Source organism: Pseudomonas sp. NBRC 111140 (assembly GCF_001320885.1).
GTDB classification, from domain to species: Bacteria; Pseudomonadota; Gammaproteobacteria; order Pseudomonadales; family Pseudomonadaceae; genus Aquipseudomonas; species Aquipseudomonas putida_P.
The window spans coordinates 1-57017 of the sequence record NZ_BCBQ01000030.1; the positions used below are offsets into that span (position 1 = coordinate 1).

The following is a 57017-nucleotide window of genomic DNA, read 5'->3' on the forward strand; positions in this document are numbered from 1 at the left end:
CGTCACGAATGTACGCGCCCTCGCCGGCGACGATGTTCAACGCACCTTGCGCGCGGTGCTCATCGAACACATGGTAGCCGTGCATGTAGTGGGCCTTGTCGGCTTCGACCAGCGGGTCGTGGGCAATGACGAATGCTTTGCTTGGGGTGGCCATGGGCAGCTCCTTGGCGGGAATCGTTGGGCAGTGTTCAGAAACCGGTCTTGACCGTGCTCCAGACCCGGGTGATGGCACGCATGTCCTTCGGGCTCTGGGTTTTCTGCGCGAACAGGCGTTCACGGGTTGACGCGTCCGGGTAGATGGCCGGGTCCTGGCGGATGTCATCACGCACCAGCGCGGTCGCGGCGGCGTTGCTGTTGGCGTAGTGGATGTAGTCGGTGACCTTGGCCATGGTCTGCGGCTGCAGCAAGAACTCGATGAAGCGGTGGGCGTTGGCCGCGTGCGGTGCATCCTTGGGGATGTACAGGTTGTCGAACCAGATCAGCGAACCTTCCTGGGGGATGAAGAACGACAGTTTGATGTCCTTCTTCGCTTCCACCGCGCGAGCCTGGGCGGTGGCGTAGTCACCGGACCAGGTCAGCGCCAGGCAGACATCGCCATTGGGCAGGCTGGTGAGATAATTCACCGAGTCGAACTTGCGAATGTACGGGCGGATGCCCAGCAGCAGCTGTTCGGCCGCCTTGAGGTCAGCCGGCGACGCGCTGCGCGGGTCCTTGCCCAGGTACTGCAGGGCCAGCGGGATCACTTCGGTGGGTGCGTCCATCAGGGTGACGCCGCAGTCGGCAAAGCGCGAGACGATCTTGGGGTCGAACAGCATGGCCAGCGAGCCGATCGGTGCGTCGGGCATGCGCGCCTTGATCTTGTCGACGTTGTAGGTGACCCCCGAGCTGCCCCAGGTGTAGGGCGCCGAGTACTTAAGGCCCGGGTCGTAGCCCTGCAGGTTGTCGACCACCTGTTGGTCGAGGTTGTGCCAGCTGGGCAGTTGCTGCTTGTCCAGCGCCTGGAATACCCCGGCACTGATCAGCGGGGGAACGAGGGAGGCGTTGAGCATGACCAGGTCATAACCGGAGCGGCCGGTGAGCAGTTTGGTCTGTACCGTTTCGTAGCCGTCGAAGGTGTCGTAGATGACCTTGATGCCGGTGGCCTTCTCGAAGTCGGCCAGGGTGGTTTCGCCGATGTAGTCGGTCCAGTTGTACAACCGTAACGTATTGGCGCTGTCCACCTCTGCCGCCTGGGCCAGGCTGGCGCCAGACGCCAGCAGCAGACCACCAATCACCTTCAGTACCTTGCGCATGGCAACTCCATCGTGTGAATGCTCCGGAATCGAGCCGATGGGTTCACTATCGTGGGATTTGCCGAGGGGGGACATACCCCGAATGTGTGGGTGGTCGCTTTTAGTGCCTAGCTGCGTGCGCGCTTTTTTGTAGGAGCGGCATCGTGCCGCTCATACGAGAAACCGCGCACGGCTCAAGGGAGTGGGTATAACGCCTCATCGAACTGTGCCAGGCGCGGGAACACCAATGGCTGGTCGTCCGACAGTTGCTCCAGGCGCTGCCGGTACTGCTGTAGAAAATCCTGCCGCGCCTCATCGCTGATATACGGCACATGCCAGGCCACGAACGGCGGCAGCACCTCGAACCCGACATAGGCCAGCGTGCCCCGCAGAATCGGCCGCAGCATGTCCTCCAGCGGGCCATGAATCGCCCCCTCGCCAAACATGTGCTCGCGCCCACCCAGGGTCACGGTCACCAGCGCCTTCTTGCCGGCCAACCCACCTTGGTCGTAGAAGCGCTTGCCGCCATAGCACACCCCCGACACCAGCACCCGGTCGATCCAGCCCTTGAGCATGGCCGGTGCCGAGAACCAGAAAATCGGGAAGTTCAGCACCAGCAAGTCGGCCCACAACAGCTTGTCCAGTTCCTGCTGGATATCTGCGGCAATGCCGCCGCGCTTCACGCCCTGGCGCTGCTCCAGCGCATACACCAGGTATTCAGGGTTCTCACGCTGGGTAAAGTCATCGGCACTGGCCACCGGGTTCCAGCCCATGGCGTACAGGTCGCTGACCTGCACCTGGTGGCCCTGGGCGCGAAAGGTTTCCACGGCCTGGTCACGCAGGGCTGCGGTGAACGATTGCGGCTCGGGGTGAGCATGGACGATCAGTACATTCACAAACACTCTCCTCATACAAAACTGGTTGTCTTGCCGCAGGGGCTCAGCACTGCACCGCTTTGACCTCGACGAACTCCGCCAGGCCCTCCTCGCCCCACTCGCGGCCGTTGCCCGACTGCTTGTAGCCACCGAACGGTGCCTGGTAGTTGAACCCGCCTCCGTTGATGAAGCACTGCCCGGCACGTATCTGCCGCGCCAGGGCAAGGCCCCGCTCGCGGTTGCCGGCCCACACCGCGCTGGACAGGCCGAACGACGAATCATTTGCCAGCGCAAGCGCCTGGGCCTCGTTGGCATAAGGGATCAGGCACAGTACCGGGCCAAAGATTTCTTCCTGGGTAATGCGCATGCGGTTGTCGACGTCGGCGAACAACGTCGGCGCCACGTAGAACCCGCGCTCGAAGCCGCCGTAATCACCGCCGCACACCAAGCGCGCGCCCTCCTCCTGGCCTGCGCGAATGTAGTCGAGCACGGTACGCCGCTGGCCTGCCGAACACATCGGCCCGAGGAAGCTGGCCGGGTCACGCGGGTCGCCCATGACCAGTGCACGGGTTTCGGCCTCGGCAATGTCCAGTGCCTCGGCATAGCGGCTGGCCGGCAACAGCATGCGGGTCAGCGCCGTGCAGGTCTGCCCCGAGTTGATCATCACGTCCTGCACGCCATGGCGCACCGCAGCATGCAAGTCGGCGTCGGCGGTGATCAGCAGCGGCGACTTGCCGCCCAGCTCCAGGCACACACGCTTCACCGTCGGCGCGGCCGCTTGCGCCACCCGCACCCCGGCGCCGGTGGAGCCGGTGAACGACACCATGTCCACCTGTGGGTGTCGGGCCAGCGCCTCGCCGACCTTGGCCCCGGGGCCACTGACCAGGTTGAACACCCCGGCCGGCAAGCCGATGGCATCGACCATTTCAGCCAGCAAAAACGCGTGCAACGGCGTTTCCTGGCTAGGTTTGACCACCACTGTGCAACCTGCAGCCAAGGCTGGCGCCAGCTTGCCGATCATCTGGTGCAGCGGGTAGTTCCAAGGGTTGATGAATGCGCATACGCCAACGGCTTCGCGGTACACCAGCGAGTTGCCGACTTCACGCACTTCATCCATCAGCCCGGCCAGCTCGGCGTACTGCGCCAGCCCGGCAATCGGGCCTTCGACCTGCACCGCCTGGCACCACTGCACCGGCATGCCCAGCTCATCGGTGATGACCGCTGCCATTTCCGCCGCATGGTTTTTCAACTGCGTGGTCAATGCCCGGATATACCCTGCGCGCACATTGGACGGCGTGCGCGACCAGCTATCGAAGGCCCGTCGCGCCGCCATCACCGCCCGCTCGACATCGGCCTCGTCGCCCAGCGGTACACGGCCGATGGCCTGCTCACTGGCCGGGTCGATCACCTCGGCCACGCCCTGCCCGCTCGGCACCTGCCAGGCGCCGTCGATATAAAGCCGCGCATACTCACGCATCGGCCTGCTCCTGCATCAGTTCGCCAGCACAGCGGGCAATGCGCTGGCAGGCGTCGGCCAACGCCTCGCTGCCGAGCACCAGGCCCAGGCGAATGTGCCCGGCGGCGCTGGGGCCAAAGGCCTCACCCGCCAGCACCGACACGCCCTGGCTGTCCAGCAGGCGGTCGGCGAAGGCCTGGGCGCTGAGGCCGGTATCGCGGATATCGACCATCACGAACATGCCGCCGTCGGGCTTGAGCGCCTTGATACCAGGGCGGCCTGCCAACTGCTCGCACACCAGGTCGCGGCGCTGGCGGTAGGCCTCACGCATGGCATCCAGCTCGGGCAGTTGCTGTTCCAGCGCCACCACGGCGGCATCCTGGATAAAGTCCGGCGAGCCGTACAGCATGCACAGGGCGAGGTTTTCCAGGTGCGTGGCCAGCTCGGCCGAACCGACTACCCAGCCCATGCGCCAGCCGGTCATGGCATGCGACTTCGACAGGCTGTTCAGGGTCGCGGTGCGCTCGGCCATGCCCGGCAGGCTGGCGGGGCTGACATGCTCGCCTTCATACAGCAGCTCGCTGTACACCTCGTCAGAAATCAGCCAAAGGTCATGGGCGATGCACAGCTCGGCCAATGCCTCCCAGGTGGCACGCGGCAAGCTCGCCCCCGACGGGTTGTGCGGGCTGTTCAGGGCCAGCGCGCGGGTGCGCGGGGTAATACGCTCGGCAACGTCACGCGGGCACACGCGAAAGCCGTTCTCCGGCTTGACCGGCACCGGCACCACCTTGGCACCACAAGCCCCGAACACCGCCTCGTAGGTGACATACATCGGTTCGGCGACGATCACCTCGTCGCCTGCTTCGAGCACGCATTGGGCCACGCAGTACAGCGCGCACTGGGCCCCCGCCAGCACCGTCACCTGATCGGCGCTTACCGCCTGGCCGCTGCGTTGCCGGTGGCGGTTGGCGATGGCCTGGCGCAGGGCCAGCTTGCCGCGCACATCGGCGTAATGGGTGTGGCCGGCCCGCAGGCTGTCGATGGCCGCCTCGACGATCGGCGCGGGGGTGTCGAAGTCTGGGTCACCCACCGATAGCAGCAGGATATCCTTGCCCTCGGCCTGCAGCGCCAGGGCGCGGTAGTGGATGTCCCAGGCCGCGGCCCCGTCGCCGGCGATGCGTTGAGTGAGCTTGGCGTAGCGCATGGCAATCTCCCTTCAATAGCGGTTTCAGTCGACGAGAATCTTCGGGTTGGAACTGCCCCACACGGTGTACAGATCGGCCAGCAGCGCGCCGTTGATTTCTTCCATCTCGGCCTGGGTGATTTCGCCCCCGGCCTGTTTGCCGAACAGCACCACTTCGTTGCCACCCTTCACGTCGGGGAAGTCGGTGACATCCACCATCAGCGTGTTCATCGACACCTTGCCCACCACCGGCACACGGTGGCCGTTGATCAGCACATGGCCCTTGTTGGTGAACACCCGGCGGTAGCCATCGGAGTACCCGACCGTGATGTTGGCCAGGCGCGAGTCACGGGTCAGGGTAAACGTGCGGTCATAGCCGACGGTGTTGCCGGCCGGGTAGCTGTGCACCGCCGCCACGTGCGACTTGAACTGCATGGCGCGTTTGTACTCGGTACGCTCCGGCACGGTATCGCCGAACAGCGCGCCACCGGTGCGCACCATGTCCAGGCGCGCCTCCGGCACTTCCAGGGTGGCGAACGAGTTGGCCGCATGCAGGGTGAGCTTGCTGCGGTCGAGCTTGGCGTGCTTGATCAGCCAATCGGTCTGCTCATTGAATGCCGCCAGGCCCTTGCGCACATCGTCCTTGTCTTCGACGGCGAAGTGGGTCATCAACGCAACCAGCTCGAGGTGTTTCTGGTCGGTGATCTGCAGCGCTTCGCCACGGCCGGACCAGCTGCCCATTTCCACCCCATTGCGGCTCATACCGCTGGAGTTGAGTGCCATATGGATACGCAAGGTCTTGCCATGGCGCGCGGCGATGGCGTCAACCTGGCGGGCGAACTCGGCGCTACCGACCAGTTCTTCCATGTCGTACTGCAAGGCATCTTCCAGCTCGCTGAGGCTGGCCAGGCGCACCCGCACCAGTTGCCCGGTGAAACCACTGGCGCGGACCACGCGGGCTTCCTCGTTGCTGGCTACCGCCACGCAGGGCACGCCCTGGGCGATGATCGACGGCATCACCAGGCCGATGCCGTGGCCATAGGCATCAGCCTTGAGCACGGCGCACAGTTTGGACTTGCCGGCCAGCTCGGCCTGCAAGGTGCGGATGTTGTGTTGCAGGGCGCTGGCGCTGACTTCGACCCAGGCGTTGCTGTTCTGCACGGTCAGGGCGTTGGTGCCGTTGTCCATCGACAACGGCGGTGCGGCATACAGGGGGGCCTGGCCAGTGATCAGCAGGGCCAGGGATGCGGCCAGAAGGGTGCGGCGAAATGGCATGGTGTTCACTCTGGTTCTTGTCGTTGTGCGCGCCTTAGCAGACGCAGGTGTGTTTGAGTTCGATGAAGGTCACGCCTGGGGTGGCGAAGCCACTGGCCAGGTCGGCCTGCAGCGCGTCCAGGTCGCGTGGCTGGTGCACTGTGCAACCGAAGGCGCGGGCCAGGCCGATGAAGTCCGGGTTGCGTGGCAGCACGCCGACCGGCTCGATATCCAGGCCGAGCATATCGTCGCGGATCTGGCCAAGGGCGTCATTGTTCCACAGCAACACCACCAACGGCCGCTGCAGTTCTTCGACCGCCGTGGCCAGCTCCTGGGCGGTGTAGAGGAAGCCGCCGTCGCCCACCAGCACCAGGCCGGGGCGGTGGTCGGTGGCGAACATGCCGCCGATGCCGGCTGGCAGGCCATAGCCGAGGGTGCCGTAGCCGGTGGGGTGCAGCCAGCTGCGTGGCGCCCGGCTGGCGAAGGCGTAATTGCCGGTGTAGGCCAGCTGGGTCATGTCACTGCTGATGAAGGCATTGTCGGGTAGTACGGCGGCAATGCGGTCCAGAATGGCCTGGTGGGTCGCCTGCAACGGTGCATGCCCATTGCGGATGGCCTGGCGCAGGTTGGCTACCGCCTCGCTGGCCTGGGCAGGGTCGCGCTGGAGTGCTGGCAGGTGCTCCAGCAAGCCGGCCAGGGTTTGCCGGGCGTCTCCCAGCAGGGCAATGGCACAGGGATAGAAATCGTTGAACTTGCGCGGGTCGATGTCCACCCGCAGCAATTCGCCCGTGATCGGCAAGCGTTCGCGCCAGAAGTCGGTGTCGGCCATCTCGGTGCCTACCGCCAGCACCACATCGGCCTGGCTGATCAACTGCCAGCCAGGTTCCACGCACAGGCTGGCCCCCGCATTCAGGGGAGCCTGCGGTGGCAGCAGGCCCTTGCCGGCCACGCTGGTGAACACCGGTGCCGCCAGCCGGGCGCTCAACTGCGCCAACTGCTCGGCCGCGTGCAACGCACCGCCACCGGCGATGATCATGGGCCGCTTGGCCGTGGCCAGTTTCAGGGCAGCCTGGTCGAGGGTTTCGCGGCACGGCTGGCCACGCGCAGGGCGGCGCACCACCTCATCGCTCCAGTCACGGCTGACGCGCGCCGCCAGCACGTCCAGCGGCACCGAGATATGCACCGGGCGTGGCCGTTCGCTGTCGAACACAGCCCAGGCGCGGGCGATCAATTCGGGCAGGTCGTCGCCGCGCAAGGCCACAGCCGAAAACGCGGTGATCGGCGCAGTCATGGCACGCTGGTCCTGGGTTTCATGCAGGCAACCCCAGCCCTTGCCCAGGCTGGCGGTGTGGTTGACGCTCGAAATCACCAGCATTGGCACCGAGTCGGCATAGGCTTGACCGATGGCGGTGGCGGCGTTGGTCACACCCGGGCCGGTGATGACGAAGCACACCCCCGGCTTGCCGCTCACCCGCGCATAGCCGTCAGCCATGAAACCGGCGCCCTGCTCGTGACGGGTCAGCACGTGGCGGATGCCACTGCCCGGCAAGCCTCGGTACAGCTCCAGGGTGTGCACCCCAGGGATGCCGAACACGGTCTGTACGCCGTAGTTGGCCAGCAGGCGCACCAGTGCCTGGCCGGCGGTCAGGGTCAGCTCATTCATGTCGTTCTCCTTGGGCCTGGCCGAGGCGGATCAGCGCATCGACCGCGGTGGTGCCGTGGGCACCGACCATCAATGGGTTCACATCCAGCTCAAGCAGTTGCCCGGCGTTCTCACAGGCGTAGTCAGCCACTGCACGAATGGCCGCGACCAAGGCGTCGAGATCGGCGGCCGGGCGGCCACGGAAGCCTTGCAGCAGGGTGGCACTGCGCAGGTTCAGCAGTGCGGTGCGGATGGCGCTGTCGGTGGTAGGCAGCAACAGGCTGGCACTGTCCTTGAGCAGTTCGACCAGCACGCCGCCGGCGCCGATTACCAGGGCAAGGGCAAAGTCGGGTTCACGCTTGATGCCGACAATCAACTCGGCCAAGGGCGCCTCGGCCATGGGTTCGAGCAACACCTGATCAAACGCGACCTGCGGGGCGTAGGCAGCGATGCGCTGGCGCATCTGCACCAGTGCGGCGTCCAGGGCAGCGGCATCGCGCAGGTTCAGCGCCACCGCACCGGCCTCGGTCTTGTGCGGTAGCTGTGCGCTGACCGCCTTGAGTACCAGCGGGTACCCCACGCCGGCAGCGTCTGCCACGGCACGCTCGGGTGTACTCAGCACACCCGCTGGCACGGGCAAACCGAAGGCGCGCAGGGCTTGCTTGGATTGCCATTCGTCCAGCAGCCGGCTTTCGCCCGCAAGGGCCTGCGGGCACAACGGCATGCGTGCGGCCTCGCCCTGCTCCAGCAAACGCTGGCGGTTGCGTTGGTAGGCGACGATGCGGCCCCAGGCCGCCAGGCCATCTTCCACGCCCTGCAGGGCCGCAATGCCCCGTGCATGCAGGCGCTCGCGCGCGCTGGCAGGCAAAAGTTCGGGGAATGCCGAGGTGACGAAACCGATTTTGCCGTGGCGTTCGAGGGCATCGCTGTACAGCCCCAGCAGCAGGTCGCACTCCTTGCGTTCACCGGTGAACGCCGCCGGGTAGTCCAGCACCAGCATGGCCGCACCCGCTGCGCCGCTCAGGGTGCTGTCGAGCATGCGTTGCAAGGCCGCTTCATCGCCCCAGATGGCAGTGGTGAAATCCAATGGGTTGACCAGGTTGGCATATGCCGGTAGCACCTCGGCCAGCGCCGTCACCTGCCCTTGTTCAAGTTTCGGCAGGTGCAGTTGGTTGCGTTCGGCATAGTCGGCGATCAGGCCAGCATCGCCACCTGAACAGGCCAGCGCGATGAGTTCGCCGTCTGCGGGCAAGCGCCCGCAAGCGGCTGCCTTGAGCGTTTCGACAAAGCTCACCGGGCCGCTGACGCGGATTACACCCAAGCGTTGGAACAGGCTGTCGTACAGGGCGTCGGAGCCGGACAACGAGCTGGTGTGGCTCAGCGCCAGTTCAGCGCCGATCTGCGACACGCCTGTCTTCAGGGCAATGATCGGTATGCCCTGCTGCAACGCCTTGTAGGCGGCGCGGGCAAAACCCGGCACGTTCTTCAAGCCTTCCAGGTGCAGCCCGATGGCCGTTACCCGTGGGTCATCGAGCAGCACGTCCATCAGCTCGGCCACGCCCAGTTGTGCCTGGTTGCCGACCGAGGCCATGTAGGCTACCGGCAGTGAGCGGTCGCTCATGGACAGGTTGTAGGCAAAGTTGCCACTTTGCGTGAGGATCGCCACGCCTTTCTCCACCTGCTGGCCGCCATGCGCGACCGGCCACAGGGCGGCGCCATGCAGGTAGTCGAGCAGGCCGTAGCAGTTGGGGCCGAGCAAGGCCATGTTGCCGGCGGCGTCGAGCAGGCGCTGCTGCAGCTGGCGCCCCTCCTCGCCGCTTTCGGCAAAGCCCGAGGCATAGCAGATGGCGCCACCGGCGCCGCGTGCGGCCAGCTCGGCAACGCACTGCAAGGTCAGTTCGCGGTTGGTGGCGATGAACACAGCGTCCGGGGCATAAGGCAAGTCGGCCACCCGTGCCACGCAGGGGATGCCTTCGAGGCTTTCATGCTGTGGGTTGACCAGAAACAGCTCGCCGCCAAAGCCACCTTCGGCGCAGCGCTTGAGCGCCCGAGCCATGCTGCGCCCGCCGACGAAGGCCAGGTGCCGGGGCGCCAACAGGCGCTTGAGGTTGTCACGAATCGATTGCGACATGGGGTTCTCCAGGCGCTCAGCGCAGCAGCGGGCGCAGCAGTTCGCGGGCGATGATGTGCCGCTGGATTTCCGAGGTGCCCTCCCAGATGCGTTCGATACGCGCATTGCGCCAGATGCGCTCGACCGGCCCTTCGTCCATAAGGCCCATACCGCCAAATATCTGCACGGCTTCGTCGGCCACCTTGCCCAGCACTTCGCTGGCAAACAGCTTGGCCATGCCGGCCTCGCCGTCGGTCATGCTGCCCTGGTCCATCTTCCAGGCAGTGTGCAGGGTGAGCATCTCGGCGGCGCGAATCTGCGTGGCCATGTCGGCCAACTTGAACGACACACCCTGGTAGCTGCCAATGGCCTGGCCGAATTGCTTACGGTCGGCGGCCCATTGCAGCGACAGGTCGAGTGCGCGCTGGGCCTGGCCCACGCAGTTGGCGGCGACCATCACCCGGCCTGCGGTAAGCCAGGCGTTGGCCACTTCCCAGCCCTTGCCAACCTCGCCCAGTACCTTGCTGGCCGGCACCCGGCAGTCGTCGAAGAACAGTTCGTAGGTGTGGTAGCCACGGTTGCTGACGCATTTGGGGCCACGGCGGATGGTCATGCCCGGCGTACCACGGTCCACCAGCAACGCCGTGACCGCATTGCGCTTGCGCCCGTTGTGCTCGTAGGTGTCGGTGACCGCGAAGACAATGGCGAAATCGGCGTGGCCGGCGTGGCTGATGAAGTGCTTGCTGCCGTTGATGACAAAGTCATCGCCCTGGCGCACGGCGCGGGTCTTGATGGCATTGGCATCGGAGCCGGCGCCCGGTTCGGTGAGGGCGAAACAGTCTGTTTTCTCGCCCTGCACGCAGGGCAGCAGGTAGTCGTTGATCTGCTCATCCTTGCAGGCCATGAGAATTTTCGACGGCCGTGCGACAAATACATGCAGGGCCCAGGACACCTTGGACAGCTCACGCTCGATCAACGCCTGAGACAAGTAGTCCAGGCCGCCGCCACCGACTTCCTCGGGCATGTTGAAGGCATAGAACCCAGCGGCGATGGCCTTGCCGCGGATCTGTGCGGCCAGCTCGGGTGACACGGCATCGGCGCGGTCCACCGCTTCCTCATGGGGCAGCAGCTCTTTGGCGACAAAGCTGCGTACCGCTTCCACCAACATTTCTTGTTCTTGGGTCAGTTGGAAATTCATCTGCAAAGGTCCTGGTCAGGGTCGGTATCGGGTTACTGGCCGATGAAACGGGGGGCGCGGCGTTCAACCGAGGCTTGCAGCGCCTCGACGCCATCCTGGCTGCGGCCGCACAACAGGCCGGCGTGGCGCTCGGCTTCCAGCTGCTCGGCCAGGGTGCGCCGGGCGCCGTCACGCATCAGTTGCTTGGTCTGCGCAAAGGCGAAGGTCGGGCCGCAGGCCAGGCGCCCGGCCAACTCGGCGGCCACGGCGGGCAGTTGCTCGTCGGCACAGACTTCACTGACCAGCCCAGCCGCCAGGGCGCGCTCGGCGCCCCACAGTTCATCGAGGAACAACAAACGCTTGGCCTGCTCGCTGCCGATCAGCCGTGGCAGGTGCCAGCTGGCGCCGGCATCGGGGCTGTAGCCCATGCTGGTGTAGCCGGCCTTGAAACGCGCCGAGGCGGCGGCGATGCGCAGGTCGCAGCACAGGCTGAGGTCCATGCCACCGCCCACGGCGGTGCCGTTGATGGCGGCGATGGTGGGTTTGGCGAGGCTGTGCAGGCGCAACATCAGAGCATGGGCGGTTTCGGTCCAGCCGTAGCTTTCCAGGGTGCCTGCGGCTTCGGCGGCAGCCCATTCGGCCAGATCGGCGCCGGCGCAGAAACTGCGCCCGCTGCCGGTGAGTACCACCACGCGTACCGCCGGGTCGCCGTTATGGCTGTCGAGCAAGGCATGCAGTTGCTTGAGGGTTGGGATATCCAGCGCGTTGCGCTGCTCGGGGCGGTTGAGGGTGATCCAGGCAACGCCGGCTTCGACGTTGCTCAACAGTGACGACGACGGGGTGGTCATGGGGGCCTCGGTGTTGTTGTGATGGTTTGGGGAGGACTTGATGAGGGAGATACTAAACGAGTGTTCAGCAAGACGGCAATTGCCCGAAACTTGGCCTGCAATAGTCCGCTACAACAATATAAGTCATTGTTTTAAATGGATTTATTTGATTTTATGAGGGCAAATCTCGTGGCGATTGTTACAACTTTGTACAACCGCGAGATTGCCGGGGGCGCTCTGCGCCCCTTTCGCGACACAAGGCCGCTCCTACAGGTTTTTCACAGATTTCAGGTCTGCGCAGTACTTATAGGAGCGGCCTTGTGTCGCGAAAGGGCCGCAAAGCGGCCCCGACGATCGTGAATCAAACCCCAGGCGCACTCGGCGCAAAGGCGCCCTGGCGGCGACGATTGACGAAGTAGTACGCCGCGTAGCACAGGGCAATGAAGCCAAAGCCCCAGTAAAGCGACGGCCGCTGGGTTTCATCCAATGCCAGGAACACGAACAGCGAGCTGCACAGGGTGATGCACAGCAGCGGCACCAACGGATACAGCGGCGCCCTGTACTTCAGGTCCTGCAACTGCCCACCGTCACGCAGGTAGGCTTTGCGGAAGCGATACTGCGCCAGGGCGATGACGATCCAGGTCACGGTACCGGACATGCCGCTCACCGCCATCAGCACCATGAACAGCGTGTCGGCGGCAATGAAGCTGGTCATCAGCGAGATCAGCGCAAAGCACAGGGTGATGCTCAGCGCCCGCAGCGGCACGCCGCGCTTGCTCAGTGGCGACAGGCTTTTCGGCGCCATGCCGCTCTTGGACATCGCCCAAAGAATGCGCGTAGAGGCATACAGCCCGGAGTTGCCCACCGAAAGAATGGCGGTGAGGATGACGAAGTTCATCACGTCGGCAGCAAACGGGATGCCGACCATGTCGAACACCTGCACGAACGGGCTTTCCATCAGGCCAGCCTGCTCGTACGGCACGATGGCCGACAGCACCGCAATCGCCAGCACGTAGAAGATCAGCACGCGGAACACCACGTTGCGCACCGCCCGCGGGATGCTCTTTTCCGGGTGCTCGGTCTCGCCGGCCGCCACGCCCATGATTTCACAGCCCTGGAAGGCATAGACCACCGTCATCATCACCGCGAACACCGCCGACAGGCCGTGGGGGAACAGCGACTCGCCCACCAGGTTGTCCAGCATCGGCGCCGGCGCCCCGCTGGTCAACGGGATGGCACCGAAGATCACCAGCAGGCCGATGATGATAAAGCCAAGGATGGTCGCCACTTTGATGCCCGAGAACCAGTACTCGGCTTCACCAAACGCGCGAGTGGCCAGGGCATTGAGGCCGAACAGCACCACCACGAACAGTGCCGACCAGTACCAGATCGGCACGTCCGGGAACCAGCGGGTCATCAGCATGCCGGCGGCGGTGAACTCCAGGCCCACCGTAGTGGCCCAACTCATCCAGTACACCCAGCCGATCATGAAGCCGGTGGCCGGGCCGATGAACTTGGTGGCATGGGCCTGGAACGAGCCGGACACCGGCATCTGCACCGACAGTTCGCCCAGGCAGACCATCACCAGGTACATCAGCAAACCCGCGACCAGGTAGGCCAGGATCGCACCCACCGGCCCGCCCTGGTTGATGGTCACGCCCGAGCCCATGAACAGGCCGGTGCCAATCACTCCGCCAAGCGACAGCATGAAGATGTGCCGGCTTTTCAGGGCCCGGGTGAGCTGGATTTTTTCAACGGTATCAGTCATGGCGCACCTCGCCATTGCGGCAGGCACGTGGGGCGTTGCGAAGGAGGGGCTGAGCGCTACGGCATGTCATTATTCTTGTCTCCAATAAGCCTCATGGACCGCGTGCAACACGGTTGCCATGGATTATTGGAAACGGATGTAAGGTGCCGTTGTACGAACGGATCGAAGATGTAAAAAGTCGTAAGTTTTTTGTACGTCAGCTCTGGATCAGCTGTTCCAGCGTGGCGCGGGCCTGACTTAGCTGGGTGGCCAGCGGCCCGTCGAGGGTTTGCATCGCCTCGATGTCCTGCTGCCGGGCCGCCTCTTCCAGGCGATGCAACAGCGCTGCCAGCCCGGCGAACCCCAAGGAATCGCAGCTACCGGCCAGGCGATGGGCCAGGTGCAGCACTTCGGTGAAGTCCTGGGCCGGCAGCGCCTCGGCCAGCGCCGTGGCATGCTGCTCCAGTGATTGGCGCAGCACCTTCAACAGGCCTTGCAGCTTCTGTTTGCCCAGCAGCGAGCGGTGGGTGTCCAGCAGTGACCAGTCCATGTCTGCGTCAGCGCTGGTCACTTCGCCGCAGGCTACTTCGGCCAGCGCCTCGCGCAGGTTGTCCAGCCGCAAGGGCTTGGCCAGTACCCCTTGCATGCCAGCATCCAGGTAGCCCGATACCTGCCCCGGCTGCACGCCAGCCGTCAGTGCCAGGATCCGACTGTGGCGGTTCGGACCAGGCGAGGCACGCAGCTGTCGGCACAACTCCACCCCGCTCATGCCCGGCAAGTGCACGTCAAGCAAGACCAGATCGAAGCGCCGCTGCGCACACGCCTGCAGGGCTTGCCCGGCGTCTTCGGCAAAGCTCACCCGGTGGCCATCGCGCAGCAGCAGGCCACCCGCCACCTCGCGGTTCAGCGCAACGTCCTCGACCACCAGGATATCCAGGCTTAGCAAGGACAAAGGGGCAGGTGAGCCCGCAGGCACGGGCTGCCCGCGTGCCATGTCAAGCTCGAACCAGAAGCAACTGCCCTGCCCTTGCACACTGTCCAGGCCGATGCTGCCGCCCAGTTTTTCCACCAGGTGCTTGCAGATCGCCAGGCCCAGGCCAGTGCCGCCATAGCGACGCGCCACTGTTTCGCTGGCCTGGACGAAGCGGTCGAAGATCTTCGCCTGTACGGCGGGCTCGATGCCGATGCCATTGTCACTGACCGACAACCGCAGGCGCTGCGAGCGTTCGTTGCTGGCCAGCACCTGCACCGTAAGCTGTACCTGGCCGTGCTCGGTGAACTTGATGGCATTGGCCAGCAGGTTGCTCAGCACCTGGCGCAGGTATTGCTCGGCGCCGTGCTGGTGCGCGGCCAACTGCTCATCGACATGCAGTTGCAGGGTGTCGGCGTTTTCCATGGCCATGGGTTCGAGCAACGCCAGCACTTCCTGGCACAACTGGCGCAAGGAAAAACCTACCAGCTCGGCGCGGCTTTCGCCTTCTTCGAGCCGGGCGAAATACAGCACCTCGTTGAGAATCGCCAGCAGGCCCTCGCCGGCTTTGTACAAGGCCTCGACACGCTGGCGGTCGGCCGCCTCCAGGCGCCCGCCGCGCAGCAGTTCGGCCATGCCCAGAATGCCGTTGAGCGGCGTGCGCAGTTCATGGCTCATGGTCGCCAGGAAGCGTGACTTGGCCAGGTTGGCAGCCTCGGCCTCGTCCTTGGCGCGGGCCAGGCTGGCCGTACGCCGCTCGACCATGGCCTGCAATTCGTCGCGCTTGCCCTGCAGCTCCAGGCGGTCGCGCTCACGGCGCTCGATATCGCTGAGGATGGCGCGGCGCATATCGTCCAGGGCATTGGCCACCGTGTCGATCTCATCGGGGCGCGCTGAACGTCGGCGCCCCAGGCGCAACGGCTCCTGCCACTGGCCGGCGCCAATACGACGGGCAAATTCGGCCATCACTTGCAGGTGGCGGGTGACCAGGCGGTAGAACAGCCCCGACAGTGCCACTGCCAGGCCGCACAGAAACACGCCCATCCACAGCAGGCTGGCAAGGCCTGTGGCGTACAACCGGCGGTGCACCGCGCCCAGGTCGATGCTGACTTCCAGCTCGCCCAGGTGCCTGGGCGGCCCCGAGGGTGGCTGATAATCAAGGGGGAAGCGCTCGATGCGCAGCGGCCCTGTGGCTTCGGCCTCACCGCGCAACAACTGGAAATCATCACTGACCAGGCGCACCCGCGCCACATCGGAAAAGTCCACCAGGCCGCGCAGTTGCACATCCAGCTGCGCCTCGTCCAGGTCCCACAGGCTACGCTCCAGGCTGGCCAGGTAGCCGGCGCGGATCAACGCCATGCGTGCGTCTATGTCACGCATTTCGCGGCGGTACTCGAAATACAGCTGCACGCCACTGGCCAGCACGGTGAAGCACAGGCTGAACAGCAGGATGAACAGCAGCAGGCGACGCAGCAGGCCGTCGGTGCGCAGGCGTATCATCGGGCATCCGCCGGCAGCTTGATCATGTCGCGGTAGGTGACTTCGCTTTGCTCCAGCCAGCGCTCGATCTCGCCAGCCCGGTTCATGCGCTGCAGCTGCTCGTCGATTTCATCCATGTGCTGGCTCAGGGGGGATTGCCGCGACACGGCTACACGCAGATAGTCCACACTCAGTGCAGTGGGCAGCACGCGGATGTCCTGCGCGCCGGGCAAGTGTTCGATGAACAATTGGCCAGTACGCCGCTCCTGGATCACGTAGTCGATGCGGCCGCGGATCAGCTTGCCAAAGTTCTGCTGGCTGGACGACACCCGCTCGATGTTCTGGTGGCGGGCGACGAAGCGGTCGAACTCAGCGCCGTAGCTTTCACCGTATAACAGGCCTCCACGGTAGCCGGCCAGGTCCTCCAGTTGCTGGAACTGCACCGGCCGCTTGCGGTTGTAGAACACGGCCACTTCCTCGCGTAACACCGGCACCGTGGAAAAACGCATGCGCTGGTCGCGCTGGTCGCTGTTGTAGGCCAGCACCACGTCCACCCGCCCGGCGGCGGCGTCCAGCAGGCAGCGCTTCCAGTTGCCCAGTACCACGGTTTGCACCGGGTAGCCCAGGCGTGCGAACAGCTCACGCACCACGGTTGGGGCTAGCCCACGCACTTGGTGGCCATCGCTCCAGGAAATGGGTGGGTACACCGGGTAGTCGCAATACCGCACCGGCTCGCTGGCATTGGCCTGCGCAACACACAGCGCAAGTGCCGACAGCCAGGCGCAGTGGCTCATGCCGCCACACTGGCGGTGAACAGGTAGCCGGTGCCGTGGATGGTGATGATCAGCTGTGGCTCGGCCGGATCGTCATGCAGCTTGCGGCGCAGGCGCCCGACCAGCACATCGATGGAGCGGTCGTTGGGCACCCACTCGCGGTTGCGAATCTGGTCCATCAGCTGGTCGCGGCTAAGGGTGTGGCCGCTGTTGCGCAGAAACACGCTAAGCAGTTGAAACTCGCCGTGGGTCAGCAGGGTTTGCCCGCCACGGGCGTCGATCAGGCGACGGCGATCGATGTCCAGCGCCCAGTCGGCGAACTGCTTCAGCGATTGCGCGCAGGCCGGGGCCGGGTGTACCTCGCGGGCATGGCGCACGCGGCGGATCAGGTTTTTGGCACGGGACACCAGCTCGCGGGGGTTGAGCGGTTTGATGACATAATCGTCGGCGCCGCATTCCAGGCCGACGATGCGGTCGATGTCGTCATTGCGCCCGGTGATGAGGATGATGCCGACCTCCGAGCGCACCCGTAGCTCGCGGGTCAGGGTGAGGCCGTCCTTGCCAGGCAGGCGGATGTCCAGCAGCACCAGGTCGACATCCTGGCTGCCGAGCAGGGCTTCGGCCTTTTCCGCCGTGTCGGCGCAGTGCACGTCGTAGCCTTCCTGGGACAGATAGGCCTGCAGCAAGTCACGAATAAGCGGATCGTCATCGACGATCAATACCCGAGGCGTCATTGCGTGTCGTCTCTTTTTATTGGTGTTGTTCTACACACTCGCGACAGCAGCGTACTCGTTACTGAACGGGCGATCAACAGCCCTCGGGCAGGCTGAAGCGCCGCCGACCACCGGCCTGCAAGCCATCGACCCAGGCCTCGCAGATGACCACGCCCTGCTCGGGGGTGAAGGTGCCGGGGTTGAGCCCCGACTCCAGCCACAGGCCATCGAGCAAGGCGCTCAGGCTGATGGCCGCCAGGTCGGCATCGAAACCCTGCCAGCCCTCTTCCTCGGCCAGTTTGGCCAGCAGCCGGCTGAGCTCGTTGCGGTACTCGCCGTAAGAGTGGTCGTGTACCTGGTTGATGGCGTCGGCGGTCTTCACCGCGCCCCAGAAAGCCAGCCAGGCATCGAGCAATTGCGGGTCGAGCAGCTCGGCGCAGAACGAGGCGCGGAAGAACGCCGACAGCCGCTCGCGGGCATTGGGCGCAGCCTGGGCCATGGCCTCGCGCAGCAGGCCCATCACCCGGCCGGTAACGGCCATGTAGGCCTCGGCCACCAGTTCGTCCTTGCCGGCGTAATGATGGCTGATCAACCCCACCGAAACCCCGGCTTCAGCCGAGATCTTGCGGATCGACGCCCCCTGAAAGCCATGGCGCTTGAGGCACACCAAGGTCGCCTCGACCAGGTTGGCTTTGCGCAGTTCCGGCAGCATGCGGTGGTAGCGGGCTTCCTGAGTCATCGGTGGGTCTCGGGTTAGGGGCTGGACTGAACGACTGTACAACAAGCCGGACAGCGTGATAAACCCTTGCACCTGCCCACAACAATAAAACCGGCTGCCATGAACGACCTGATCACACGCGACCTGGACCAAGGGCTGCTGACCCTGGCCTTCAACCGCCCCGACAAGCTCAATGCCCTGAACACCGCCATGTACCAACAGCTGGGCGACCTGCTGCTGGCGGCGGGTGAAAACCCTGATGTCGACGCCATCATCATCACCGGTGGGCCGCACTGCTTCAGCGCTGGCAACGACCTGCGCGACTTCCTCGACAACCCGCCCAGCGACCTGGACAGCCCGGTGTTCCGCCTGATGCGGGTAATCATGGGGCTGGACAAGCCGCTGATCGCAGCGGTCAGTGGCGCGGCGATCGGCATCGGGGCCACCCTGTTGCTGCATTGCGACCAGGTGCTGGTCAGCCGCTCGACCAAACTGCGCATGCCCTTCGCGCCATTGGGTGTGTGCCCGGAGTTCGGCTCCAGCCTGTTGCTGCCGCGTTTGCTTGGCCAGGCCCGTGCGGCGCGCTTGCTGCTGGCCAACGCGTTGCTCGATGGCGAACAGATGGTGGCCTGGGGGCTGGCCAATGAACTGCATGAAGACGGCGCGCAGTGCCTGGCGGCTGCCCGCACCCTGGCGCGGCAGCTGCAAGGCTATCCGCAGGCGGCATTGCGCATCAGCAAGCGGTTGCTCAAGGACAGCCAGCGAGCGGAGCTTGAAGACACAGTGGCGCGGGAAAGCCGGTTGTTCATCGAGTGCTTGCGCAGCGAAGATGCACGAGCTGTGCTGCGCGCACTCATCAAGGATTGAACAGGCTGGCGTGGCCCCTTGTAGGAGCGGCCTTGTGTCGCGATCGGGGTGCGAAGCACCCCCAGGATCTTCGAATCGCCCCAACATTGTTGGGGCCGCTTTGCGGCCCTATCGCGACACAAGGCCGCTCCTACAAGGGACCGCGTCATGACCAGACTGACTAATATCCAGTCATCTCCAGATACCCGCGCCCACCCGCGCTCCCGCTCAACCGCACCGGCCCTTCCCAGTAAGGGAATCGCGTCTGCATCCACGCCTGCGGCTCCACGGCATCAACCTGCACATCCACTCCATGCCCAGGCACCTGCACCCGCCACCGTGTCGGCACCTTTTTGCCGTTTTTCTGCGCAGACCAGGCTTGCGCCTGCAGCTGAATCTGCGCTGCGTCCAGCGCCACCACCTCACCCTGCGGCCCAACCCAGGTCCCAGCGCGGTACGCGTCCCCCCGCGCCTCGCGTACCTGAAACAGCATAAGCTTGGCACCACTGTCCAGGTGCAGCGAAAACCAGTCCCAGCCCGTTTGCCCTGACGCCAGCGGTTGGCTGCTCCATTCCCGGTCCAGCCAGGCCTGCCCAGTGACCGCGATGCACTGGCTGCCACGCTGAATGTGCCCCTGCACTTGGTAGAAAGGCTGGCTGTAATAGTACGAAGCCTGCCCCTTGCCAGATTTCTCGCTGTAACCTTGCTCCCCGTGCAGCACCAGAGGGTGATCGCTGTGCAACTGCAAGTCATAGCGAAAACCATCGCCACCGGCGACCATCCGCAGGTTTTCGATACTGCCCCTGCCCTGCAACGACCAGTCATCGATCCACGCCCGGAACGGCTGGGCCTGCACTCCGGCCTGGCCGATACCGCCGCGCGCCAGGGTTTCGCCAGACTGGTGGCCGCCCGGACCGGTCAAGGCCGCGTGCCCCATCCACAGGTTCGGGCTGTTCCAGTCGGTGGTCTCCGGGCCTGGGCGCAGGGCCGAGCGGAACAGCGTCCACTGGGCGCCCCAGTCACGGCCTTGAGCGTCCTTCAGGTTGGCGGTGACATACCACCACTCGATACGAAAACCATCGTGTGGACCGTGGTCCTGTGGAAATGCCAGCCGATGGTCGCGGGTCACCTGGCTGAATTCGCCGGCCTGCTGCCCAAGCCCGGCATAGCTCTGTGGTGCTGGTTGATCACAGCCGCACAACAACACGCTGAGCAACAGCCACGCATTACGCTTCATCGGCAAAGGGCCTCAACAGTTCGCGCGGCTGGCGACGCGCCAGCTGCCACAGCGGCCAGGCGCTGGCCAGCAGACTGGTGAACAACCCCAACATGGCCAGTTGCAGCAACTGCACGGGAAAGACATAGAGCGGCAGGCGCCAGCCAAACGCCTGAACATTGACCACCGCGACCAGGCACCAGGCCAGCAGCAACCCCAGCGGGATCGCCATCAACACGGTGAGGCTGCTCAGCATGAGTGTCTGGCCAAGGCTCAGCCAGACCAGTTGCATACGCCGCACACCCAGCGCCCATAGCGGTGCCAGCTGGCCCAGCCGGGACTGGCCCAGGGTCAACAGGTTGATGAACAACGCCACGCCAGCCACGCCAAGGGTGAGGCTGTTGAGGGCAGCGGTGGCGGCAAAGGTGCGGTTGAACACGTCGGTCGACCAGCGCTTCAGGCGCGCCTGCTCGACCACGCGGCTGTCGTCGAGGGCAAAATGCCGTTGCAGAGCGACCTTGAGCGCCGGCACCCGTTCAGCGGCCAAGTCGACGCTCAAGCCGGTCAGGGTTGCCTGTGGCCAGTTTTCACGCAACCAGCCGGCATTGGCCAGGACATGCCCCTTGGGGTTGCCGTAATCGGCATAGATCCCCACAACAGGCAAGGCCGGCGACGTGTTCGCAGGCAGCTTGAGGTTATCGCCCAGTTGCAGTTTCAACCGCCTGGCCAACTGTTCGCTGAGCATTACAGCCTGCCCGCGGGCCAGTCGCTGCCAGGCATGTGGCTGTTGTTCCAATAGCGGCCAGCGCGTTCGATAAACGGAGTGATCGACAATGCCCTGCACTTGTACCGGCCAACCTTGTAGTTGAATGTCCACGCGCCAGCCGGGCAGCACCACACTGGCCGCAGGCTGCTGCTCAAGCCACTCGACTATCTGCAGGCCTTGGGCTGTATCGCGTGGGGTGACATACAGGTCGGCGGACAGGCGCTGGCCAAGCCAACCGACAAACGTCTTGCGAAAACCCTCGGTCATGCTGCCCACGCCAACACTGGCAGCCAGCGCCAGCAAAAGGGCCATCAACGCCAGGCTCAGGGCCGGCAGTTGCTGGCGGCTGTCGGCAACGAACCATTGCGCCAATGGCCGCTGGCAGCGGCGCGCCAGCCAGGCCAGCACCCGGTCGAGCATGCCCGGTAACAGCAGCGCTGCCGCCAGCAGCAACCCCGCCAGCATGGCGAACGCGCTGGGCAGGCTGGCTCCGAACACGCCACAGCCCAAGGCCAGCAACAGCAGCAAGCCCGCGATCAATGCCTGACGCCTCAGCCATGGCCCCTGCGCCAGCCGCCAGGCTTGAGGTTGCGCCAGCGCCAGCAACGGCAATCGGGCCGCACGCATGACGCTGCCCAGCCCTGCCAGCAATGCCCCGAATACACTCACCAGCACGCCCAGCAGCCACCACCACGCGGGCAGGCTCAGCGTACCCGCCACCTGTGCGCCATACAGGCCGCGCAAACTGGCGGCCACATCGGGCAGCAGCCACGCGGCCAAGGCATAACCACTGGCCATCCCGGCAAGCCCGCCCAGCACCGCGAACAGGCCCAACTCCAGCAACAGTGCATACAGCAGGGTCTTCAGGCTGATGCCGCTGGCGCGCAAGTTGCGGATCAGCCCACGCCGCTGTTCCAGCGCCAGGCCGATGGCGGCGTGGGCGATGAACAAGCCGACGATGAACGCCAGCAGGCCGAGCGCAGTCAGGTTGAGGTGGAAACTGTCGGTCAGGCGCTGCAAACCGCCATCGTCCTGCTGTGTTTGAAGTTCGAGGAAGGGGGCGATATCTGCCGGCAATGGCCCAGGTGCCCCGGCCAGCAGCAGGCGTGACAACTGCCCAGATGCACGCAGCAACGCCTGCGCGTGGCCGATGTCCACCACCATCACCCCAGGCGCCAACGCGGGCTGCAAAACCAAAGGCGGCAGCAACTGCCCTTCGCTGTCGCGGGCCCGCTGCGCGGGGTTTGCGCTCAACTGACGCAAGGTGTCTGGCCCAACCCAGGCTTGCCCGGGCGTGCCGATAAAAGCCTGCAGGTCGAATGCCTGCAGTTGTACACCGGCAATGCTGCTGGCCGGCGACAGGCTCAATGGCTCGATGCCAATCAGCCGCACGCTGTGCGCCGGCTCGCCCGGCAGGCGCAAGCGCCCTTCCAGCACCGGTGATACCGCCCAGCCCAGCCTGCGCAGTTGCACGTACAACCCCTGGTCGAAGCGCTCGCCAGTGCGCGGCAGCAATTGCGCCTGCAACGGCCCGGCCAAAACCGCGCTGGCCCGGGCATAGTCACTGCGTGCCTGGCTGTTCAGCGCCTGCACCCCGGTCCACAACGCCGTGGCCAGCCACAGGCCAGTGAAGATACTCAAGCACTGCACGCGGTGGCGCCGCCAATGGCTGAGCAACGCCATCAATACCAGCGACAACAGCCTCATCAGCCCTGCTCGTGCCGCACGCAGCCGGCCTGCAGGTAGCAGCGCTGCTGCAAACGCGCCGCCAACCGTGGGCTGTGAGTCACCATCAACACACCGCTGCCGGCTTCGGCAACCAACTGCAGCAACAGGTTCAGCACCTCGTCGCTGCTGGCCTCATCCAGGCTGCCGGTGGGTTCGTCGGCTAGCAGCCATGCCGGTCGCCCGGCCAGCGCGCGGCCGATGGCGACCCGCTGCTGCTGGCCGCCCGACAAGTGTTCCGGGTAACGCGCAAGCAGGCCCGCCAGGCCCAGACGTTGCGCCAGGTAAGCCGCCCAATGCGGGTCATACCGCCCGGCCAGGCGAGCCTGGAAGGTCAGGTTCAGGCCGACGTCCAGGCTGCTGATCAGGTTGTATTGCTGGAACACCAGGCCAATCCCCTCACGCCGCCACTGTGCCAGAGACGCTTCCGAACGGCCGTCGAGCGCAACGTCGTCGATCAGGATGCGGCCGCTGTCGGCCCGGTCCAGGCCAGCCACCAGGTGCAGCAAGGTGCTCTTGCCGCTGCCCGACTCGCCCATCAGTGCCAGGCTGCTGCCGCGTGCCAGGCGCAGATCGACGCCCTGCAGAACCGGGAGCGGGCCTTGGGGAGTGGGGAATGATTTGTGAAGGTTTTCGATGGCGAGCATCGAGGGGCCTTGGTGTGTGATGTGTCTGCTAAGTAATAGCAGGTACGTGGTCGCAGAGGCGTATTGCGATTCTCATCGCTAGCCGACAATGGATCCACAGAGATCCGATAATCGCACAAAACCCACCATAAACACACAATATAGATTGACCGTGATTTTCTTTAACGGCTCAATGGATCCATTAAATAAAAACAAAACCCCGGAGAGCCTCCCATGTACCCCAAAAACACCTGGTACGTTGCCTGCACCCCCGACGAGATCGCCACCAAGCCCTTGGGCCGGCGGATCTGCGGGGAAAAAATCGTGTTCTACCGTGGCCACGAGAACCGTGTAGCCGCCGTCGAGGATTTCTGCCCGCACCGTGGTGCGCCGTTGTCGCTTGGCTATGTCGAGGACGGCAACCTGGTATGCGGCTACCACGGCCTGGTCATGGGCTGCGATGGCAAGACCGTGTCGATGCCCGGCCAGCGGGTACGGGGCTTTCCCTGCAACAAGACTTTCGCTGCAGTCGAGCGCTATGGCTTTGTCTGGGTATGGCCAGGCGACCAGGCGCAGGCCGACCCGGCGCTGATTCCGCACCTTGAATGGGCGGTGAATGATGAATGGGCCTACGGTGGCGGGCTGTTCCACATCGGTTGCGACTACCGCCTGATGATCGACAACCTGATGGACCTCACCCACGAAACCTACGTGCATGCCTCCAGCATCGGCCAGAAGGAAATCGACGAGGCCCCGCCAGTCACCACCGTCACCGGCGACGAAGTGGTCACCGCCCGGCACATGGAAAACATCATGGCTCCGCCCTTCTGGCGCATGGCCCTGCGTGGCAACGGTCTGGCCGATGATGTACCGGTGGACCGTTGGCAGATCTGCCGCTTCACCCCGCCCAGCCATGTGCTGATCGAAGTGGGTGTGGCGCATGCCGGCAAGGGTGGCTACCACGCCGAGGCGCAGCACAAGGCGTCGAGCATCGTGGTGGATTTCATCACGCCAGAGACCGACACATCGATTTGGTACTTCTGGGGCATGGCACGCAACTTCGCCGCGCATGACCAAACCCTGACCGACAACATCCGCGAAGGCCAAGGCAAGATTTTCAGCGAAGACCTGGAGATGCTCGAACGCCAGCAGCAGAACCTGCTGGCCCACCCCGAGCGCAACCTGCTGAAGCTGAACATCGATGCTGGCGGCGTGCAGTCGCGCAAGGTGCTGGAGCGCATCATCGCCAAAGAGCGTGCGCCACAACCGCAACTGATCGCTACCAGCGCCACCCCTGCCTGAGGAACAGCCGACATGATCGATGCCGTAGTGGTGTCCCGTAACGACGAAGCGCAAGGTATTTGCAGCTTCGAGCTGGCGGCAGCGGATGGCAGCTTGCTGCCGGCGTTCAGCGCTGGCGCGCATATCGACGTGCATTTGCCCGATGGGTTGGTGCGCCAGTATTCGCTGTGCAACCACCCCGAGGAGCGCCACCGTTACCTGATTGGCGTGCTCAACGACCCGGCTTCGCGGGGAGGCTCACGCAGCCTGCACGAGCAGGTGCAGGCCGGCGCACGGCTGCGCATCAGCGCGCCGCGCAACCTGTTCCCGCTGGCCGAGGGGGCGCAGCGCAGCCTGCTGTTTGCCGGTGGCATCGGCATTACCCCGATTCTGTGCATGGCCGAGCAGCTGTCCCACAGCGGCCATGACTTCGAGCTGCACTACTGCGCCCGCTCCAGCGAGCGTGCGGCCTTTGTCGAACGCATTCGCAACGCGCCGTTCGCCGACCGCCTGTTCGTACACTTTGACGAGCAACCGGAAACCGCACTGGATATCGCCCGGGTGCTGGGCAACCCGCAAGAGGATGCGCACCTGTATGTCTGCGGGCCCGGCGGGTTCATGCAGCATGTGCTGGACAGCGCCAAGGGACTGGGCTGGCAGGAGGCCAACCTGCACCGCGAGTATTTTGCCGCAGCGCCGGTGGATGCCAGCAACGACGGTAGCTTCTCGGTGCAGGTGGGCAGCACGGGGCAGGTGTTCGAGGTGCCGGCCGACCAGACCGTGGTGCAGGTGCTGGAACAGCAAGGTATCGAGATTGCCATGTCGTGCGAACAGGGTATCTGCGGCACCTGCCTGACGCGCGTGCTGCAGGGTACGCCGGACCACCGCGACATGTTCCTTACCGAAGAGGAGCAGGCGCTGAACGATCAGTTCACGCCCTGCTGCTCGCGCTCGAAAACGCCGCTGCTGGTGCTGGATATCTGAACCGGTTTACGCCGAGGGCAGGATAACCTTCATGCCTGCGTCTGCCGTCGCCCCGCCAAAGGTCTCGGCGTAGCGCAAGGTGGCATTGGCGTGCTCGCGCATGATCGCTTCGGCGCGGGCACCCTGGCGGTTGGTCAGGGCATCGAACACCGCGTGATGCTGCATGTGAGCAAAATTGAAGCGCCGGTATTCGCGGACCAGGTCATGGCGGTCCACCGCCAGCGCGGTGACCGAGGCGAACGGCAGGTGGTCGTTGCGCGCCAGGGCATCGGCAATGGCCGGGTTGTGGCTGGCTTCGATGATCACCTGGTGAAAGCGCATGTTCAGGTCGTGGTAAGCCTGCAGGTCTTCTTCGGTCACGAAGCCCTTGTCGAACAGCTGGTCGCCATCGACCAGGCACTGCTGCAGCGCCGCGCGTGCTTGCACCGACAAACCACGCTCTGCAGCCTGGCGCGCGGCCAGCCCCTCCAGTACGCCGCGCACCTCGACCGCACCGGCGATGTCATCGGCACTGACTGAGCGCACCTGAAAGCCCCGGCCGCCAAAACGCACCAGCAAGCCTTCCTGCTCAAGGGTACGAAACGCCATGCGCACCGGCATGCGAGAAACGCCGAACAGCTCGGCGGTGGGGACTTCCATCAAGCGCTCGCCGGCCGCCAGCTCGCCCGAGGCGATCATCTTGCGCAACGCGACCAGCACCATTTGACCGGGCTTGCTCATCCAGGCTACTTCCAGGGACATGAGCGGGCATCTTAGCGCAAGGTGAGGGGTTGTTGGTGGCCTGTTAGCCCACATCGCCGGCAGGCCAGCCAACGATTAAGTCGCGGCGTTTACAACGTCAGCGGATAGCTGACAATCAGCCGCGTCTGGTCGAAATCACTGTTGAAGCTGCGCCGGTTGGTCGCATTGTTCAGGCGGATGTTGAGGTTCTTCAACGCCCCGCTCTGGAAGGTGTAGTTCACTTCGGTATCGCGCTCCCACTCCTTGCCATTGCTGCCGGCCGCCGTGGTGGCATTTTCACCATGCCCGTAGCGCACCATGGCCAGCAACCCTGGCACACCCATAGCGGCAAAATTGTAGTCGTAGCGCACTTGCCACGAGCGCTCGTCGGCGTTGCTGAAGTTGCCGTTGAACATGTCGTTGCCCAAGGTCCGCCCGCTACTGCCATACACCGACATCCACGGGCTGTCGCCACTGACCTTCTGCAACCCCAGGTACAGGGTATGGCCACTGTGCGAGGCCGACAGCAAAGCGTAGCCAGTGCGGCTCTGGATATCACCAATGCGCGCCTGTCCATCATCCCGGTCGATGAAGTAGCCAAGGTTGGCCGCCAGTGTCCACTCCCCCAGCCGCTGGCTGTGCAGCAGGTTGAAGTAGCTTTGCTGGTAAATGTCCTCCAGTTGCGAATGCCAGGCGCCGATCTGCGTGCGCTGCTGGTTGAAGCGGTACTCGGCGCCGACATAGTTGAAACCATCCGAAGTCACCCCAGGCGCGGCCCAGGCGGAAAGGTCCTGCATGTCGGAAGAATTGCGCAGGCTCACCTCGCGATACTGGCCGGCCTGCAGGCTCAGGCCTTCGATCTCCCGCGAATCGAGCATTGCCCCGCGGAACGTCTGTGGCAGCAGGCGGCCATCGTCGTAGCGCAGCAGCGGAATATCCGGCAACAGCTCACCGACCTTCAGTTCGGTCGCGCAAATACGCAGCTTGGCCGCCAGACCGGCGCGACCATAGTCGTCGGCCGCACGCCGGTCATCGTGCACCGGCAGCAGTTCGGAGCCGCTGGTACCACGGCCGCTGTCCAGCTTCACGCCGAACATGGCGATGCCGTCCAGGCCAACACCGATCAGCCCCGGTGTGTAGCCAGAGCTGAACTTGAAAATGAAACCCTGGGCCCATTCTTCGACCTTGCTCTTGGCCGCCCCTGCGTCGCGGAAGTCGCGGTTGAAGTAGTAGTTGCGCAGTGTCAGCCCGGCCTTGGCATCTTCAAGGAAGCCGCCCTCCTCGGCCCAGGCCGGCAAACCCAGGCCAAGCGCCAGCGACACCGCCAGGGCCGAACGGGCCAGCGTGCAAGTTGTGTGCATCATTATTATTGTTCTCCGCTTTTCATAGGCGCAGCCAACCGCCCCAGGCCGGTATGGGCTTGGGGCGACGTGCTGCATTCAGGTACCCGGCCAGGCCGGGTTGCACTCAGTGGCTCAGTGCATCGGTAGAGAGGGCGGCCGCTGGCTTGGCCATTGGCCGCAGTAGCAACAGGCAACCTGCGGCCAGCACGAACACGCTGGCGAACACCCCGTACAGGTGCAGCGGTTGCCAGCCGCCATCGAGCAATACGCCAGCCACGGTCGGCGACAGGATCGCGCCCATGCGGCCAATACCGATGCCCCAGCCCACGCCGGTGGCGCGTACCGAGGCGTCATAGACCACTGGCGACAAGGCATACAGGCCGGCCACGCAGCCGTTGGAAAACAGCCCGATCAGCAACCCCAGCGCCAGCGCAGCAGTGACCGAGGCCCCATTGACCACGAACAACACCAGCAGTGCGGCGGTGATGAGCATGAACAACGCCAGTACCCGCGTCAGTGGCCAACGCGATGCCAGCCCGCCGATCAGCGCCGCACCGAGGATGCCGCCGACACTCAACAGCACACCGCCGGTGATGCCCTGCTGGGCCGACAGGCCAGCGGCCACCAGCAGTTTCGGCGTCCAACTCATGACGAAGTAGAAGCCGAACATGACCAGGAAGAACAGCAACCAGATCACCAACGTGGTGCGGCGCATATCCGGCGCCAGCAGTTGCCTGAAACCACGGGTGGTACCCTGCGCCCTCGCCGCCAGTGCCGGCAGTTGCGCCAGTGCCGGCTGACCGAGGCGCACTGCCAGGCGGTTGACCCGGGCCAGGGCATTGGCTGGCCGGCGAGCCAGCAGGAAGTCCAACGACTCCGGCAGCCACAGCAATACCAGCGGGATCACCAGCACGGTGACGATGCCGCCGAACAGGAACACCGAGCGCCAGCCCCAATGCCCCAACAGCCACACCGCGAGCAACCCGCCCAGGGTCGCGCCCAGGGCATAGCCGGTGGACTGCAGGCTCACCGCAAGGCCACGCCAGCGCTTGCTGGCGTACTCGCTGGCGATCACGTTGCTACTGGCCAGGATGCCGCCAATGCCCAGCCCGGTCAGGCCTCGCAACAGCGCCAATTGCAGCGGGGTTTGGCTCAGTGCCGAGAGCAGCATGCCAATGCCCGAAAGCGCCAGGCACAACAGGATCAGTGGGCGTCGACCAAACCGGTCGGCCCACGGTGCGATGACCAACGACCCGGCTGCCATGCCGAACAGGCCGGCGCTGAGCAGCAGCCCTACCTGTGCGCCGTTCAGGCCCCACTCGGCGGACACCGAGGCGGCGGTGAAGGCCATGACCAGCACGTCGAAGCCATCGATCATGTTGAGGATGATGCAAATACCAATGGCCAGGCACTGGAAGCGGCCCATTGGGTCGTTGTCCAGGCGTTGCTTGAGGTCGGTATTCATGGGGCCACCTGCCGGTTCACAGGTGGGAGAACTGATGCGCACACGCCGGCAAAGCGCATGGAACCCTGACGGTTCCGTACCCTTGGAAAGCCATTCATGACTGGACCCTTTTTGTAATTGTTGTCGCATACGGCAGGAGGGCTCCGGCCGTTGTCAGGCGCTAATCAACCAGATAATGGATCCACAAACAACAAACCAAAGCCAAGCGCTTTGAGAAAACCACTAAAATTCTATGTGACCGATCTACCAGTTTTATTTTTTATCTATTCATTTCAATAAGTTATCCGCTAAATCCTCATATGATTTTTCGTTCGTTAATCGAACACGATTCATTTATGGATCCATGATGACGCAAAAAACCAGCATCGAATCCTCCATGCGGCTCAGCCATGAACAAATCTTCATGTTTGCCGCCAGCGCCCTGATCATGGGACACACAGGCGTTATCAGCCTGCGGCCAGCCGCGCCTCGCCTTGAGAGGGCGGGATGTGTTGCGTAGCATCCCCGGCCCGATCGCGCGCCCGCACGGCCAGCGCGATGCCTGTAGGAAAGAGCCCCTGATGCCGCAACCCATCCCTCTCAAGGACCACGAAAAGGAAAAACACCTGGTGAACCGCCGGCTTCTGGCCTGCGCCGCCCTGGTGTTCAGCCTGTGTGCCGTATTGGTGGGCCGGCTCTATGTGCTGCAGGTACTGCAGCACGACCAGCAGACCGCGGTGTCGGAAAACAACCGCGTGCACGTGCTACCCATCGCCCCCGAACGCGGGCTGATCTACGACCGCAATGGCGTGGTGCTGGCCGACAACAAGCCCAGTTTCGACCTGACCATGACCCGTGAGCGGGCCGGCGGCGATTCGGCCAAAGTGCTCGACACCTTGACCCAGGTACTAGGCCTGACCGAAGACGACCGCAAGCAGTTCGACAAAGACCTGCGCCGTGGCCGCAAGCCGTTCGAGCCGGTGACCCTGATGGTGGGCCTGAGCGAAGAGCAGATCGCCCTGGTCGCGGTAAACCAGTTCCGCCTGCCGGGCCTGGAGGTCGAACCGCAGTTCATCCGCGAGTACCCGCTGGCCGAGCATTTCGCCCATTCGGTCGGCTATGTGGGGCGCATCAACGAGAAAGAAGCCAAGGTCCTCGACAGCACCGAGTACCGCGGCACCCAGTCAATCGGCAAGACCGGCATCGAGCACTTCTACGAGAGCCAGCTGCATGGCCACGTGGGCTATGAAGAGGTCGAGACCAACGCCCAGGGCCGGGTGATGCGCGTGCTCAACCACAAGGACCCAACCCCTGGTCAGGACATTGTCCTGACCCTGGACGCGCACTTGCAGGTGGCCGCGGAAAAGGCCCTGGGCGAGCGCCGTGGCTCGGTGGTGGTGCTGGACCCGGCCAATGGCGACGTACTGGCGATGGTCAGCAACCCCAGCTTCGACCCCAACCTGTTCGTCAAGGGCATTAGTTTCAAGCAGTACGCTGCCCTGCGCGATTCGATCGACCGCCCGTTGTTCAACCGCGTGCTGCGTGGCCTGTATGCGCCCGGCTCGACGGTTAAACCTGAAGTGGCCATCGCCGGCCTCGACAGCGGCGTGATCACCCCTGGCAGCCGGGTGTTCGACCCTGGCTACTATGAGTTGCCCAACTACGACCACAAGTACCGCAACTGGAACCGCAGCGGCGACGGCTGGGTAGACATGTACACCGCCATCATGCGCTCCAACGACACCTACTTCTACGACCTGGCTCATAAACTGGGCATCGACCGCCTGCACGATTACATGGCCGAGTTCGGACTGGGCCAGAAAGTGTCGCTGGACATGTTCGAGGAGGCCTCGGGGCTGATGCCTTCGGCCGAGTGGAAGCGCGCCACGCGGCGCCAGGCCTGGTTCCCGGGTGAGACACTGATCCTCGGCATTGGCCAAGGCTACATGCAGGTCACCCCGCTACAGCTGGCCCAAGCCACCAGCCTGCTGGCAAGCAAAGGCGTGTGGCATCGCCCGCACCTGGCCATGACCGTGGGCGGCGATGTGCCGGTGGACCCCAACCCGATGCCCAATATCGTGCTGCATGACAAGCACGCCTGGGACCAGGTCAGCCAAGGCATGCAGATGGTCATGCACGACCCGCGCGGCATCGCCCGCGCCGCAGCCGCCGGTGCGCAGTACCGGATTGCAGGCAAGAGCGGTACCGCGCAGGTGGTGGCAATCAAACAGGGTGAGCGCTACAACCGCGACAAGACGCTGGAAAGGCACCGTGACAACGCCCTGTTCGTTGGCTTTGCCCCAGCTGACCACCCGAGCGTGGTGGTGGCCGTGATGATCGAGAACGGCGAGGCTGGGGGCCGAGTGGCCGGGCCGGTGGTGCGGGAGGTGATGGATGCTTACCTGCTGGATGAACAGGGGCATTTGAAACCGGAATTTGCGGGTGGGGTATCCCCTCGCAACGCCCCCCACATCTAGGGTGCTTGGGGCTGCTGGGCAGCACCACGCAGCACCTTGAAGATAAAAATAGAATAAGAATATGATTTCTTATTCTTTTTTACCTATTCATTAATCCTCTATAACTCTCCCAACTGTACAGCCGCCAACACCCGGCCAACTGTTTGCAGCGCAACACCTGATCAACACAAAACGCCCGCACGGCAACAGCAGCGCAGCCACTAATACTCGCTAACTCGTTGATCTATAACAACATTAGAACCAGGCACGACGATTGCTCAAGCAAAGTCCCGCTCAACCAGAACCGGAGACTAGCCCATGAGCACCCCACTGAACGTCGTAGCCCTGTCCGGCGGCACTTCCCGCCCTTCGCGCACCCTGGCCCTGACCGAAGCGATCCTCGCCGAACTGGCCGAACACCTGCACATCAAGCCGCACCTGATCGAACTGGGCGAGATCGCCCGGCCACTGGGCAGCGCCCTGTGGCGCAGCGAACTGCCCGACACTGTCGAGCAGCAACTGCGCCTGGTGGAACGGGCCGACCTGCTGGTGGTGACCACGCCCGTGTACCGCGGCAGCTTCACCGGCCACTTCAAGCACCTGTTCGACCTGATCGGCCAGGACGCCTTGGTCGACACCCCGGTGTTGCTCGCCGCCACCGGTGGCAGCGAACGCCACGCGCTGGTGCTCGACCACCAGCTGCGCCCGCTGTTCAGCTTCCTGCAGGCCCTGACCCTGCCCATCGGCGTATTCGCCAGCCAGGCGGAAATGGCCGACTACCGTGTCTCCAGCGACGCCCTTGCCGCCCGTATCCGCCTGGCCGCCGAGCGTGCCGTGCCACTGTTCGGCGCCCACCACGCCCTGCGTAAAAGCGCCTGAGGAGCGGCCATGAATGCACCTGTGACTACACCACTGCGCCCGGCCTTGGCGATTGCCCGCGAACTGGCCGGGCAGTTTGCCCAGACCGCTGTGGAACGCGACGAACGCGGTGGCACACCCAAAGCCGAGCGCGACGCTTTGCGTGACAGCGGCTTGCTGTCACTGGCGATCCCACAGGCGTTCGGCGGCCAGGGTGCCAGCTGGCACGACACCTTCGCGGTGGTGCGCGAGTTCGCGCGGGTCGACAGCTCCATCGCCCATGTTTTCGGTTTTCACCACCTGATGCTGGCCACCGTGCGCCTGTTCTCGCGCCCGGACCAATGGCAACCGTGGTTCGAACAGACTGCTCGCAAACAGTGGTTCTGGGGCAATGCCCTGAACCCGCTGGACACCCGCACCGTGGTCAAGCACTTCGACGGCTGGTGCGAGTTTTCGGGCAAGAAGAGTTTCTGCTCCGGCGCCAGCGACTCGGAAATGCTGATTGCCTCGGCAGTGGACGAACGTGCCGGCGGCAAGTTGCTGATTGCCGCCATCCCCAGTGGCCGCACCGGCATCAGTCTGCACAGCGACTGGAACAACATCGGCCAGCGCCAGACCGACAGTGGCAGCGCCACCTTCGAGCGGGTACGGGTCGAGCACAACGAATTGCTGCTCGATCCAGGCCCCTTGAGCACTCCGTTCGCCGCCTTGCGTCCACTGATCGCCCAGCTGCATTTCGCCAACCTGTTCCTCGGCATTGCCGAAGGCGCCTTCGACGAAGCCCGTCAGTACACCCTCAAGGAAAGCCGCCCGTGGTTCCGCTCCAGCGCCGCCAGCAGCGCCGAAGACCCTTACGTACTGCGCCATTACGGCGAGTTCTGGGTTGGCCTGGAAAGCGTGCGCCTGCTGATCGAGCGGGCCGCGCGCCAGCTGGACGCCGCCTGGGCCAAGGAACATGCACTCACCGCTGATGAGCGCGGCGACCTGGCCCTGGCCATCGGCACTGCCAAGGTCGCCGCCAGCCGCCACGGCCTGGACATCTGCAACCGCCTGTTCGAGGTTACCGGTGCCCGCGCCACGCATGCCTCGCTGCGCTTCGACCGGCACTGGCGCAACCTGCGCACGCAAACCCTGCACGACCCGGTGGACTATCGCATCCACGAACTTGGCGAGTGGGCCCTCAACGACAAACGCCCTGCCCCATCCTTCTACTCCTGAGGACTGCCCATGCAACTGCTGACCCTCCCCCCGTCACCGACACTGGCTACCTCGATCCGGGCGACCGCACAGGTCTTTGAAGACCCAAGGTCGCAGGCGCTGCTCGCCCACCTGCAACAGGTCGCCCCCAGCGAGGCCAGCGTCCTGATCATCGGCGAAACCGGCACGGGCAAGGAGCTGGTCGCACGCCACATCCACAACCTCAGCGGTCGGCGCAACGGCCCGTTCGTTGCGGTCAACTGCGGCGCATTTTCCGAGTCGCTGGTGGAAGCCGAACTGTTCGGCCATGAAAAGGGCGCCTTCACCGGCGCCCTCGCGGCCAAGGCCGGCTGGTTCGAAGAGGCCAACGGCGGCACCTTGTTCCTCGACGAAATTGGCGACTTGCCGCTGCCGATCCAGGTCAAGCTGCTGCGTGTACTGCAAGAACGCGAAGTGGTGCGGCTGGGCTCGCGCAAGAGCATCCCGATCAACGTGCGGGTCCTGGCGGCGACCAACGTACAGCTGGAAAAGGCCATCAACGCCGGACATTTCCGTGAAGACCTGTACTACCGGCTGAACGTGGTGACGTTGCAGTTGCACCCGTTGCGCGACCGTCCGGGCGACATCCTGCCACTGGCCCGGCATTTCATCCGCAGTTACAGCGACCGGTTGGGCTACGGGCCGGTGGAACTGAGCCCCAAGGCCCAGGCCAAGCTGGTCGAGTACAGTTGGCCGGGCAACATCCGTGAGCTGGAAAACGTGATTCACCACAGCTTGTTGACCTGTGGCGATGGCACGGTGCAAGCGCAGGACCTGCGTTTGTCCAACTTGCGTATCGAACGGCAAGAGGAGGAGCCGGCAGGCAATGGCGTGGATGACTTGCTACAGCGCGCGTTCAGCCGGCTGTACGAGGAGCAGTCGGGTGATCTTTACGAGAAGGTGGAAAATGCCCTGCTGCGCTCGGCGTACCGGTTCTGCCATTACAACCAGGTGCATACCGCGCAGTTGCTGGGGTTGTCGCGCAACATCACGCGCACCCGGCTGATTGCGATTGGTGAGCTTGTAGTGAACAAGCGGCGGGGACAGGAGCAACAGGTGCTGGACAACCGGGTGGTGCGGTTGTCGATTTGAACCTTGAGCCGCTTCCACAGAGGCCTCACTGAGATCGAGCCCTGCGCTGTACCTGCCCCTCTCGTCATTCCAGCCAGGAAAGGGAACTACCCGCACTCACCTGCTCTCTTAAACACTGAGTGGTTTATTTCCCTGTGCTTCACGCTACTGGAGAACACGACATGCGCCACCTATTCCTCGCCCCTGCGCTGCTGCTCCTGCTGCCTGCCGGTGCTGCCCTGGCCCGCGTCGATGCGGGCGACGTCGCCACCTCGGCCGGTGTTTCCGCCTCGCTGTATTCGACCTTCAAGGATGACAAACGGATCATCCCGGCCCGTGACGAGCTTTCTGCGTTCGTCGCCAGCGGCGGTGCCATCCGCGGCGCCTATGTGGAGTCGGCTTTGGAACAGGCCCGCAAGGACCACCCAGGGCTGCAAGCCAATGATGAAGAGTTGGCCAGGGCAATCCTGTCTCAGGATGACCCTGTGGCTGACCATTGAGTGAACCTGTACCGGTCTGTGCTCGGCATTGTACGCGAACAGGCCGGTGCGGGGTTACAATTCAACCCCAGCCATCCATGCGCATGGTCGCCCTGACCAAGCGCTGCTCTTCCTGCTCTATCTCTCGCAAACTGTCACGTATCCCGTTGATGTGCTCGCGTGCGGCCCGCTGAGCCTGCTCGGGCAGTTGCTCCATCACTGCGTGATACAACCGCGCATGCTGGCGATCGATCTGGCGTTTCTGCGCAGGCCGGCAGTACAGGTTGTTGACCGAAGCGAACACAGTACTCAGGGTCAGGTCACTGAGCGATTGCAGGGTATGCACCAGCACCGGGTTATGCGACGCCTCGCTGATCGCCCGGTGAAAGGCATGGTCACGGTGGGCATGCTCGCGAGCATCGAGCGCCTGCGCGGTTTCATGGGCAGCCAGCATTTCTTCGTAGCGCCGACGGATCAGCAAACGGTCGACCTCGGTGGCGCGCAAAGCCGCCAGCCGCGCCGACTCCGCCTCCAGCAACGCCCGCACCTCCAGCAAGTCGAACAACGTGCGCGGTTGCGAGCTGAACAGGTGCATCAACGGCGTGCTCCCCACCTGCCCCGTCAGGTCGGCGACGAACGAGCCACGCCCTTGCTCGGTGTCGATGATGCCGCGCCCACGCAGGATGCGCAGGCCCTCCCGCAGAGCCGAGCGCGAACAGCCTAGTTTTTCCACCAGCCGCCGCTCGGACGGCAGCGCCTGGCCCACCTTCAGTACGCCCTCGACGATCAGCCGTTCGACCCGTTCGGCGACCTGATCGGCGACCTTGGCCTTGCCTTCAGTACCCATCTCAACGCCCCTACTGGTAGGACCAGTTGCATCACTGGCTTCAATCTAGCCGGACAAAGCCGGCAATAGCCACAGCCTGGCAGAAAAACTGGTAGGACCAGTATCTGCCGCACTCGACCACAGCCGCCGGCACGCGCACGCTGGCAGGGTGATCGCTTTGCCAACAACAACAAAAACCGTTGCCGAGTGAGCCGATGAATATCCTGTACGACGAGCGCGTCGATGGCGCGTTGCCCAACGTGAACCAGGCTGACCTGTTGCAGGCGCTGCGCGATGCCCTGCCAGACCTCGAAATCCTGCACCGCGAAGAAGACCTCAAACCCTACGAATGCGACGGCCTGTCGGCCTACCGCACCGTGCCACTGCTGGTGGTGCTGCCCGAGCGCCTGGAGCAGGTGCAAACACTGCTGAAACTGTGCCACCAACGTGGCGTACCGGTGGTCGCCCGAGGCGCCGGTACCGGCCTGTCGGGCGGTGCCCTGCCGCTGGCGAAGGGCATCCTGCTGGTGATGGCGCGCTTCAATCGTATCCTTGAGGTGAACCCGCAGGGTCGCTACGCCCGTGTGCAGCCGGGCGTGCGCAACCTGGCCATCTCCCAGGCCGCCGCACCTCATGGTATGTACTACGCACCAGACCCCTCCTCGCAAATAGCCTGCTCCATCGGTGGCAACGTCGCCGAAAATGCCGGTGGCGTGCACTGCCTCAAGTACGGCCTGACCGTGCACAACCTGCTCAAGGTGGAAATCCTCACGATCGAGGGCGAGCACCTGACCCTCGGCAGCGATGCCCTGGACAGCCCAGGTTTCGACCTGCTGGCGCTGTTCACCGGCTCCGAAGGCATGCTGGGTATCGTCACCGAAGTTACCGTCAAGCTGCTACCCAAGCCCCAGGTGGCGCGAGTGCTACTGGCCAGTTTCGACAGCGTCGAGGACGCCGGCCGGGCAGTCGCCGACATCATCGCGGCCGGCATCATCCCCGGCGGCCTGGAGATGATGGACAACCTGGCGATCCGCGCCGCCGAGGACTTCATCCACGCTGGCTACCCGGTGGACGCGGCGGCGATCCTGCTGTGCGAGCTGGATGGCGTGGAGGCCGACGTACACGACGACTGCGCGCGGGTCGCCGACGTACTGACGCATGCCGGGGCCCGCGAGGTGCGCCTGGCCTGCGACGAAGCCGAGCGCGTGCGCTTCTGGGCCGGGCGCAAGAACGCCTTTCCAGCGGTAGGGCGCATCTCCCCGGACTACTACTGCATGGACGGCACCATCCCGCGCCGCGAACTGCCCCGGGTGCTCAAGGGTATCAGTGACCTGTCCGCTGAATACGGCCTGCGCGTGGCCAATGTGTTCCATGCCGGCGACGGCAACATGCATCCGCTGATCCTGTTCGATGCCAACCGCCCCGGCGAGCTGGAGCGTGCCGAAGCCATCGGCGGCAAGATCCTCGAACTGTGCGTGGCAGTGGGCGGCAGCATCACCGGTGAACATGGCGTGGGCCGCGAGAAGATCAACCAGATGTGCGCGCAGTTCAACAGCGACGAAATCACCCTGTTCCACGCGGTGAAGGCCGCCTTCGACCCGCAGGGCCTGCTCAACCCCGGCAAGAACATTCCCACCTTGCACCGCTGCGCCGAATTCGGCGCCATGCATGTGCACCATGGGCAGCTGCCCTTCCCCGAACTGGAGCGTTTCTGATGAGCATGGACCGCGACATGAGCCAGGCACTGCTGGAACAGGTAAACCAGGCGCTGAACCAACGCACGCCACTGCGTATCCAGGGCAGCAACAGCAAGGCGATGCTCGGCAACCCAGTGGCCGGTGAAGTGCTCGATACCCGCAGCCACCGCGGCATCGTCAGCTACGATCCGACCGAACTGGTGCTCACCGCCCGCGCCGGCACGCCGCTGCGCGAAATCGAGGCGGCCCTGCACGAAGCCGGCCAGATGCTGCCCTGCGAACCACCGCACCTGGGCCCGGAAGCCACGCTGGGAGGGATGGTCGCGGCCGGGTTGTCTGGCCCACGGCGGCCGTGGGCCGGGTCGGTGCGTGACTATGTGCTTGGCACCCGCGTGATCACCGGCCACGGCAAGCTGTTGCGCTTTGGCGGCGAGGTGATGAAGAACGTGGCCGGTTACGATGTATCACGCCTGATGGCGGGCAGCTTCGGCTGCCTGGGGCTGCTGACCGAAGTGTCGCTGAAAGTGCTGCCACGCCCACGTCAATGCCTTGGCCTGCGCCTGCCGATGAGCCGCCATGAAGCCCTGGCGGAGCTGGCCGAATGGGGGCAGCAACCGCTACCGATCAGCGCCGCCTGCCATGACGGCGAAGCACTGTACCTGCGCCTGGAAGGCGGCGAAGGCTCGGTGCAGTCGGCGTACCGGCGGCTGGGTGGCAAAACACTCCACAACCGGTTCTGGAGCGACCTGCGCGAACAACGGCTGCCATTTTTTACCGGCGCCGCTCCGCTGTGGCGCCTGTCCGTACCCAACGCCTGCGGCGAGCTGGACCTGCCCGGCCAACAGCTGATCGACTGGGGGGGCGCCCAGCGCTGGCTCACAACCGACGCACCGGCACAGACCATTCGCGACCAGGTCGCCAAGGTGGGCGGCCACGCCACCTGCTATGCCCCCGGTGCAGCCAGCAGCCCGCCGCTGTCCGCCGCCCTGATGCGCTACCACCGCGCCCTCAAGCAGCAGCTCGACCCCCAGGGGGTGTTCAACCCCGGTCGCCTGTACCCGGACCTGTGAGGCCAGACCATGCAAACCAACCTCAGCGAAACAGCCCGCCGCCTGGCCCGCGCCGAAGAAGCCGAAAGCATCCTGCGCGCCTGCGTGCACTGCGGCTTCTGCACCGCCACCTGCCCCACTTACCAGTTGCTAGGCGATGAACTGGACGGCCCGCGCGGGCGTATCTACCTGATCAAGCAGGTGCTCGAAGGCAAGCCGGTCACCGCCAGCACCCAGTTGCACCTGGACCGCTGCCTGACCTGCCGCAACTGCGAAACCACCTGCCCATCCGGGGTGAAGTACCACGACCTGCTGGACATTGGCCGGGCGGTGGTCGAGCAGCAGGTGCCGCGCCCGCTCGGCCAGCGCCTGCTGCGCCAGGGCCTGCGTGCGGTAGTGCCGCGCCCGGCATTGTTCAAAGCCCTGACCCGCAGCGGCAAGGCGCTGCGCCCGCTGCTGCCGGCCACGCTCAAACGCAAGCTGCCGGCCCGCATCACGCCACCCGGCGACCGCCCCGCGCCACGCCATGCACGCCGGGTGCTGATGCTGGAAGGTTGCGTGCAACCAACCCTGTCACCCAATACCAACGCCGCGGCTGCGCGGCTGCTCGACCGCCTGGGCATCAGCGTGCAACCGATCCAGCAGGCCGGTTGCTGTGGCGCGGTGGACTATCACCTGAATGCTCAGGAGCAGGGCCTGCAGCGGGCACGGCGCAATATCGACGCCTGGTGGCCCGCCATCGAAGCAGGTGCCGAGGCGATCGTACAAACTGCCAGTGGCTGCGGCGCATTTGTCCGCGACTACGGCCACCTGCTGGAAAAAGACCCTCACTACGCTGCCAAGGCCGCGCGGGTCAGCGCACTGTCCCGCGACCTGGTAGAAGTTTTGCGCGATGAACCCGTCGAGCAACTGAGCCTTTGCGCCGAACAGCGTCTGGCCTTCCACTGCCCATGTACACTGCAGCACGCCCTGAAACTGGGCGGTGCGGTAGAAGCATTGCTGACGCGGCTGGGCTTTACCCTGACCTCGGTGCCCGACGGCCACCTGTGCTGCGGCTCGGCGGGCACTTATTCGCTGACCCAGCCTGAATTGTCGCTGCAACTGCGCGACAATCGCCTGAATGCGCTGGAAAGCGGCAAACCGCAAGTCATCGCCACTGCCAACATCGGCTGCCAGGCCCACCTCGACGGGGCTGGGCGCACGCCTGTGCGGCACTGGATCGAAATCGTCGAAGCAGCCTTGAACCCGGAGACCCCCCATGCATAGCAAGTTCGTGATCGGCCAGGGCGAAATTGCCCGCGTACTGAGCGCCGCGCGCCAGGAAGCCCAGGCGCAGCAATGGAACGTGACCATCGCCGTGGTCGACGACGGCGGCCATCCGCTGGCCCTGGAGCGCCTGGACGGCTGCGCGCCCGCCAGTGCTTACATCGCAATGGAAAAGGCGCGCACTGCCGCATTGGGGCGCAAGGAGACGCGGGATTATGAAGAGATGGTCAATAGCGGCCGTACTGCTTTCGTGACCGCGCCGCTGCTGACCAGCCTGGAAGGCGGCGTGCCGCTGCGGGTGGAAGGCCAGGTGGTAGGCGCGATTGGCGTGTCCGGGGTCAAGTCCGAGCAGGATGCCCAGGTGGCCAAGGCTGGGGCCGCCGCGCTCTGAGTCCCGTGCCAACCTCTTCTGGGGCCTTACAGCCTGTTGCTATGCGGCTGGAGCGGGCATGCCCGCGAAGAAGCCAACACAGGTGTTACTGCGGCTCAACCACCACCGCCTCGCCAATCGCATAAAAATGCCCACCCGCGACGTAGTGCAGGCTGCGCCACTGCGGGTCGGCACTTTCATAGGCCCAGTGCCCATCCCGGAACACCCGGTCATCCGCCCAGACGGCCACCACTTCGCCTATGAACAAGTCATAGGTGTTCTGGTTATGTGGTTCGTCGATCACTCGGCACATCAACCACGCCGAGCAGCCTTGCACCAATGGCGCCGCATGCCCTTCGACTCTCGCCAGCTGCACACCGATGCTGGCCAGTTTGTCGGGCTGGTCGAACAGGCTGCGGGTCCCCACCTGGTGGGTCAGTTGCGCCTGCGCAGCGGTCGGCACCTGGATCACGAACCAGCCACTGCCCTCCACCAACTGCCGGGTGCGGGCGATCTTGTCGAGCACCACGGTTACCTTGGGCGGGTCGAAGTCCAGGGCACAAGCCCAGGCAGCTGCCATGACGTTGTCTACCCCCTCGTGGCTGGCCGACACCAGCACTGTCGGGCCGTGGTTCAACAGGCGATAGGCCTTTTTCAGGTCGACGGGCTGGAAATGGCTGTTCATGGCAATCCTCGGCAAGGCGGGTATCAGACGCCGAATTGTGCCGCAGACACCTGCCTCCCGCCAGTCAGCGGTGGCCTTCTAGCATCCTCAGAAATTTCCCACAAAGTTATAGGACGCGTCTTACTTGCTGCCACTGCGCGCAGAAAACAAGATCGGCACTGGACAACGCAAGGTCGCGTTCCAGAGGAGGCTCCGTATGCACCTGTACGCCCGCTCCATTGCCGCACTGCGCAGCAGCCTGCGTGAAATGCTGGCCCACGACATCAGCAACCCCGATGAAGACCCTCACCTGTCGGGGGTGATGTTCTTCTGCGCCACCGACGAACACTCCCGGCAACTGGTCGAACGTATCGAGTTGCTGGCCAGCGAAGTGTTCTTCGACCCGAACGGGCGAGCCATCACAGAGCATCTGAAAGCTGCCGCGGTGGATGGCGTGCGTATCAAGCGCAGCCGCAAGGCACCGGCGGACGAGACAGTCATACGCATTGCACTGGCGGACAAAGGCTTTATCACCGTAAGCACCGCTCGGCTCTGAGTATCGGCATGCAGCCGTGCCTGAAGATATTGCGCACACCCCTGATCCGCTATCCTGAGCACTCCCCTGCCCTGGACCGCCCCATGGAACTGCACATTCGTCTGGAGGGCCGCAAAGGCCTGGCCGATCAGCTTTACCAGCAATTGCGCGACGGTATCGACAGCGGCCACTTGGCCGCCGGCACCCAACTGCCACCTACCCGCCTGCTGGCAGAACAACTGGGCGTCTCGCGCAAGACCGTGGCCGAAGCCTATTCACGGCTAACCTACGACAACCTGCTCAGCGGCGTGGTCGGCCGTGGCACCTTCGTCACCCCGCGCCATCCGCTGCGCAATAACGAAGCAGACACCATCCCCCTGGCCGGCGCCGCCTCCCTCGAGCGCTGGCAGCAACGCGCCACCGTGCTCGGCCAACGCCAGCTGCACGCACCCTCGCGCTATGACTTCGTCGGCGGTGCTTCGAGCAAGGCGCAGTTCCCGTTTGACCAGTGGCGCAGTTGCCTGAACTACGCGCTACGCCGTAGCCAGCGCCACCCCGAGCGACAATTTCCGGCCCAGGGCCTGCCGGAGCTGCGCGAAGCCATTGCCCACCACATCGCCTACGCGCGCGGTGTGCACTGCAGCGCAGCCGACCTGCTGGTGTGCAACGGCGCCCAGCAGGCACTGGACCTGATCGCCCGGGTGCTGGTCGAGCCAGGCTGCCAGGTGGCGATGGAAGACCCCGGATACCCGCCGGCCCGGCAACTGTTTCTGGCCCTGGGTGCACGGCTGCAGTCGGTTCCGGTGGATGGAGAAGGCCTGTGCGTGGAGCAGATCGCCGACGGCACCCGGCTGATCTACGTGACGCCCTCGCACCAGTTCCCACTCGGCATGCCGATGAGCGAGCCACGCCGGCACGCCCTGCTGGCACGGGCTGCCGAGCTGGGCGCACTGATCATCGAAGACGATTACGACTGCGAATTCCGTTACCACGGGCCGGCCTCGGATGCACTCAAGCGCCTCGACCGCCATGGCCTGGTGGCTTATGTGGGGACTTTTTCCAAGACCTTGCTGCCCGAGCTGAGGCTGGGCTATGCCGTGTTGCCAAGCGCCGTGTTGCAGGCAGCTTGCGTGGCCAAGCACCTCAGCGATTGGCACAGCCCGACCTTGCTGCAGTGGGCGCTGGCGCGCTTTCTGGGCGAAGGCCACCTGAACAAGCACATCCGCCGCTGCCACGAAGTCTACAGTGCCCGCCGTGAGCGTATCCTGGCACGCCTGGGCGGCGACCTGGCACCCTGGTTCAGCGCCATCCCCGCCAGCGCCGGCTTCCACCTCAGTGCCCTGGCCTCACCCGGGGTGGATGTGGAGTTGCTGGCCAACCTCGCACGCAAGGTGGAGGTCGGCCTGTATTCGCTGGCGCCGTTCTTCAGCGAAGCGCCGTTGCGCCCTGGGCTATTGCTGGGCTTCGGCGCCATCGAATTGCTGGACATCGACCCAGCACTGGACAGAGTGCGCGATACCCTGCAACGCCTCAGTTGACCGGTGCGGCCTTGCCCACTACCGCCGGGCGGGCGATGGCCGCCGCATAGCCACGCGGGTTGAAGCACACGGTCACCAGCAACATTGCCAGAACAGTCACGGTCAGCAGTGTCCACGAAGCCTGGAAGTCGCCACTGACATCACGCAGCCAGCCGGTGATGTACGGCACGATACCGGTGATGATAAAGCCGATGCCCTGCACGAACGCCGCCAGGCTGCCCGCCTCGGCAGGCGTTTTCAGGTGCTCCAGGGTCAGCGTCAGGCTTTGGCTGAAGCAGGCGCCCAGTCCAAAACCGATCATGGCTACCCACAGCCCCGAAGCCTGCGTAGGTACCAGCAGCAGGCCGAGGAATCCCGCCAGCTGGATTGCCAGCGCCAGCCACAGGCCTGGGCGCCGGTCGGCCCAACGCCGCAACAGCAGCGGCAGGCCGAGCGCACCTGCCACCTGGAACACGGTCATCAGGCCCACCAGATCGGCACCGCCCTGGGCGCTGCCGCCGTGCTCGGTGTGGTAAGCCGGCAACCAGGCCACCATGCTGGTGTAGCCGCCGTTGATCAGGCCGAAGTACAGGGCCAGCAACCACGCCCGGCGGGTGCCGAACCAATGCCCGCCAGTAGCCCCCGTCAACTTCGGCGCTTCCTGGCGCGGCCGCAGCACGGCCCAGGCCAGCACCGCCAGCACTGCCGGGATCGCCCACAGGCCCAGGCCGGCTTGCCAGTGACCGAAATGGCCGCTGATGTGTGGCCCGAGCACTGCAGCCAGGCCGCCGCCGCTCATCAGCGCGGCCGAATACAAGCCCATCGCCCCAGCCAAACGCCCGGGGAACCAGCGGTTGACCAGGCCCGGCATCATGCCCTGCACCACTGCCACGCCCAGGCCGGCGACCACCGCACTGGCGATCAGCGCCCAGGCACTGTCCAGCTGCAGGCGCCACAGGCAGGCCAGGGCAATCGCGGCCAGGCCCCCGAGCATACCGCCATGTTCGCTGACCCAGCGTCGCAGCCACGGTTGCAGCAACGGCACCAGGCCCATGCACAGCACCGGTAATGCCGTCAGCAAGGCGGCCTGCTGGTAGCCCAGGCCGGTGCTGGCGCGCATGGGTTCGAGTAACGGGCCGATACTGGTCAGGATCGGCCGCAAGTTCAGCGCCAGCAAAATCACCAGCAACAGGTTCAAGGCAGCTCTCATGGTGGATCTTTTCTCTTGTAGCAAGACCTGGCCATTATCCCGGCTTGGCTGGCCCGGCAGAAATAAAGAGATTGGATGCGTGTCAGTGGCCAGCTGAATAGGCGATTGGCCTCCTGACCATGAGCACGATTGGCTATCGGGGTGGCCAATGGTCGGCGCTACAGTAGCGCCATTACCACCCCGCACCTTTTGGAGACTGCCATGCACAATCGTATCGAATGGGCCAAACACGCACCCGAGGCCTACAAAGCCATGGTCGGCCTGGAGCAAGCCCTGGCCAAGAGTGGCCTTGAGAGTTCGTTGCTGGAGCTGGTACGCCTGCGCGCTTCGCAGATCAACGGCTGCGCCTACTGCGTCAACCTGCATGCCAACGATGCGCGCAAGGCGGGTGAAACCGAGGCACGTTTGCAGACCTTGTGCGTGTGGCGCGAAACCGCTTACTTCACACCACGTGAACGTGCGGCGCTGGCCTGGGTCGAAAGCCTGACGCGCCTGCCTGAGCAGGGCGCGCCGCAGGGGCAATATGAAGCCTTGCAGGAGCACTTCGAGCCGGCCGAAGTGGCGAACCTGACCTTGGCGATTGCCACCATCAATGCCTGGAACCGCTTCGGGGTCGGGTTTGCCATGGTGCCGGCCTGATCATTCATTGATTGCCTGTGCCGGCCAACCGCGCCCGATAGCTGCCGGGGCTGTGGCCGGTCCACTTCTTGAATGCCCGGTGAAACGCGCTGGGCTCTTGAAACCCCGCTTGCTCGGCAATTTCGGCAATGCTCAGCTCGCCTTCGCGCAACCGCTCGAAGGCCATCGCCCGGCGCACCTCATCCTTGATCTGCTGATAGGACCGCCCCTCACGCTCCAACTGCCGGCGGAACGTACTGGCACTGATCCCCTGCTGTTGCGCCAGGGCCGTCAACGTCGGCCACTGCCCATAGCGCAGGGCCCGCAGGTGCCGGTACACCTCGGCCACCAGGCCGTTCTGGTTGCGAAAACGGATCACCAGCCCCTGCGGCGCACTGCGCAGAAAGGTCTTCAAGGCCGCCAGGTCCTGCACCACTGGCAGGCGCAGATAGGCGCTGTCGAACTCCACCTCGGTGCGCCCGCTGCCCAGGCGCAGGTCTGGCCCCCACAGCAGCAGGTCGTCCTCCTGGGCCGGGCGTAACTCGGCCAGCTCGGTGCGATCGATGGCGATCCGCCGCCCGGCCAGCCAGCACAGCATGCCGATCATCAGCACCAGGTAGGTTTCCTCGGCATACACCCGAGTCAGCGGGTCGGCAATGTTCGACTGCACACTGATCAGCGCCCGCCCGCCACGTACGGTCAGGCTGCCCTGCAAATCACGCAGGAACAGGCCGAAACCGCCCATGCACTGGCGCAAGGCCTTTTCCAGGTTCGGTTCGAGGATCAAGCCCCGGCAGATCAGGGCAAAACTGCCCAGCGGCATGCCATGGCTGTCGAGGCGGAAAAATTCATCGTCCAGGCGCTGGATCAACGCCAGCCATAGCTGGGCGAACGCCTTGGCCGGCACCCGTGCCTGGGGCTGGTCGAGCAACTGCGGGGCGATGCCCACCGCCAGCAGCTGAGCGTCGCGCTCGGCGGGGCTGTCGCGCAGGGCATGGAGCATGGCGTTGAGGAAGTACACGGCGACCGAATCGCTATCGCGCATGGTGGTTTTCGCTGTCTATGCTGAGTGGCAAAAAGTGCCAGGTTGTTTGAACAGATCCGGCATAGGCTGCCACAGAGCCTTTGCCTAGACTCGGACCCACTCCGGGATATCGTCGGCCATTCTCGCAGAGCCTGGCCCAGTCCCGCCATGCCTTCGCAATCGGAGCCCCTATGAGCAGCGCAGAAATCTACGTCGTCAGTGCCGTCCGTTCAGCCATTGGTGGCTTCGGCGGTTCCCTCAAGGACCTGCCGCTGGCCGACCTGGCCAGTGCCGTGACCCGCGCCGCCATCGAGCGTTCGGGCCTTGCCGCCGAGCAAGTCGGCCACCTGGTGATGGGCACGGTGATCCCTACCGAACCACGTGACGCGTACCTTGCGCGGGTAGCGGCAATGAACGCCGGCATCCCCAAGGAAACCCCGGCATTCAACGTCAATCGCCTGTGCGGCTCTGGCCTGCAGGCCATCGTCTCGGCAGCCCAAGGCTTGCTGTTGGGCGACACCGAGGTGGCCGTGGCGGCCGGCGCCGAATCCATGAGCCGTGGCCCGTACCTGTTGCCACAGGCCCGCTGGGGGGCGCGCATGGGTGACTTGCAAGGCATCGACTACACCGTCGGCGTACTGCATGACCCGTTCCAGCACTTCCACATGGGCATCACCGCCGAAAACGTCTCGGCCAAGCACGGCATCACCCGCGAAATGCAGGACGAACTGGCCCTGACCAGCCAGCGCCGCGCCGCCCGTGCCATTGCCGAAGGCCGCTTCGACAGCCAGATCGTGCCGCTGGAGCTGAAAACCCGCAAAGGCAGTGTGCAGTTCAGTGTCGACGAACACGTACGTGGCGATGTCACCGCCGAACAACTGGCCGGCATGAAGCCGGTGTTCAAGAAAGACGGCACCGTTACCGCCGGCAACGCCAGCGGTATCAACGATGGCGCCGCCGGCCTGGTGCTGGCCACGGGTGACGCGGTGCGCCGCCTGGGCCTGAAGCCGCTGGCACGCCTGGTGGGTTATGCCCACGCCGGTGTCGAGCCCGAATTGATGGGCCTTGGGCCGATCCCGGCCACCCGCAAGGTGCTGGAAAAGACCGGCCTGAAGCTGCAGGACCTGGATGTGATCGAGTCCAACGAAGCTTTCGCCGCCCAGGCCTGCGCCGTGGCCCGCGAGTTGGGCTTCGACCCGGAAAAGGTCAACCCCAACGGCTCGGGCATTTCCCTGGGCCACCCGGTAGGCGCCACTGGCGCGATCATCGCCACCAAGGCCATCCATGAGCTGCAGCGCATCCAGGGCCGCTACGCCCTGGCCACCATGTGCATCGGTGGCGGCCAAGGCATCGCCGTTGTCTTCGAGCGCGTTTGAGGGAGCCTGGTACATGAGCATTGAACAGATCGCCGTGATCGGCGCCGGCACCATGGGCAACGGCATTGCCCAGGTGTGCGCGGTCGCCGGTTACCAGGTGCTGTTGGTGGATGTTTCCGACGCTGCGCTGGAGCGCGGTGTGGCCACCTTGAGCAAAAACCTGGAACGCCAGGTCAGCAAGGGCACCCTGGAAGCGGACAAGGCGGTGGCGGCGAAAGCACGCATCCGCACCAGCACCGACTACACCCAGCTCAGCAGTGCGCAGCTGGTGATCGAGGCCGCCACCGAGAACCTGCAGCTCAAGCAGCGCATCCTGCAACAAGTGGCCGCCAACGTCGCCGCCGACTGCCTGATCGCCACCAATACCTCGTCGCTGTCGGTCACCCAGCTGGCCGCCAGCATCGAACACCCCGAGCGCTTCATTGGCGTGCACTTCTTCAACCCGGTGCCAATGATGGCGCTGGTCGAGATCATTCGCGGCCTGCAGACCAGCGACAGCACCTACGCCCAGGCGCTGGTGGTGACCGAAAAAGTCGGCAAGACGCCGATCACCGCTGGCAACCGCCCAGGCTTCGTGGTCAACCGCATCCTGGTGCCGATGATCAACGAGGCGATCTTCGTGCGCCAGGAAGGCCTGGCCAGTGCCGAGGACATCGACACCGGCATGCGCCTGGGCTGCAACCAACCGATCGGCCCTCTGGCCCTGGCCGACCTGATTGGCCTGGACACTCTGCTGGCGATCATGGAGGCCTTCCATGAAGGCTTCAACGACAGCAAGTACCGTCCTGCCCCGCTGCTCAAGGAAATGGTCGCGGCCGGTTGGCTGGGGCGCAAGAGCGGTCGCGGTTTCTTCACTTACTGAGGACAAGGCGCCATGCCCCCGGTCAATGCCGCAATGCGCTGTGCCAACTTTGAAGAGCGACGTGACCGGGCCATGGCGCTGTTTGCCGAAAAGGGCTTTGGCCAGGTCAGCATGCGCGAGCTGGCGGCCCATGTGGGGCTGACCGCCGGCTCGCTGTACCATCACTTCCCCAGTAAGCAGGACCTGTTGTACGACTTGATCGAGGAGTTGTACGAGGAGCTGCAGGCCACCCTGGACCAAGGACGACGGGCCATGGCACGTGGTTCGTCGGCATTGAGCTGCCTGATTGCCGCGCACTGGCAGTTGCATGCCGAGCGCCCGCTGCAGTTTCGCCTGGCCGAGCGCGACCTGTGCTGCCTGAGCGATGACCAGCGGGCACGCCTGGCCTTGTTGCGCAAGCGTTACGAGGCGGGGTTGCTGAGGTTGATCGCGCCGCAGGCGGCGTTGCAGGGGGAGGCTTTGGTGGCCACCGCGCATGTTGTGGCGACGCTGCTGAACCAGTTGCCGGGGATGTTGAAGGCACTCCCCGAGGAACAGGGGCTGGGGTTGATGGAGAGCATGTTGATGGGTGGATTGGAGCGGACCCTGCGTTAGACACGGCCACTGTAGGAGCGGCCTTGTGTCGCGAAAGGGTCGCGAAGCGGCCCCAGGGATTTCAGCCTGCAGCCGATGTTGCTGGGGCTGCTGCGCAGCCCTTTCGCGACACAAGGCCGCGCCTACAGGAATAGCGTTTTACCTGCAGGCTTCAGCGCAGCAGTGCCTGGATCTGCTCGTGCAAGGTATCCAGGTCGAATGGCTTGGCCAGGATCGGAGCCTTGCGGGTGATCGGGCTGCCAGACTCGAGAATCTCCGCCGGGTAGCCGCTGATGAAGATGACCTTCAAGTCCGGTCGTAACTTCACGGCGGGCTCGGCAATCTCCACCCCGGAGATACCTCCTGGCAAGCGGAAGTCCGTCACCATCAGGTCCAGGTGCGGTTTGCTGGCCAGGATAGCGAACGCCTGCTCGCCATCTTCGGCCACCAGTACGTGGTACCCCTCGCCCGCCAGGTAGTCGCGCAAAATCATGCGAATCGCCGGTTCATCCTCGACGACCAGAACCACATCTTGTGCATCTTCACTCATGTTAACGCCTTGAAATGCTTACAGTTGGCCATCAGACCCCAGGCTTACGCAGAGGTTGCCCGCGCCTGGTCGTTTTGTTGTTCGTGTTTTGCCAGCGGTAATTGCAAGGTGAAGGTGGCGCCTTTGCCCTCTTCACTTTCGACCTGTATACGCCCGCCGTGGGCCTGGACGATCTGTTCCGAAATATACAGCCCCAACCCCAACCCGCCACTGGCCTGCTGGGCGGCGACCCGCTCGAACTGCTGGAAAATGCGCTGCTGGTTGGCTGCATCAATGCCGATCCCCTGGTCTTGCACCTGCACACACGCCAGGCCGTCCTGTTTGAATACGCGCACCTGCACCGGCTTGCGTTCACCGTAACGCAACGCATTGGACAACAGGTTGGCCACCACTTGCTCAATGCGAAATTCGTCCCACTCGCCTTGCAGCGGTTCGCAGCGTTGCAGCTCCACGTAGGTTTCCAGCGCCGTGGCCTGGGCGGAGAAGTTCTCTACCAGCCCCCGCACCAGTTGCCCCAGGTCGAACACCTTGGGCCGCAGGGACAGTTTGCCGGTTCGGATGCGCGATACATCGAGCATGTCTTCGATCAGGCGTATCAGGCTGTTGATCTGCCGTTCGTCGCGCTCGACCATGGCCTGCAGCTTATCGCCACTGAAGGCAGCGAGGTTGCCGCGCGCCAGGTGCATCTTGCGCAGTTGGGTTTCCAGGATCAGCCCATTGAGTGGGGTGCGCACCTCGTGGGAGACGATCGACATGAAGTCATCACGCATGCGCACGGCATGTTCCAGCTCAACTCGCGTCGTCTGCAGTTGGGTCAGCAGCAGCTCCTGCTCCTGACGGCTGCGCTCCAATGCCTGCAATTGGCGGTCCAGCACTTTACGCTGGCGGTACAGGTCGACGAACACCGACACCTTGCTCTTCACCGCCAGGGTGTCGAGCGGCTTGTACAGGAAGTCCACCGCACCGCTCTCGTAGCCTTTGAAGGCATAGTTCATCTCGCGCCCGGCAGCAGTGACGAAGACGATGGGGATATTGCGGGTTTTTTCCGTGCCGCGCATCAGTTCGGCCAGCTCGAAACCGTTCATGCCCGGCATCTGCACATCGAGGATGGCCAGGGCGAACTCGTGTTCAAGCAACAGCGACAACGCCGCTTCGGCAGACTGAGCCTGGTGCACCTCGCGGTCTTCTCCCTGGATCAGGGCGGCGAGGGCCAGCAGGTTCTCCGGCAGATCGTCGACGATCAGCAGTTTGGCGATGGTGTGGCTTAGCATGCGCTGGGTTCCAGGGCGGCGAGCAATTGCTCGATGCCACTCAGAGAAAGAATATGGTCGGGCTGGTGCAGGGCCAGGGCGGCCTCCGGCATCAGCGCAACCTGTGCGTCACGAGGGTCCTGGACGAGGGTCCTGCCCCCATTGTTCTTGATATAGGCAAGCCCTTGGGCGCCGTCTTCATTGGCACCGGTGAGCAGCACACCAAGCAGGCCGTCGCCATAGGCGTCGGCAGCGGACATGAACAGGTAGTCGATTGCCGGCCTGGAAAAATGCACCGGCGGCTCCTGGCTCAACGACAGGGTGAAATCACGCTCCACCGACAGGTGGTAGCCGGGCCCGGCCACGTAGATCAGGCCGGGGCGCAATGGCTCCTTGTCCTGTGCCTCGTGCACCGGCCGGTGCAGACGGCGCTGCAGCACTGCAGCCAACTGACTGTGGCGGTTATCCGGCAAATGCAGCACGCACAGCACAGGGATGGCGAAGCTGGCCGGCAACCCGCCCAGCACCGTGAACAACGCCGTCACGCCGCCTGCCGAGGCACCGATCACCACCGCACGCACGCCGTTCATGATTTACGGTAGATCCGCTCGGGTTTGACCAGCGGCTCGAAACGCTCGCTGTAGGCCGAGAAGTCCACCGACTCCTTGCTGCCCAGCACCAGGAAGCCGCGGTGGCACAACGACTCGTGGAACAACCCGAGGGCGCGATCCTGCAGCTCCTTGTTGAAGTAGATAAGCACGTTGCGGCACGACACCAACTGGGTTTCGGAAAACACGCTGTCGGTGGCCAGGCTGTGGTCGGCAAAGGTCACGTTGTCGCGCAGGGTGCTGTCCATGATGGCGTTGCCGTAGGCCGCCGTGTAGTACTCGGAAAAGTCCCGACGACCACCGGCCATGCGGTAGTTCTCAGCGTACTCGCGCATGCTCTGCATCGAGTAGATGCCCTGCTTGGCCTTGTCCAGCGAATGCGGGTTGATGTCGGTGGCGTAGATGATGGTGCGTTCCAGCAGGCCCTCTTCACGCAGCAGGATGGCCATCGAATACACCTCCTCGCCCGTGCTGCAGCCGGCAATCCACACCTTGATCGACGGCCAGGTGCGCAGCAGCGGCACCACTTCGTTACGCAACGCCAGGAAGTGCCCCGGGTCGCGAAACATCTCACTGACAGGGATCGTCAGGTACTGCAGCAACTGCATGAACATGCCGGGGTCGTGCAGCACGCGCTCTTGCAGCGCCGACACCGTCAAGCAGTCCAACTGGCGCAGCGCGTGCAGGATCCGGCGCTTGATCGAAGCGCCGGAATAGTTGCGAAAATCGTAGCTGTACTTGAGGTAGATGGCCTCGATCAGCAAGCGGATTTCGATGTCGGTATTACGTTCGCTAGTCAAATTCGCTCCAGTTGCGGCAACCATACACGGATCAACGAGAACAGACGGTCCAGGTCGATCGGCTTGGCCAGGTAATCATTGGCCCCGGCCTGCAGGCAACGCTGCTGGTCATCCTTCATGGCCTTGGCGGTCACGGCGATGATCGGCAGCTTGCGCCAGCGCGGTTGCTGGCGGATCAGGCGGGTGGCCTCGAAACCGTCCATTTCCGGCATCATCACGTCCATCAGCACCAGGTCGATGTCGTCATGCTGCTCCAGGCGTTCGATGGCCTCACGGCCGTTACGGCCGATCTCGACGATTGCGCCCTTGTGCTCCAGGGCGCTGGTGAGGGCGAAGATGTTACGCACATCATCGTCTACCAGCAGCACCTTGCGCCCCTCGAACACCTTGTCGCGGCTGCGGGCGGTCTTGAGCATGCGCTGGCGCTCGTTGGACAGCTGCGACTCGACCTTGTGCAGGAACAGCGTCACTTCGTCGAGCAGGCGCTCCGGCGAGCGCGCGCCCTTGATGATGATCGAGCGCGAGTACTTGAGCAGGTCGGCTTCTTCTTCGCGGGTCAGGTTGCGCCCGGTGTACACGATCACCGGCGGGAAGGAACGGATATCCTCGGCGGTCATGCGCTTGAGCAGCTCGTTGCCAAGCATGTCCGGCAGCTTCAGGTCGATGATCATGCAGTCGTAGATGTTCTCGCGCAGCAGCGCAAGCGCGTCCTGGGCAAACGCCACGGCGGTGATCTCGACATCGTCGTCGCCGATCAGCCGGGCAATGCTCTCGCGCTGCAGGTCGTCGTCTTCCACCAGCAGGATGTGCTTGAGCTTCTGGGTCAGCTTGGCTTCCAGGCGCGCGAACACTTCCTTGAGCTCTTCGCGGCTGGTGGGCTTGACCGCATAACCGACAGCGCCCATGTGCATGGCGGCCTCGACCCGGTCTTCCACAGAAATGATATGCACCGGAATATGCCGGGTGCCGGCTTGCTCCTTCAGGCGTTGCAGCACGGTCAGGCCGGAATGGTCGGGCAGGCGCATGTCCAGCAGGATCGCATCGGGGATGTACTGGGCGGCCAGCTCGAAGCCTTCGTCGGCGCCCTGCGCCACCAGGCAGCTGTAACCCAGCTCGTGGGCCAGGTCGAAGAGGATGCGGGCAAAGTTCGGTTCGTCTTCGATCACCAGGATGCAGCGGTTGCTGAACGGTGCGCGCTCGCGGTCGTCGACAAATGCCAATGCCGGGCGTTTTGGCGCCGACACCACCGGCACCTGCGGCGCGGGTGGCAACGTATCGACCGCCGGACGCAGGCTGAGCGGCTCGACGTCCTGCGCCAGGCGCTCATAGTGCTCCGGCAGAATCAGACTGAACACGCTGCCCTGGCCGGGGCTGCTGTCGACGTTGATCTGCCCGCCGAGCAAATGCGCCAGGTCTCGGGAAATCGACAGGCCCAGGCCGGTGCCGCCATAACGGCGGTTGCTGGTGCCATCGACCTGATGGAAGGCACCGAAAATCGCCTGCTGCTGGTCGGCCGCAATGCCGATACCAGTATCGCGCACGGCAAACACGATGCCCGTGCCAGGCTGGTAGCCAATGTTCAGGCTGACCTTGCCACGCTCAGTGAACTTGATGGCATTGGACAGCAGGTTCTTGAGGATCTGTTCAAGGCGCTGGCGGTCGGTGAACAGGGTGGCCGGCACCTGTGCCTCGGCCGTTACCTCGAAGGCCAGGCCCTTGTGCCCGGCCAGCGGTTCGAACATCCCGCGCAGGCCCTCGACCAGGCGCTCCACCTGGGTGCTTTCTGGCCGCACTTCGAGCTTGCCGGCCTCGACCTTGGCGATATCGAGAATATCGTTGATCAAGTTGAGCAGGTCGTTACCAGCCGAGTAGATCGACTCGGCAAACTTCACCTGCTCGTCGCTGAGGTTGCCTTCGGCGTTCTCCGCCAGCAGCTTGGCCAGGATCAGCGAGCTGTTCAGCGGCGTGCGCAGTTCGTGGGACATGTTGGCGAGGAATTCGGACTTGTACTTGCTAGAGCGCTGCAACTCGTCGGCACGTGCCTGCAGTTCTTCCTGGGCCTGGACCAGTTCGTCATTCTTGCGGTCCAGCGCCTCGGTACGCTCGGACAACTGCTCGTTGGTCTGCTCCAGTTCCGCCTGCTGGGTTTCCAGGTGGGCCTGGGACTCCTTGAGCACGCGCGATTGCTCTTCCAGCTCTTCGTTAGCGGTTTTCAGTTCTTCCTGCTGCACTTGCAGCTCTTCGTTCAACTGCTGGGTCTCGGCCAGCACTTCCTGCAAACGCTGACGGTAGCGGGCGCTTTCGATGGAAATGCCCAGGTTGCCGCCCAGTCGCTCCATCAGCTCGTTGTCGCGCGCCTGCAAAGGCCGCAGGAAGCCCAGTTCGACCACGCCGTTGATCCCACCATCGTCGATCGCAGGCATCAGCAAGGCATTACGTGGCAGGCCGCTGCCGAGGCCGGAACTCAGGCGATAGTAGTCTTCGGGCAGGTCTTCAAGGCACAGCAGGCGACCTTCGCGCACCGCTTGTGCCAACAGGCCATCATGATCGCCCTTTACCTGCTCCCGAGCCTGCTCTTCAGCATCCAGGCCATAGGTAGCCACCCGTACCAGGCGGCCATGCTCATCACGCACATACACCGCCCCCACCACACTGCCCATGTAAGCGGCAAAAAAGCGCAGGATGTTGTCACCCAGCATCGGCAGGGTCAGTTGGCCCAGTACCTGTTCGGCCAGCTGGGTCTGCCCGTTGCGCAGCCAGGCCTGGTGCTCCAGGCGCTCGGCCGCACGCTGCTGGGCCTTGGCGTTTTCTTCGTAGCTGCCAGACAGCGCCAGCAGGTCGCGCCGGCCCAGGTAGGCGAGCAAGGCACTCAGGCCGACGATGAACAGCACGAACACCGAAATGGCCGTGACGGTAACGCTGCTGACCTTTTCGTTACGGGCCATGCGCAATTGCTGTTCAGTGCCGATCAGGCCGTCGAACTCCTTGCGGATCTCGTCGGTCAGGCGCTTGCCGCGGCCATTGCCGATCGATGCCTGATAGTCGCCTTGGGTGCGGCGCAGGGCAATCATCTCGCTGCCGAAGGTGTTCCAGGCTTGCTGCAAGGCGATCAGCCGGTCGATACGGTCGACCTGCTGCGGGTTGTCTTCGACCATGCCGCGCAGGCTTTGCAGGCTGCCGAGAATGCGCGGCTTGGCCACCTCGTAGGGGTCAAGGAAACGCTCGTCACCCGTGATCAGGAAACCGCGCATGCCGGTTTCCATGTCGATCGACAGCTTGACCGTTTCGTTGGCATTGCCGATCACCCGGTCAGTGTGCTCGACCCACTGCATGGCTGAGAGCAGGTAGTTGATCACCGCGACGAAGGCCACGGCCCCCAGCAGGCCCACCCCCAGAGGGAGGCCGATGTTGCGGCTCAACAGCTTGCGAAAGCTGCGCTGGTCCATCGAGGCTGATTGAATCATGAGAAAACGCCCGAGCAAGAAAAGTCCATTGAAAAGAGTGGCCGATCAGTCATTGTTGTTATCTGCCACTGCGCCGTCCTGATAAGCGAGTCTAACCAGCTTTGACGGGTCTGGCAGGGCATTTAGCCAGTATTTGAAGGTTGCGTTCGGGAATCGTTCCATCTATTTGCATGGATCGGTATCCTCGGGAACTTCTGATGCCGCGCGGTGCACAGATTAAAGACACTCATTTGTACAGGATCCGAACCATGCACCTTCTGGTAGTCGAAGACGACGACATCGTCCGTATGCTGATGGTCGAAGTGCTCGACGAACTGGGCTACAACGTCATCGAGGCAGAAGACGCCGCGGCCGCCCTGCGGGTACTCGAAGACCCGAACCAGGCGCTGGCACTGATGATGACCGATGTGGGCTTGCCGGACATGCGAGGCGAGTTACTGGCGGGGAAAGCACGCGAACTGCGGCCGCTGTTGCCCGTGCTGTTCGCCAGTGGCTATGCCGACAGCTTCAATGTGCCCGAAGGCATGCACCTGATCGGCAAGCCGTTCAGCATCGACCAGTTGCGGGACAAGGTGGTGGCTATTCTGGGTAACCCTTGATAGGGGTATCGCCAACTACAGCGCCCTGCGCAAGAGGTAGGTGTCCATGATCCACCCCTTGCGCAGCCGCTCCCGCTCACGCACTTGCAGTATTTGCGCCTTCACTGCCTGCAATGGCCCGGCAATCAGTACCTCGTCCTCCGTCCCCAGGTACGCGCCCCAATAGATCATCAACGCCGGGTCATCGAGCAGGGCGAACGCGCTTTGCCCGTCGAGCATCACCACAACATTGTCGATAGGCCCATGCCCGCCCAGTCGCCGCCCCGGCAGCACGGTCAGCGGCTCACCAATGCGGTTGAGCGGCACTTGGTGGCGCGCTGCCAGAGCCTGAACGCTGCTGATGCCAGGGACTACCTGCAGGCGCAGCGCCACGCCGCGCTCGCGGACCAGGTCGAGAATACGCAGGGTGCTGTCATACAGGGTCGGCTCGCCCCACAGCAAAAAGGCGCCAGTCTCCCCGTCGCCAATTTCCTGCTCGATCAGTTGGGCATACAGCGCAGCGCGCTGCCGGTGCCAGTCCTGCACCGCGCCCTGGTAGTCATCCGCCTGACCATCGCGCACAGGGTCGGCCACCTGCACCAGGCGGTAACCGCCCTCGGCACGGTAGCGTTGCAGAATTGCCTTGCGCAGTTGCACCAGGTCATCCTTGTCGCGGCCCTTGTCGAGCACGAAGAACACGCAAGCGCTACGCAGCGCGTCGACTGCCTCATAAGTGACCTGGCGCGGGTCACCCGCGCCGATGCCGATCAACAACAGGTCTTTCATTGCCCTGCCCTTTGCGGGAACCAGCAGCCATTGTCAGGCGGCCACCGGTATTTGGCAAAGCGACGGCTTAGAAGATCGAGAAGTTGTAGCTGACAATGACCCGTGTTTCATCCATGTCACGTGCCCACTTTTCATAGTTGCTGCGGTA

General features: G+C 64.2%; 50 protein-coding genes and 1 pseudogene (1 of these 51 running past the window's edge). 19 read left to right on the plus strand and 32 right to left on the minus strand.

Annotated elements, in window-relative coordinates; all coding sequences use genetic code 11:
- From APH42_RS29855 to APH42_RS12130, 15 genes and pseudogenes are all read right to left on the minus strand, one after another.
- Window positions 1-154: pseudogene (locus tag APH42_RS29855) on the minus strand (aspartate aminotransferase family protein); the annotation flags it as partial.
- A gap of 34 nt (window positions 155-188) precedes the next feature.
- Window positions 189-1292 (minus strand): polyamine ABC transporter substrate-binding protein, encoded by a 1104-nt coding sequence (locus APH42_RS12065; protein WP_060493368.1) that lies wholly within the window; start codon window positions 1290-1292, stop codon window positions 189-191.
- 173 nt (window positions 1293-1465) lie between these two features.
- On the minus strand, window positions 1466-2167 hold the full coding sequence (locus APH42_RS12070) for an NAD(P)H-dependent oxidoreductase (RefSeq protein WP_012271837.1): 702 nt from the start codon (window positions 2165-2167) through the stop codon (window positions 1466-1468).
- A gap of 43 nt (window positions 2168-2210) precedes the next feature.
- Entirely contained in the window at window positions 2211-3623 is a 1413-nt protein-coding gene (locus APH42_RS12075) for an aldehyde dehydrogenase family protein (protein WP_060493369.1), read from the minus strand.
- Window positions 3616-4806 (minus strand): pyridoxal phosphate-dependent aminotransferase, encoded by a 1191-nt coding sequence (locus tag APH42_RS12080; protein ID WP_060493370.1) that lies wholly within the window; start codon window positions 4804-4806, stop codon window positions 3616-3618. The genes APH42_RS12075 and APH42_RS12080 overlap by 8 nt, the downstream gene beginning before the upstream one ends.
- 24 nt (window positions 4807-4830) lie before the next feature.
- Window positions 4831-6060: an alanine racemase gene (alr, locus tag APH42_RS12085; RefSeq protein WP_012271834.1), complete on the minus strand. Its 1230-nt coding sequence runs from the start codon at window positions 6058-6060 to the stop codon at window positions 4831-4833.
- A 34-nt stretch (window positions 6061-6094) separates the two neighbouring features.
- Complete coding sequence (locus tag APH42_RS12090) at window positions 6095-7702, minus strand: 5-guanidino-2-oxopentanoate decarboxylase (protein ID WP_060493371.1); 1608 nt, start codon at window positions 7700-7702, stop codon at window positions 6095-6097.
- Window positions 7695-9812, minus strand: a complete 2118-nt coding sequence (locus APH42_RS12095) for an acetate--CoA ligase family protein (protein WP_060493372.1) — start codon at window positions 9810-9812, stop codon at window positions 7695-7697. The genes APH42_RS12090 and APH42_RS12095 overlap by 8 nt, the downstream gene beginning before the upstream one ends.
- Before the next feature lie 16 nt (window positions 9813-9828).
- Window positions 9829-10989, minus strand: coding sequence for an acyl-CoA dehydrogenase family protein (locus APH42_RS12100; protein WP_012271831.1), 1161 nt, complete (start codon window positions 10987-10989; stop codon window positions 9829-9831).
- Between the two features lie 32 nt (window positions 10990-11021).
- Entirely contained in the window at window positions 11022-11816 is a 795-nt protein-coding gene (locus APH42_RS12105; RefSeq protein WP_012271830.1) for an enoyl-CoA hydratase/isomerase family protein, read from the minus strand.
- A gap of 340 nt (window positions 11817-12156) precedes the next feature.
- Window positions 12157-13563 carry an amino acid permease gene (locus tag APH42_RS12110; protein ID WP_060493373.1) on the minus strand — a complete coding sequence of 469 codons (1407 nt, stop codon included), beginning with the start codon at window positions 13561-13563 and terminating at the stop codon, window positions 12157-12159.
- A 196-nt stretch (window positions 13564-13759) separates the two neighbouring features.
- Complete coding sequence (locus APH42_RS12115) at window positions 13760-16012, minus strand: hybrid sensor histidine kinase/response regulator (protein ID WP_060493374.1); 2253 nt, start codon at window positions 16010-16012, stop codon at window positions 13760-13762.
- Window positions 16009-16785, minus strand: coding sequence for an ABC transporter substrate-binding protein (locus tag APH42_RS12120; protein ID WP_012271827.1), 777 nt, complete (start codon window positions 16783-16785; stop codon window positions 16009-16011). Before APH42_RS12120 ends, APH42_RS12115 begins: the two co-directional genes overlap by 4 nt.
- The gene (locus tag APH42_RS12125) at window positions 16782-17498 is read right to left on the minus strand and encodes a response regulator (protein WP_060493375.1); all 717 of its coding nucleotides are present in this window, start codon (window positions 17496-17498) and stop codon (window positions 16782-16784) included. Before APH42_RS12125 ends, APH42_RS12120 begins: the two co-directional genes overlap by 4 nt.
- A 73-nt stretch (window positions 17499-17571) precedes the next feature.
- Window positions 17572-18216 carry a TetR family transcriptional regulator C-terminal domain-containing protein gene (locus tag APH42_RS12130; RefSeq protein WP_012271825.1) on the minus strand — a complete coding sequence of 215 codons (645 nt, stop codon included), beginning with the start codon at window positions 18214-18216 and terminating at the stop codon, window positions 17572-17574.
- 99 nt (window positions 18217-18315) lie between these two features.
- Between APH42_RS12130 and APH42_RS12135 the strand changes: the two genes are divergently transcribed.
- Window positions 18316-19062 carry an enoyl-CoA hydratase-related protein gene (locus tag APH42_RS12135; protein WP_060493376.1) on the plus strand — a complete coding sequence of 249 codons (747 nt, stop codon included), beginning with the start codon at window positions 18316-18318 and terminating at the stop codon, window positions 19060-19062.
- Between the two features lie 160 nt (window positions 19063-19222).
- Here APH42_RS12135 and APH42_RS12140 read toward each other — a convergent pair whose 3' ends face one another.
- From APH42_RS12140 to APH42_RS12150, 3 genes are read right to left on the minus strand one after another with little or no spacing between them, the layout of a single operon-like run.
- Window positions 19223-20278, minus strand: a complete 1056-nt coding sequence (locus APH42_RS12140) for a lipocalin-like domain-containing protein (protein ID WP_060493377.1) — start codon at window positions 20276-20278, stop codon at window positions 19223-19225.
- Complete coding sequence (locus APH42_RS12145; protein WP_060493378.1) at window positions 20268-22730, minus strand: FtsX-like permease family protein; 2463 nt, start codon at window positions 22728-22730, stop codon at window positions 20268-20270. The genes APH42_RS12140 and APH42_RS12145 overlap by 11 nt, the downstream gene beginning before the upstream one ends.
- Window positions 22730-23395: an ABC transporter ATP-binding protein gene (locus tag APH42_RS12150; RefSeq protein WP_012271821.1), complete on the minus strand. Its 666-nt coding sequence runs from the start codon at window positions 23393-23395 to the stop codon at window positions 22730-22732. The genes APH42_RS12145 and APH42_RS12150 overlap by 1 nt, the downstream gene beginning before the upstream one ends.
- A gap of 213 nt (window positions 23396-23608) precedes the next feature.
- Here APH42_RS12150 and APH42_RS12155 point away from each other — a divergent pair, with 213 nt between their 5' ends.
- Both APH42_RS12155 and APH42_RS12160 read left to right on the plus strand, forming a co-directional pair.
- Window positions 23609-24676, plus strand: coding sequence for an aromatic ring-hydroxylating dioxygenase subunit alpha (locus APH42_RS12155; RefSeq protein WP_012271820.1), 1068 nt, complete (start codon window positions 23609-23611; stop codon window positions 24674-24676).
- Between the two features lie 12 nt (window positions 24677-24688).
- The gene (locus APH42_RS12160; RefSeq protein ID WP_060493379.1) at window positions 24689-25639 is read left to right on the plus strand and encodes a PDR/VanB family oxidoreductase; all 951 of its coding nucleotides are present in this window, start codon (window positions 24689-24691) and stop codon (window positions 25637-25639) included.
- A gap of 6 nt (window positions 25640-25645) precedes the next feature.
- On the opposite strand, the gene APH42_RS12165 is transcribed toward APH42_RS12160, so the two are convergent.
- The 3 genes from APH42_RS12165 to APH42_RS12175 all read right to left on the minus strand — a co-directional run bounded on the left by APH42_RS12165 (window position 25646) and on the right by APH42_RS12175 (window position 29167).
- Complete coding sequence (locus APH42_RS12165) at window positions 25646-26359, minus strand: GntR family transcriptional regulator (RefSeq protein WP_060493380.1); 714 nt, start codon at window positions 26357-26359, stop codon at window positions 25646-25648.
- 110 nt (window positions 26360-26469) lie between these two features.
- Window positions 26470-27723 (minus strand): OprD family porin, encoded by a 1254-nt coding sequence (locus APH42_RS12170; protein WP_012271817.1) that lies wholly within the window; start codon window positions 27721-27723, stop codon window positions 26470-26472.
- Between the two features lie 103 nt (window positions 27724-27826).
- Window positions 27827-29167, minus strand: coding sequence for an MFS transporter (locus tag APH42_RS12175; RefSeq protein ID WP_060493381.1), 1341 nt, complete (start codon window positions 29165-29167; stop codon window positions 27827-27829).
- 560 nt (window positions 29168-29727) lie between these two features.
- On the opposite strand from APH42_RS12175, the gene mrdA reads away from it, so the two are divergent.
- The 5 genes from mrdA (at window position 29728) to APH42_RS12200 (ending at window position 35267) form a co-directional block, all read left to right on the plus strand.
- A complete protein-coding gene (mrdA, locus tag APH42_RS12180; RefSeq protein ID WP_041166469.1) occupies window positions 29728-31623 on the plus strand; it encodes a penicillin-binding protein 2 in 1896 nt (631 codons plus the stop codon).
- Between the two features lie 297 nt (window positions 31624-31920).
- Window positions 31921-32481 carry an FMN reductase gene (gene msuE, locus APH42_RS12185; protein WP_012271814.1) on the plus strand — a complete coding sequence of 187 codons (561 nt, stop codon included), beginning with the start codon at window positions 31921-31923 and terminating at the stop codon, window positions 32479-32481.
- A 9-nt stretch (window positions 32482-32490) separates the two neighbouring features.
- The gene (locus tag APH42_RS12190) at window positions 32491-33678 is read left to right on the plus strand and encodes an acyl-CoA dehydrogenase family protein (protein WP_060493382.1); all 1188 of its coding nucleotides are present in this window, start codon (window positions 32491-32493) and stop codon (window positions 33676-33678) included.
- A 9-nt stretch (window positions 33679-33687) separates the two neighbouring features.
- The gene (gene sfnR / locus APH42_RS12195; RefSeq protein ID WP_012271812.1) at window positions 33688-34788 is read left to right on the plus strand and encodes a sigma54-dependent transcriptional activator SfnR; all 1101 of its coding nucleotides are present in this window, start codon (window positions 33688-33690) and stop codon (window positions 34786-34788) included.
- A 161-nt stretch (window positions 34789-34949) separates the two neighbouring features.
- On the plus strand, window positions 34950-35267 hold the full coding sequence (locus tag APH42_RS12200; protein ID WP_012271811.1) for a DUF2388 domain-containing protein: 318 nt from the start codon (window positions 34950-34952) through the stop codon (window positions 35265-35267).
- Window positions 35268-35328: 61 nt separating this feature from the next.
- Here APH42_RS12200 and glcC read toward each other — a convergent pair whose 3' ends face one another.
- On the minus strand, window positions 35329-36093 hold the full coding sequence (gene glcC / locus APH42_RS12205) for a transcriptional regulator GlcC (RefSeq protein ID WP_012271810.1): 765 nt from the start codon (window positions 36091-36093) through the stop codon (window positions 35329-35331).
- Window positions 36094-36287: 194 nt separating this feature from the next.
- Here glcC and glcD point away from each other — a divergent pair, with 194 nt between their 5' ends.
- From glcD to APH42_RS12225, 4 genes are read left to right on the plus strand one after another with little or no spacing between them, the layout of a single operon-like run.
- Window positions 36288-37787 (plus strand): glycolate oxidase subunit GlcD, encoded by a 1500-nt coding sequence (gene glcD / locus APH42_RS12210; RefSeq protein ID WP_060493383.1) that lies wholly within the window; start codon window positions 36288-36290, stop codon window positions 37785-37787.
- Window positions 37787-38839, plus strand: coding sequence for a glycolate oxidase subunit GlcE (gene glcE / locus APH42_RS12215; RefSeq protein ID WP_060493384.1), 1053 nt, complete (start codon window positions 37787-37789; stop codon window positions 38837-38839). Before glcD ends, glcE begins: the two co-directional genes overlap by 1 nt.
- 9 nt (window positions 38840-38848) lie before the next feature.
- Complete coding sequence (gene glcF, locus APH42_RS12220) at window positions 38849-40084, plus strand: glycolate oxidase subunit GlcF (protein WP_060493385.1); 1236 nt, start codon at window positions 38849-38851, stop codon at window positions 40082-40084.
- Window positions 40077-40475 (plus strand): heme-binding protein, encoded by a 399-nt coding sequence (locus tag APH42_RS12225; protein WP_060493386.1) that lies wholly within the window; start codon window positions 40077-40079, stop codon window positions 40473-40475. Before glcF ends, APH42_RS12225 begins: the two co-directional genes overlap by 8 nt.
- Before the next feature lie 85 nt (window positions 40476-40560).
- Here the strand turns inward: APH42_RS12225 and APH42_RS12230 are convergent, their stop codons facing one another.
- Window positions 40561-41139: a flavin reductase family protein gene (locus APH42_RS12230; protein ID WP_060493387.1), complete on the minus strand. Its 579-nt coding sequence runs from the start codon at window positions 41137-41139 to the stop codon at window positions 40561-40563.
- Window positions 41140-41335: 196 nt separating this feature from the next.
- Between APH42_RS12230 and APH42_RS12235 the strand changes: the two genes are divergently transcribed.
- Both APH42_RS12235 and APH42_RS12240 read left to right on the plus strand, forming a co-directional pair.
- On the plus strand, window positions 41336-41674 hold the full coding sequence (locus APH42_RS12235) for a hypothetical protein (RefSeq protein WP_060493388.1): 339 nt from the start codon (window positions 41336-41338) through the stop codon (window positions 41672-41674).
- Window positions 41675-41757: 83 nt separating this feature from the next.
- Window positions 41758-43191: a PLP-dependent aminotransferase family protein gene (locus APH42_RS12240; protein ID WP_060493389.1), complete on the plus strand. Its 1434-nt coding sequence runs from the start codon at window positions 41758-41760 to the stop codon at window positions 43189-43191.
- Here APH42_RS12240 and APH42_RS12245 read toward each other — a convergent pair.
- On the minus strand, window positions 43184-44380 hold the full coding sequence (locus APH42_RS12245) for a CynX/NimT family MFS transporter (protein ID WP_060493390.1): 1197 nt from the start codon (window positions 44378-44380) through the stop codon (window positions 43184-43186). The genes APH42_RS12240 and APH42_RS12245 overlap by 8 nt on opposite strands.
- 201 nt (window positions 44381-44581) lie before the next feature.
- On the opposite strand from APH42_RS12245, the gene APH42_RS12250 reads away from it, so the two are divergent.
- Window positions 44582-45019, plus strand: a complete 438-nt coding sequence (locus tag APH42_RS12250; RefSeq protein WP_060493400.1) for a carboxymuconolactone decarboxylase family protein — start codon at window positions 44582-44584, stop codon at window positions 45017-45019.
- Between the two features lie 4 nt (window positions 45020-45023).
- Here the strand turns inward: APH42_RS12250 and APH42_RS12255 are convergent, their stop codons facing one another.
- Window positions 45024-46043, minus strand: coding sequence for an AraC family transcriptional regulator (locus APH42_RS12255; RefSeq protein ID WP_012271800.1), 1020 nt, complete (start codon window positions 46041-46043; stop codon window positions 45024-45026).
- Between the two features lie 170 nt (window positions 46044-46213).
- Between APH42_RS12255 and APH42_RS12260 the strand changes: the two genes are divergently transcribed.
- From APH42_RS12260 to APH42_RS12270, 3 genes are read left to right on the plus strand one after another with little or no spacing between them, the layout of a single operon-like run.
- On the plus strand, window positions 46214-47398 hold the full coding sequence (locus tag APH42_RS12260) for an acetyl-CoA C-acyltransferase family protein (RefSeq protein ID WP_060493391.1): 1185 nt from the start codon (window positions 46214-46216) through the stop codon (window positions 47396-47398).
- A gap of 13 nt (window positions 47399-47411) precedes the next feature.
- A complete protein-coding gene (locus tag APH42_RS12265; RefSeq protein ID WP_012271798.1) occupies window positions 47412-48260 on the plus strand; it encodes a 3-hydroxybutyryl-CoA dehydrogenase in 849 nt (282 codons plus the stop codon).
- Window positions 48261-48272: 12 nt separating this feature from the next.
- The gene (locus tag APH42_RS12270) at window positions 48273-48854 is read left to right on the plus strand and encodes a TetR/AcrR family transcriptional regulator (RefSeq protein WP_012271797.1); all 582 of its coding nucleotides are present in this window, start codon (window positions 48273-48275) and stop codon (window positions 48852-48854) included.
- Between the two features lie 151 nt (window positions 48855-49005).
- On the opposite strand, the gene APH42_RS12275 is transcribed toward APH42_RS12270, so the two are convergent.
- The 5 genes from APH42_RS12275 to APH42_RS12295 are packed head-to-tail and all read right to left on the minus strand — an operon-like array spanning window position 49006 to window position 55505.
- Window positions 49006-49383 (minus strand): response regulator, encoded by a 378-nt coding sequence (locus tag APH42_RS12275; RefSeq protein WP_009686481.1) that lies wholly within the window; start codon window positions 49381-49383, stop codon window positions 49006-49008.
- A gap of 44 nt (window positions 49384-49427) precedes the next feature.
- On the minus strand, window positions 49428-50654 hold the full coding sequence (locus APH42_RS12280; RefSeq protein ID WP_060493392.1) for a hybrid sensor histidine kinase/response regulator: 1227 nt from the start codon (window positions 50652-50654) through the stop codon (window positions 49428-49430).
- A complete protein-coding gene (locus tag APH42_RS12285; RefSeq protein ID WP_012271795.1) occupies window positions 50648-51223 on the minus strand; it encodes a chemotaxis protein CheB in 576 nt (191 codons plus the stop codon). The genes APH42_RS12280 and APH42_RS12285 overlap by 7 nt, the downstream gene beginning before the upstream one ends.
- Window positions 51220-52041 carry a protein-glutamate O-methyltransferase CheR gene (locus tag APH42_RS12290; protein WP_060493393.1) on the minus strand — a complete coding sequence of 274 codons (822 nt, stop codon included), beginning with the start codon at window positions 52039-52041 and terminating at the stop codon, window positions 51220-51222. Before APH42_RS12290 ends, APH42_RS12285 begins: the two co-directional genes overlap by 4 nt.
- Window positions 52038-55505, minus strand: coding sequence for a response regulator (locus APH42_RS12295; protein ID WP_041166467.1), 3468 nt, complete (start codon window positions 55503-55505; stop codon window positions 52038-52040). Before APH42_RS12295 ends, APH42_RS12290 begins: the two co-directional genes overlap by 4 nt.
- Window positions 55506-55753: 248 nt before the next feature.
- Here APH42_RS12295 and APH42_RS12300 point away from each other — a divergent pair, with 248 nt between their 5' ends.
- Complete coding sequence (locus APH42_RS12300; protein WP_012271792.1) at window positions 55754-56104, plus strand: response regulator; 351 nt, start codon at window positions 55754-55756, stop codon at window positions 56102-56104.
- Between the two features lie 15 nt (window positions 56105-56119).
- Here APH42_RS12300 and cobF read toward each other — a convergent pair whose 3' ends face one another.
- Complete coding sequence (gene cobF, locus APH42_RS12305) at window positions 56120-56869, minus strand: precorrin-6A synthase (deacetylating) (RefSeq protein ID WP_060493394.1); 750 nt, start codon at window positions 56867-56869, stop codon at window positions 56120-56122.
- A gap of 67 nt (window positions 56870-56936) precedes the next feature.
- Window positions 56937-57017: the final stretch of an OprD family porin gene (locus tag APH42_RS12310; RefSeq protein ID WP_060493395.1), read on the minus strand. The gene runs 1209 nt beyond the window's last position; 81 of the gene's 1290 nt are visible here — the last part of the coding sequence; the start codon falls outside the window, past its right edge — the gene reads right to left on this strand; its stop codon occupies window positions 56937-56939.

Excerpts from the sequence above, each read along its gene's own strand:
- APH42_RS12065 (WP_060493368.1), bottom strand. The coding sequence starts at position 1,292 with ATGCGCAAGGTACTGAAGGTGATTGGTGGTCTGCTGCTGGCGTCTGGC.
- APH42_RS12075 (WP_060493369.1), bottom strand. The coding sequence starts at position 3,623 with ATGCGTGAGTATGCGCGGCTTTATATCGACGGCGCCTGGCAGGTGCCG.
- APH42_RS12080 (WP_060493370.1), bottom strand. The coding sequence starts at position 4,806 with ATGCGCTACGCCAAGCTCACTCAACGCATCGCCGGCGACGGGGCCGCG.
- alr (WP_012271834.1), bottom strand. The coding sequence starts at position 6,060 with ATGCCATTTCGCCGCACCCTTCTGGCCGCATCCCTGGCCCTGCTGATC.
- APH42_RS12090 (WP_060493371.1), bottom strand. The coding sequence starts at position 7,702 with ATGAATGAGCTGACCCTGACCGCCGGCCAGGCACTGGTGCGCCTGCTG.
- APH42_RS12095 (WP_060493372.1), bottom strand. The coding sequence starts at position 9,812 with ATGTCGCAATCGATTCGTGACAACCTCAAGCGCCTGTTGGCGCCCCGG.
- APH42_RS12100 (WP_012271831.1), bottom strand. The coding sequence starts at position 10,989 with ATGAATTTCCAACTGACCCAAGAACAAGAAATGTTGGTGGAAGCGGTA.
- APH42_RS12105 (WP_012271830.1), bottom strand. The coding sequence starts at position 11,816 with ATGACCACCCCGTCGTCGTCACTGTTGAGCAACGTCGAAGCCGGCGTT.
- APH42_RS12110 (WP_060493373.1), bottom strand. The coding sequence starts at position 13,563 with ATGACTGATACCGTTGAAAAAATCCAGCTCACCCGGGCCCTGAAAAGC.
- APH42_RS12115 (WP_060493374.1), bottom strand. The coding sequence starts at position 16,012 with ATGATACGCCTGCGCACCGACGGCCTGCTGCGTCGCCTGCTGCTGTTC.
- APH42_RS12120 (WP_012271827.1), bottom strand. The coding sequence starts at position 16,785 with ATGAGCCACTGCGCCTGGCTGTCGGCACTTGCGCTGTGTGTTGCGCAG.
- APH42_RS12125 (WP_060493375.1), bottom strand. The coding sequence starts at position 17,498 with ATGACGCCTCGGGTATTGATCGTCGATGACGATCCGCTTATTCGTGAC.
- APH42_RS12130 (WP_012271825.1), bottom strand. The coding sequence starts at position 18,216 with ATGACTCAGGAAGCCCGCTACCACCGCATGCTGCCGGAACTGCGCAAA.
- APH42_RS12135 (WP_060493376.1), top strand. The coding sequence starts at position 18,316 with ATGAACGACCTGATCACACGCGACCTGGACCAAGGGCTGCTGACCCTG.
- APH42_RS12140 (WP_060493377.1), bottom strand. The coding sequence starts at position 20,278 with ATGAAGCGTAATGCGTGGCTGTTGCTCAGCGTGTTGTTGTGCGGCTGT.
- APH42_RS12145 (WP_060493378.1), bottom strand. The coding sequence starts at position 22,730 with ATGAGGCTGTTGTCGCTGGTATTGATGGCGTTGCTCAGCCATTGGCGG.
- APH42_RS12150 (WP_012271821.1), bottom strand. The coding sequence starts at position 23,395 with ATGCTCGCCATCGAAAACCTTCACAAATCATTCCCCACTCCCCAAGGC.
- APH42_RS12155 (WP_012271820.1), top strand. The coding sequence starts at position 23,609 with ATGTACCCCAAAAACACCTGGTACGTTGCCTGCACCCCCGACGAGATC.
- APH42_RS12160 (WP_060493379.1), top strand. The coding sequence starts at position 24,689 with ATGATCGATGCCGTAGTGGTGTCCCGTAACGACGAAGCGCAAGGTATT.
- APH42_RS12165 (WP_060493380.1), bottom strand. The coding sequence starts at position 26,359 with ATGAGCAAGCCCGGTCAAATGGTGCTGGTCGCGTTGCGCAAGATGATC.
- APH42_RS12170 (WP_012271817.1), bottom strand. The coding sequence starts at position 27,723 with ATGATGCACACAACTTGCACGCTGGCCCGTTCGGCCCTGGCGGTGTCG.
- APH42_RS12175 (WP_060493381.1), bottom strand. The coding sequence starts at position 29,167 with ATGAATACCGACCTCAAGCAACGCCTGGACAACGACCCAATGGGCCGC.
- mrdA (WP_041166469.1), top strand. The coding sequence starts at position 29,728 with ATGCCGCAACCCATCCCTCTCAAGGACCACGAAAAGGAAAAACACCTG.
- msuE (WP_012271814.1), top strand. The coding sequence starts at position 31,921 with ATGAGCACCCCACTGAACGTCGTAGCCCTGTCCGGCGGCACTTCCCGC.
- APH42_RS12190 (WP_060493382.1), top strand. The coding sequence starts at position 32,491 with ATGAATGCACCTGTGACTACACCACTGCGCCCGGCCTTGGCGATTGCC.
- sfnR (WP_012271812.1), top strand. The coding sequence starts at position 33,688 with ATGCAACTGCTGACCCTCCCCCCGTCACCGACACTGGCTACCTCGATC.
- APH42_RS12200 (WP_012271811.1), top strand. The coding sequence starts at position 34,950 with ATGCGCCACCTATTCCTCGCCCCTGCGCTGCTGCTCCTGCTGCCTGCC.
- glcC (WP_012271810.1), bottom strand. The coding sequence starts at position 36,093 with ATGGGTACTGAAGGCAAGGCCAAGGTCGCCGATCAGGTCGCCGAACGG.
- glcD (WP_060493383.1), top strand. The coding sequence starts at position 36,288 with ATGAATATCCTGTACGACGAGCGCGTCGATGGCGCGTTGCCCAACGTG.
- glcE (WP_060493384.1), top strand. The coding sequence starts at position 37,787 with ATGAGCATGGACCGCGACATGAGCCAGGCACTGCTGGAACAGGTAAAC.
- glcF (WP_060493385.1), top strand. The coding sequence starts at position 38,849 with ATGCAAACCAACCTCAGCGAAACAGCCCGCCGCCTGGCCCGCGCCGAA.
- APH42_RS12225 (WP_060493386.1), top strand. The coding sequence starts at position 40,077 with ATGCATAGCAAGTTCGTGATCGGCCAGGGCGAAATTGCCCGCGTACTG.
- APH42_RS12230 (WP_060493387.1), bottom strand. The coding sequence starts at position 41,139 with ATGAACAGCCATTTCCAGCCCGTCGACCTGAAAAAGGCCTATCGCCTG.
- APH42_RS12235 (WP_060493388.1), top strand. The coding sequence starts at position 41,336 with ATGCACCTGTACGCCCGCTCCATTGCCGCACTGCGCAGCAGCCTGCGT.
- APH42_RS12240 (WP_060493389.1), top strand. The coding sequence starts at position 41,758 with ATGGAACTGCACATTCGTCTGGAGGGCCGCAAAGGCCTGGCCGATCAG.
- APH42_RS12245 (WP_060493390.1), bottom strand. The coding sequence starts at position 44,380 with ATGAGAGCTGCCTTGAACCTGTTGCTGGTGATTTTGCTGGCGCTGAAC.
- APH42_RS12250 (WP_060493400.1), top strand. The coding sequence starts at position 44,582 with ATGCACAATCGTATCGAATGGGCCAAACACGCACCCGAGGCCTACAAA.
- APH42_RS12255 (WP_012271800.1), bottom strand. The coding sequence starts at position 46,043 with ATGCGCGATAGCGATTCGGTCGCCGTGTACTTCCTCAACGCCATGCTC.
- APH42_RS12260 (WP_060493391.1), top strand. The coding sequence starts at position 46,214 with ATGAGCAGCGCAGAAATCTACGTCGTCAGTGCCGTCCGTTCAGCCATT.
- APH42_RS12265 (WP_012271798.1), top strand. The coding sequence starts at position 47,412 with ATGAGCATTGAACAGATCGCCGTGATCGGCGCCGGCACCATGGGCAAC.
- APH42_RS12270 (WP_012271797.1), top strand. The coding sequence starts at position 48,273 with ATGCCCCCGGTCAATGCCGCAATGCGCTGTGCCAACTTTGAAGAGCGA.
- APH42_RS12275 (WP_009686481.1), bottom strand. The coding sequence starts at position 49,383 with ATGAGTGAAGATGCACAAGATGTGGTTCTGGTCGTCGAGGATGAACCG.
- APH42_RS12280 (WP_060493392.1), bottom strand. The coding sequence starts at position 50,654 with ATGCTAAGCCACACCATCGCCAAACTGCTGATCGTCGACGATCTGCCG.
- APH42_RS12285 (WP_012271795.1), bottom strand. The coding sequence starts at position 51,223 with ATGAACGGCGTGCGTGCGGTGGTGATCGGTGCCTCGGCAGGCGGCGTG.
- APH42_RS12295 (WP_041166467.1), bottom strand. The coding sequence starts at position 55,505 with ATGATTCAATCAGCCTCGATGGACCAGCGCAGCTTTCGCAAGCTGTTG.
- APH42_RS12300 (WP_012271792.1), top strand. The coding sequence starts at position 55,754 with ATGCACCTTCTGGTAGTCGAAGACGACGACATCGTCCGTATGCTGATG.
- cobF (WP_060493394.1), bottom strand. The coding sequence starts at position 56,869 with ATGAAAGACCTGTTGTTGATCGGCATCGGCGCGGGTGACCCGCGCCAG.